Source organism: Hydrogenophaga sp. PML113 (assembly GCF_001777155.1).
GTDB classification, from domain to species: Bacteria; Pseudomonadota; Gammaproteobacteria; order Burkholderiales; family Burkholderiaceae_C; genus Hydrogenophaga; species Hydrogenophaga borbori.
Genome location: NZ_MIYM01000002.1, coordinates 54,583 through 110,490, shown reverse-complemented (window position 1 = coordinate 110,490; position 55,908 = coordinate 54,583). Strand labels below are relative to the sequence as shown.

Genomic DNA, 55,908 nt, shown 5'->3' with positions numbered 1-55,908 from the left:
GAGGATGAGCGCGATCAGTAAGGCAATTTCCATGGGGGTGTGTCAAGCAAGTGCTGGGCCGTCCGCCGTGGCGCGCGGGTGGCGCCACATCGGGGCGGACGGAGCAAGAAGGGGGCGTGGCTCAGGCGCGCCGGGGCGGGCGGAACGGACCGTCCAGCAGGGGAGCCGGTGGCGGACCCCGGTCGGCGGGCGCCTGGGCTGGCGTCATCACGTGGGACAGCGGTGGCGCGGCGCGCCGCTGCAGGGTGTCGGGCAGGTCGGGGAGTTCGTCGCCCAGCGCGTGTTCCAGGTCGGCCAGGCCTTTCTGGCTCTTGGCGAGCGGGTGGTTGGCGCTGGCGTCGATCAGCGCGTCGGCCGCGCGCGGCACGTCGACGATGTGGTCGGGGATGCCGAAGCCCACCACCCCGAGCAGGAAATGGCAGGCGAACAGCGCAATGAGCCAGCGGCGCATAAGAACGGCGATTTTACGAAACCGCCCCGCGGGACCGCGGCAGGCCCGTCAATGCGCCTTTTCCAGCGGCGGCGGCGCCAGCACGTGGCGCGCCATGGCGTGCGCCAGTTCGGCCTCGCCCAGGAACACCGTGCCCACGCCCGCGGCCTTCATGCGCTCGGCCTCGTCCTCGTTGTGCGAGCGCACCACGATCTGTATCTCGGGGTTGAGCGTGCGCGCGGTGTCGATCATCTGGTGCAGCGACAGCGTGTCCTGGGTGGCGATGACCAGCATGCGCGCCTGCGCGATGTGGGCCTGGATCAGCACCTCGGGGTCGCCCGCATTGCCCACCACGGCGGCCATCCCCTTGGCGCGCAGGGCCTCCACCAGCTCGCGGTTCTGGTCGGCCACCACGAAGGGCTGGCCCGCCGCCTTGAGCGCCTGCGCGATGCGCCGGCCCACGCGGCCGTAGCCCACCAGCACCACCTGGCGCGACAGGTACTTGGCCTCGGTGCTGCGCGGCAGCTCGGCCAGCGGGTCGTCGCGCGCCTCCAGGCGGCGGACCAGCAAGGAGTGCTCGCGCAGCAGCTGGCGCAGCGGCTCGATGGCCTTGAACAGCAGGGGGTTGAGGGCGATGGAGATCAGCGCGCCCGCCAGCACCAGGCTGTGGCCTTCGTCGGGCATGAGACCCAGCTGCGCGCCCAGGCCCACCAGAATGAAGGAGAACTCGCCGATCTGCGCCAGGCTGGCCGAGATGGTGAGCGCGGTGTGCAAGGGGTAGCGCATCAGCAGCACCAAGGCCACCGCCGCCAGCGACTTGCCCACCACGATGATGGCCACCACGCCCAGCACGTGGACCGGCTCCTCGATGAGCACATAGGGGTCGAACAGCATGCCCACCGAGACGAAGAACAGCACCGCGAAGGCGTCGCGCAGCGGCAGAGATTCTTCGGCCGCGCGGTGGCTGAACTCGGACTCGCGCAACACCATGCCGGCGAAAAAGGCGCCCAGCGCGAAGGACACGCCGAACAGCTCGGCCGAGGCGAAGGCGATGCCCACGGCCGCGGCCACCACGCACAGGGTGAACAGCTCGCGCGAGCCGGTGCGCGTGACCTGCCACAGCAGCCAGGGGAAGAGCTTGCGCCCCACCAGCAGCATGAGCGCGACAAAGCCGCCCACGCGCAGCAGCGTCAGGCCCAGGGCGGTGCCCACGGACTCGGCACCGCCATTGTCGGGCGCGGTGCCGCCCAAGAAGCCGGCCAGCGGCGGCAGCAGCACCAGCACCAGCACCATGGCCAGGTCTTCCACCACCAGCCAGCCGACCGCGATGCGCCCGGTGATGGAGCCCAGAATGCCCAGGCTTTCCAGCGCACGCAGCAGCACCACTGTGCTGGCCACCGACAGCGAGATGCCCAGCACCAGCGCGGGGCCGATGGCCCAGCCCCACCAGCTCGCCATGGCCATGCCCATCAGCGTGGCCACCACCATCTGCACCACGGCGCCGGGCAGGGCGATCTTGCGCACCGAGAGCAGGTCGTCGAGCGAGAAGTGCAGGCCCACGCCGAACATCAGCAGCATCACGCCGATCTCGGCGAGCTGCGAGGCGATCGCGGCGTCGGCCACGAAACCGGGTGTGTAGGGGCCAATGATCACGCCCGCCAGCAGGTAGCCCACCAGGGCCGGCAGCTTCAGTCGTGCGCAGATGAACCCCAGGATCAGCGCCAGCCCGAGGCCGGCCGCAATCGTGTTGATCAGCGCGAGATTGGCGTGCATGCGGCGGGGGTGTGTGGCGTCTCGGGCGGGGGCGGGGGATACCCGAGTGTCGCGCAAATTCGCGCCCAGCCCGGGCGCGGGTTTTTCTCAGTGGGCGAGCGACTGGCCGTGGGCCTTCACGATCTCCAGGAAGCGCCGCAGCCGCGCGGTCTGGAAGCGCGCCGGCGGATACACGAGCTGCACTGGCAGTGGCTCGGCGCGCCAGCCCGGCACCAAGTGCACCAGCCGGCCCTCGCGCAGGTCCTCGGCCACCAGCCAGGCCGAGACCACGGCCACGCCCAGTCCCGCCAGCACCGCGCTGCGCAGCGCGTACAGGCTGTCGGTGCGCAGACGCGGGCGGATGTCGAAGCGCAACGCGGCGCCACCGCCCACGGGGTTGAGCACCACGCGGTCGCGGTAGTAGGTCTGCAGCGCCAGCCAGGGCAGCTCGCGCAGTTGCTCGGGCGCGCGCGGCGCCTTGTGCCGGTCCAGCAGCGCGGGCGCGCCGATCACGATGCGCGGCAGCTCGAACAGCGGCACGGCCACCAGGTTGGGGTCGCGCACCTTGCCGACCTGGATCGCGCAGTCGATGCCCTCGGCGACGAAATCCGCCTCGCGGTCGGCGAGCAGCCACTCCACGCGCACCTCGGGGTGGGCGCGCAGGTATTGCGCCAGCGGCGCCACCAGCTGTTCCTGCCCCAGCGCGTGCGGCACCAGCACCTTGAGCGTGCCGCTGGCCGCGCGCCGCGAGCCGCGCAGCTCCTCCTGCATGGCGTCCCATTCGTCGATCAGCGAGCGCGCCATGGCCAGGCAGCGCTCGCCGTCGGGCGTGAGCGTGGCCGCATGGGTGGAGCGGCGCAGCAGCCGCACGCCGAAGTGGCGCTCCAGTGCCTGCAGGCGGCGGCTCACGGTGGGCTGCGTGGTGTCCAGGCGCTGGGCCGCCGCCGAGAGGCTGCCGCTCTCGACGATGCGCACGAAGGTCTGCAGCAGTTCGATGCGGTCGAGGGCGAGAGGGGCTTCTTTCATGCGTTGAACGTATGAAGTTAGTTCGCCGGACAGTCTATCCCGGGCGCGAATATGCGAGAAGAATTCGAGCTATTCCGTTTTTTTGCTCAGGAGTTCTCTTGTCTTCCATTCTTACAACGCATGACCAGAGGGATGGCCGTGCCACACCGGCCGGCCTGCCCGCGCTGCTCGCGGCCGGCGCCGGCTTCAGCGTCGCCTCGATCTACTACAGCCAGCCCATGCTGCCCGAGCTGGCGCGAAGCCTGCAGGCCGGCGAGGGCGCCATCGGGGCAGTGCCCATGCTCACGCAGCTCGGCTACGCCGCCGGCATCTTGCTGTTGGCGCCGCTGGGCGACCGCTTTGACCGGCGCCGCGTGATGCTGGTGAAGGCGGGCCTGCTCGCGCTGGCGCTGCTGGCCAGCGCATTCGCACCGGGTGTCGCCGTGTTGCTGGCCGCGAGCCTGTTCGTGGGCGTCACCGCCTCGCTCGCGCAGGACTTCGTGCCCGCCGCCGTCTCGATCGCGCCGGAACACAGCCGTGGCCGGGCCGTGGGCGCGGTGATGACGGGGCTGTTGCTGGGCATCCTGCTGTCGCGCGTGGTCAGCGGCCTGGTCACGCAGGCGCTGGGTTGGCGCGCGATGTTCGGTCTGGCCGCCGTCAGCGTGGTGCTGCTGGCGCTGGTGGTGTTTTGGCGCGTGCCCGCCTTTCAGCCGGCCACGCGGCTGGGCTATGGCGAGCTGCTGGCCTCCCTCGCCGGCCTGTGGCGCCGGCACCCGCCGCTGCGCCGCGCCGCGTTTGCGCAGGCCTTGCTGGGCTTGGGCTTCAGCGCCTTCTGGTCCACGCTGGCCGTGATGCTGCACGCGCGCTTCGGCCTCGGCAGCGGCGCGGCCGGGGCCTTCGGGCTCGCCGGCGCGGCGGGGGCGCTGGCCGCGCCACTCGCCGGCCGCCTGGCCGACCGGCACGGCCCGCGCCGCGTGGCCTTGCTGGGTGCCGGTGTAGCAGCGCTGACCTATGCGCTGATGCTGGGCATGGAGGTGCTGCCGGCGTCGGCGCAGTTGCTGCTGCTGGTGCTCAGCGCCATCGGCCTCGACTTCGGCTTCCAGGCCGCGCTCATCGCGCACCAGAGCACGGTCTACGGTCTCGACGCGGCCGCGCGCAGCCGGCTCAACGCCATGCTTATCACGGCGATGTTCGTGGGCATGGCCAGCGGCTCGGTGGTTGGCGCACTGGCCTTCGCGCATGGCGGGTGGCCGGCCGTCGCCGCCATCGGCGTGGCGAGCGCAGCCCTGGCCGTGCTGTGGCGCTGGCGGGCATAACGCAGCCCGGTGCGCGGGCTTCGTGTGACTGTCATGTGAATGTCACGCATCGAGGCAATACTGGGTGGTTCAGTAGGGAAAGGACCGCCCCATGCTTCTGAACGGCAACGACGACCTGATGCGCCGCTTGAGTGACGACCTCATGGACGGCTACGACGAAGAACTCGAGATGGAGATCGAGGACCGCGGCCTGGACGAAGGCGCGGACCCGGAGGCCGCCGCTCAGCGCAAGGAGGCGCGCCGGGTCTACTTTCGCGAGCTGTTCCGCCTGCAGGCGGAACTGGTGAAGCTGCAGGACTGGGTGGTGAGCACCGGCCACAAGCTGGTGGTGGTGTTCGAGGGCCGCGACGCGGCCGGCAAGGGCGGGGTGATCAAGCGCATCACGCAGCGCCTGAACCCGCGCGTGTGCCGCGTGGTGGCGCTGCCGGCCCCCAACGACCGTGAGCGCACGCAGTGGTACTTCCAGCGCTACGTGACGCACCTGCCCGCGGGCGGCGAGATCGTTCTGTTCGATCGCAGCTGGTACAACCGCGCGGGCGTCGAGCGGGTCATGGGCTTCTGCGACGACGAGCAGCTGGAATCCTTCTTCCGCACCGTGCCCGAGTTCGAGAAGATGCTGGTGCATTCGGGTATCCAGTTGGTGAAGTACTGGTTCTCCATCTCCGATGAGGAGCAGGAGGCGCGCTTCCTCGGCCGCATCCACGACCCGCTCAAGCAGTGGAAGCTCAGCCCCATGGACCTGGAGAGCCGCCGCCGCTGGGAGCTCTACACCAAGGCCAAGGAGGAGATGCTGGCGCGCACGAACATCCCCGAATCGCCCTGGTGGGTGGTGCCGGCCGACGACAAGAAGACGGCGCGGCTGAACTGCATCCACCACCTGCTCTCGCTGATCCCGTACCACGAGGTCGAGCGGCCCGGCATCACGCTGCCCGAGCGCATCCGCCACGAGGGCTATCGCCGCCACCAGGTGCCGGGCGAAATCTACGTGCCGCAGATCTACTGACTGCGCCCGCGGCCAGGGCGAAAAGGAAAAGCGCCAGGCCGAAGCCTGGCGCTTTTCTGGGGTTCGGCGGGTTCGATCAGAACTTGTAGTTGGCGGTGAACGTGGCCGAGCGGGGCGCGCCCAGGGCGAGTCGGCCGCCGCCGTTGTTCAGGGTCATCAGGTACTCCTCGTCGAACAGGTTGTAGATGTTCAACTGAAGGCTGAGCTTGGAATTCACCTGGTACTTGGCCATGGCGTCGGCCACCCAGTAGGAGGGCACGTTGGGCATGTTGCCCTGGGCGCCGCTGGTGTTGACGAAGCGCTTGGCTTCCGACACGTAGCGCGCACCCAGGCCCATGGTCAGCTTGTCCCACTGGTACGAGGTCCACAGCGTGGCGCTCAGGTCCGGCGACCAGCGCACGCGGTCGGTGGCCACGCCGGTGGCGTTGCGCACGTCGATCTGCTTGGTGCTGGTCTTGGCCAGTCCGGCGGTGATCTGCCAGAACGGGGTGATCTGGCCCGTGGCCGACAGCTCGATGCCCTGTACCTGTGTCTTGCCTTCCTGAACGGTGGCCAAGGTGACCTGGTCGACCGTGGTCTGGTTGTCGTTGACCGTGCGGAAGACCGCGGCCGCGACGTTGAGGCGCTTGTTGAGCAAATCCCACTTGGTGCCCAGCTCGACCGTGTTGGTCTTCTGCGGGTCGAACGCGGGGTTGTTGATGCTGGTGGCGCTGGTGCTCAACTGCGTGAAGGCGCCGGGCGGGGTGGAGGAGGTCGCATAGGACGCGTACACGCTGCCGTTTTCCGCCGGCTTGTAGACGCCGCCGATGCTCCAGCTCACCAGGCTGCGCGAGTCCTCGAGCGGGGTGGCCCCGACGGCGGCGCTCGAGCTCAGCTTGTAGACGTCCACGCGCGCGCCGCCGTTGATGGACCAGCGCTCGTTGATTTTGGCGTCGTCGAAGGCGTAGACGCTGATGGTGTTGGTGGTGGTGCCCGACTCGTCACCCGTGCGCGGGCCGAAGTTGACCATGGCCCGGTACGGGTCCGGGTTGTACAGATTGGCCGGCGCGGTACCGGTTGCGGTGCCGTGGCTGAAGTTCGTCTGCTTCTCGTGCAGCAACTCCACGCCGGCGGCCAGCGAGTGCTGCATGCCCCCCGCGTCGAACCGGGTGTTCAGGCTGGTCTGGTTGGCCAGGATGCTGTTTTCCTGATCGACGCGCTGGCGCGACAGGTTCACGGTCCAGGCGGAGAGCGGTCCGCCCGTGTTGCCGATGCCCGCGCCACCGGTGTTCATGCCGGTGAGCGTGCGGTCCATGTGGGTTTTGCCGTAGCGCGTGACGTTGCGGACCGTCGTGGCCTCGCCGAGGTCGTGCTCGACCTTCACGGTGAACATGTCGGCGTCGACCTTCTCGCGGTCGTTCACGCTGCCGTAGAAGTTCTCGCGGCGCACCTTGGGGCCGATGACGGAGGTGTAGCCTTCGTAGCCGATGGCGGGAATGCCGCCGTCGGGCACGTTGTCCTGGCGCAGGTGCTGGCTGAACAGATGCACCCGGGTGGGCGTGCCCAGGCCGGTCACATACGACAGACCCACGCCATAGCCCTTGTTCTCCACGAAGTCGCGGCCGTCGACGCCGCTGTCCTGCACCATGGCATTGAGGCGCAAGGCCGAGGTGTCGCTGAGCTGTCGGTTCAGGTCGACCGTGGCGCGGCGGCGGTCGCCCGTGCCCACGGTGCCGGAAACGCTGCTCTCGTCGCCCAGATGGGCCTGCTTGGAAATCAGGTTGATGAAGCCGGCGCTGGCGCCGCGCCCGGTCTCGGCGCCGGCGGCGCCTTTCACCACCTCGACCTGTTCGAGATTGAAGGTGTCGCGCGTGACCGCGCCCAGGTCGCGGATGCCATCGACGAAGGTGGACTGTTGCAGCGAGAAGCCGCGCAGCTGAAAGGTGTCGCCGGCCGAGGTGTTGCCGTTCTCGCCCATCTGCATGGTGATGCCGGGGGTGTTGCGCAGGGCTTCCATCAGCGTGACGGCGCCTTGCTCCTCGATCACTTCCTTCTTGATGATCTGCACCGTCTTGGGCGTGTCGAGCAGGGGCGCGGTGAACTTCTCGTTGGCCGACTTCTCGGCCCTGTACGGCACCTCGGGCGCTTCTTTCACCGTGACGGTCGGCAGGGTGGTAGCGGGCGCGGTCTGCGCCATGCCCGCGGCGGGCAGGGCGGCGGCCAGCAGGGCCAGGAGTTGGGTGGATGGGCGGGCGGTGCGGCGGCGGTAGCGAGCCATGGTCGGTCCTTGAGGCTGTTGTGGTGAGTCGGCTGGCTGGCTTCCTCGTCACGGCGCTCAGGTGCCGGGGCACGGATGGGGGAGGCGCTGGGTCGGTGGCTGGCTGTGGCCTATTATTGCTAATGAAAACGGTTCTCATTAACAATACATGCAAAATTTCTTCACACGTCGTTGTGTGGGTGCATCAGCGGGTGCTGGGTGCGCGGTTTGCCCCGGGAACAACCGGCCGCCGGCTGGTGCCAAGCACAAAATTCCCTATGAGGGGGATAAAGACTATTAATCCGATCATTCCATAGTCATCGACTATGATTGTCCCCGTCGCGTTGAACTGCGTTTGGCGCCGTCACCGTTTTCCCCATTTCCTTCAACCGCAACCAGGAGTTCCCATGTCCCTGATCAACACCACCGTTCAACCCTTCTCCACCACGGCCTTCCACAACGGCAAGTTCGTGCCTGTGAGCGACGCGAGCCTGCGTGGCGAGTGGTCGGTGCTGGTGTTCATGCCGGCGGCCTTCACCTTCAACTGCCCGACCGAAGTGGAAGACGCGGCCGACAACTACGCCGAGTTCCAGAAGCTGGGCGCCGAGGTCTACATCGTCACCACCGACACCCACTTCTCGCACAAGGTGTGGCACGAGACCTCGCCCGCCGTGGGCAAGGCCAAGTTCCCCCTGGTGGGCGACCCCACCCACCAGCTGACCCGTGCCTTCGGCGTGCACATCGAGGAAGAGGGCCTGGCGCTGCGTGGCACCTTCATCATCAACCCCGAGGGCGTGATCAAGACCGCCGAGATCCACGACAACGCGATCGCCCGCGACATGAAGGAAACCCTGCGCAAGCTCAAGGCCGCCCAGTTCGTGGCCAAGAACCCGGGCCAGGTGTGCCCCGCCAAGTGGAACGACGGCGCCAAGACCCTGACGCCCTCGCTGGACCTCGTCGGCAAGATCTGATCGCCGCGATCCGCTGAAAACCCGTTGAGGGTTTTGCGTTGAACCTTGGGTGCCATGCGCCCAGGGTTCCTCGCAAAACGCTGAATCGAAAGGAGTCCCCCATGCTCGACGACACCCTCAAGGCCCAGTTGCAGGCCTACCTGGGCAAGCTGCAGCGGCCCATCCGCCTCATCGCCTCGCTCGACGGTTCCGCCCCGTCGCAGGAGTTGCGCGAACTGCTGCAGACCATCGCCGGCCTGTCGGACCAGGTGAGCTACGACGACAGCGGCACGGACGCGCGCAAGCCCTCGTTCGTGATCGCCCGCGAAGGCGAGACCACGGGCGTGCGCTTCGCCGCCATTCCCCTGGGCCACGAGTTCACTTCGCTGGTGCTGGCCCTGCTGTGGACCGGCGGTCACCCGCCCAAGGCCGAGCAGGAAACGCTGGACGCCATCGCCACGCTGCAGGGCGACCTGCGCTTCGAGGTCTACATGAGCCTGAGCTGCCACAACTGCCCGGACGTGGTTCAGGCGCTGTCGCTGATGGCCATCCGCAACCCGGCGGTGCAGGTCACGGTGATCGATGGCGGGCTGTTCCAGGCCGAGGTCGAGCAGCGCCAGGTGATGGCGGTGCCCATGGTCTTCCTCAATGGCGAAGAGTTCGGCGGCGGCCGCATGTCGCTGGAGGAGATCGTCGCCAAGCTCGACGTGAACGCCGACGCCCGCGAAGCGGCCAAGCTGGACGCCAAGGACCCGTTCGACGTGCTGATCGTTGGTGGTGGCCCGGCCGGCGCCGCCGCGGCCGTCTATGCGGCGCGCAAGGGCATCCGCGTGGGCGTGGCGGCCGAGCGCTTCGGCGGTCAGGTGAACGACACGCTGGCGATCGAGAACTACATCAGTGTGCTGGAAACCGACGGCCCGAAGTTCGCCGCCGCGCTGGAAGCCCAGGTGCGTCACTACGGCGTGGACATCATGAACCTGCAGCGCGCCGAGAAACTGGTGCCCGCCAGCGAGCCGGGCGGCCCCGTGCAGGTGGTCATGGCCAATGGCGCCACCCTGAAAGCGCGCAGCGTGATCCTGTCGACCGGCGCGCGCTGGCGCAACGTGAACGTGCCCGGCGAGGCCGAGTACCGCAACAAGGGCGTGGCCTACTGCCCGCACTGCGACGGCCCCCTGTTCAAGGGCAAGCGCGTGGCGGTGATCGGCGGTGGCAACTCGGGCGTGGAGGCCGCGATCGACCTGGCCGGCATCGTCGAGCACGTGACGCTGATCGAATTCGCCGACGCGCTCAAGGCCGATGCGGTACTGGTCACCAGGCTCAAGAGCCTGCCCAACGTGGCGATCCACACGAATGCGCAGACCACCGAGATCACCGGCGCCAACGGCACGGTGAACGGCCTGAGCTACAAGGACCGCGCCAGCGGCGAGCAGCGCCACGTCGAACTGGAAGGCGTGTTCGTCCAGATCGGCCTGGTGCCCAACACCGAATGGCTCAAGGGCACGGTGGAGCTCAGCCGCTTCGGCGAAATCGTGATCGACGCCAAGGGCCACACCAACGTGGACGGCGTGTTCGCGGCCGGCGACTGCACCACGGTGCCGTACAAGCAGATCGTGATCGCCGCCGGCGCGGGATCGACCGCGGCCCTGAGCGCCTTCGATTACCTGATCCGCCAGCCGGTGGCGGAAGCCACGGCGGCCTGAGCTCAGTACTCGAGGCGTTCGGGCCGCACCTCTTGCAGGATGGTGGTCGCGATTTCCTCGATGGACTTGGTGGTGGTGGAGAGCCAGCGGATGCCCTCGCGGCGCATCATGGCCTCCGCCTCGGCCACCTCCATGCGGCAGTTCTCCAGGTCGGCGTAGCGCGAGTTGGGGCGGCGCTCGTTGCGGATTTCGCTCAGGCGATCCGGCGCGATGGTGAGCCCGAACAGCTTCTTGCGGTGCGTGGCCAGGGCGGGTGGCAGCTTGCGGCGCTCGAAATCCTCGGGAATCAGCGGGTAGTTGGAGGCCTTCAGGCCGTACTGCATGGCGAGGTACAGCGAGGTCGGCGTCTTGCCGCTGCGGCTCACGCCGACCAGGATCACGTCGGCGCTCTCCAGGTCCTTGTCGCTCTGGCCGTCGTCGTGCGCCAGCGAGTAGTTGATGGCCTCGATGCGGTCGTGGTAGGCCTTGCTCTTGGACGCGTCGGAAAAGCGCCCCACGCGGTGGTTGCTCTTGATCCCCAGCTCTTCCTCCAGCGGCTGCACGAAGGTGCCGAACATGTCGAGCAGCATGCCGCGGCAGTGGTGCTGGAAGACGTCGAGCACCTCGGCGTTGACGACGGTGGTGAACACCAGCGGGCGCCGGCCCTCCACCTCGGCGGTGTGGTTGATCTGGCGCGCCGCCTGGTGGGCTTTGTCCACGCTGTCCAGGAAGGGCAGGCGCACCCGGCGCACCGTGGCCTCGAACTGGGCGAGGATGGCGTTGCCGAAGGTTTCGGCGGTGATGCCGGTGCCGTCGGAGACGAAAAAGACCGTTCGGTGGGACATGGGAGGGGCGTCCTTACAATCCGCTGCTGTTGCGTGGCGGGCCATTATCCGGGCCCGTGGCGCCCCCCAAGATTTCCGCCTTGCCCGGTGGCCGACCCACAACACAACCACAGGTCACACGCTGGTGCATGGAACCCCGGTTTTTCAACCTTAGGAGTTTTTCCATGTCCAACCTGTTCGAGGCGACCGCCCTGGTCGTGCCTTTCGAGAAGCTGCGGATGAGCGACGTCGAGTCGGTCGGCGGCAAGAACGCCAGCCTCGGCGAGATGATTTCTCAGCTGCCCAGCGGTGTGAAGGTGCCCACCGGCTTCGCCACCACGGCGCACGCCTTCCGCGAATTTCTCCAGCACGGCGGCCTGGCCGACCGCATCAACCAGCGCCTGGCCACGCTCGACACCGAGGACGTGCGCGCCCTGGCCGCCGCCGGCGCCGAGATCCGCGCCTGGGTCGAGGCCCAGCCCTTTCCGGCCGACCTGGAAAGGGCCATCCGCGAGGCCTTCGCCACCCTGAGCGAGGGCAACGCCAAGGCCTCGTTCGCCGTGCGCTCCTCGGCCACCGCCGAAGACCTGCCCGACGCGTCCTTCGCGGGCCAGCAGGAAACCTTCCTCAACGTGGTCGGCATCGAGGAGGTGCTGCACAAGATGAAGGAGGTGTTCGCCAGCCTCTACAACGACCGCGCCATCAGCTACCGCGTGCACAAGGGCTTCGCCCACGCCGAGGTGGCCTTGTCGGCCGGCGTGCAGCGCATGGTGCGCTCCGACCTGGGCGCGGCCGGCGTGATGTTCACCATCGACACCGAGAGCGGCTTTTCCGATGTCGTCTTCATCACCAGCAGCTACGGCCTGGGTGAGACGGTGGTGCAGGGCGCCGTGAACCCCGACGAGTTCTACGTGCACAAGCCCATGCTCAAGGCCGGCAAGCGCGCGCTCATCCGCCGCAACCTGGGCAGCAAGCTGATCCAGATGGTGTTCAGCACGGCCGAGGAAAAGGCCGCCGACGGCCCGCTGAAGGGCAAGCTGGTGAAGACCGTGGACGTGCCCGTGGAGCAGCGCAACCGCTACAGCCTGAGCGACGCCGACGTGGCGCAGCTGGCCCAGTACGCGCTGGTGATCGAGCAGCACTATGGCCGCCCCATGGACATCGAGTGGGGCAAGGACGGCACCGACGGCCAGATCTACATCCTGCAGGCCCGCCCCGAAACGGTGAAAAGCCAGAGCGCCGGCAAGACCGAGGTGCGCTACAAGCTCAAGGGCAAGGGCTCGGTGCTGGCCAGCGGCCGCGCCATCGGCCAGAAGGTGGGCACCGGCCCGGTGCGCCTGGTGCACAGCATCGGCGAGATGGACAAGGTGCAGCCCGGCGACGTGCTGGTCACCGACATGACCGACCCCAACTGGGAGCCCGTGATGAAGCGCGCCAGCGCGATCGTCACCAACCGCGGCGGGCGCACCTGCCACGCGGCCATCATCGCGCGCGAACTCGGCATCCCGGCCGTGGTGGGCTGCGGCGACGCCACCGAGCGGCTCAAGGACGGCACCCTGGTCACCGTGAGCTGCGCCGAGGGCGACACCGGCAACATCTACGACGGCCTGCTCGAGACCGAGATCAGCGAGGTCAAGCGCGGCGAGATGCCCGATCTCGACGTGAAGATCATGATGAACGTGGGCAACCCACAGCTGGCCTTCGACTTCGCCCAGATCCCCAACGGCGGCGTGGGCCTGGCGCGGCTGGAATTCATCATCAACAACAACATCGGCGTGCACCCCAAGGCCATACTCGACTACCCCAACGTCGACGCCGACCTGAAGAAGGCGGTGGAGTCGGTGGCGCGCGGCCATGCCTCGCCGCGCGCGTTCTACGTCGACAAGGTCGCCGAGGGCGTGGCCACCATCGCCGCGGCCTTCTGGCCCAAGCCGGTGATCGTTCGCCTGTCGGACTTCAAGAGCAACGAGTACCGCAAGCTGGTGGGCGGCTCCCGCTACGAACCCGACGAAGAAAACCCCATGCTGGGTTTCCGCGGTGCGGCGCGCTACATCAGCCACGACTTCGCCGAGGCCTTTGCCATGGAATGCGAGGCGCTCAAGCGCGTGCGCGAGGACATGGGCCTGAGCAACGTGCAGGTGATGGTGCCCTTCGTGCGCACGCTGGCGCAGGCCCAGCGCGTGACCGAGCTGCTGGCGGCCAAGGGCCTCAAGCGCGGCGAGAACGGTCTGCAGCTCATCATGATGTGCGAGATCCCCAGCAACGCCGTGCTGGCCAAGGACTTCCTGCAGTACTTCGACGGCTTCTCCATCGGCTCGAACGATCTGACGCAGCTCACGCTTGGCCTCGACCGAGATTCCGGCCTGGAACTGCTGGCGCACGATTTCGACGAGCGCGACCCGGCGGTGCGCGCGCTGCTCAAGCTGGCCATCGGCGCCTGCAAGGCCGAGGGCAAGTACGTGGGCATCTGCGGCCAGGGCCCCAGCGACCACCCCGACTTCGCGCAGTGGCTGCGCGACGAGGGCATCAGCTCCATCTCGCTCAACCCCGACACGGTGATCGACACCTGGCAGCTGCTGGCGCGGGGCTGAGCGCGCGGGGCAGCCCGCGCAAACACCTAAGGCGGGGGGGCGCGCGCAATGCGATGATCCCGCGATGCCCCCCGCGCCCGCCACGAACCCGCGCCACGACCGCCGCGCACTGGCCCTGAAGGCCGTGCTGCTGGCGGTGCTGGTGCTGGTGTCCTTCGGCACCTGCTTCTTCGCGCGAGAGCTCAGCTTCTCCGTGATGGGCTGGCCCCTGCATTTCTGGATCGCCTCCCAAGGGGCGGTGCTGGTGTTCATCGCCATCCTGGCGGTCTACACCTGGGCCATGAACCGCCTGGAGGCCCGCGACGGCGAGGGCGGCGGGGACGGGCCGGACGACGGGGGCGGCGGTGGCTGACGGCCCAGCCTACGCCGCCTACCAGCGCCGCCTGCACCGCATCCTGGCGCTGTATGTGGTGGCGCTGATTGCTTTCCTGCTGCTGATGGCCTGGGCCGAGCAGAGCGGCCTGTCGCGCCGCTGGCTGGGGCCGATCATGTTGTTCGCCACCGTCATGATGTACGGCGGCATCGGCGTCTATGGGCGCACCGCCGACCCCGAGGAGTACTACGTGGCGGGCCGGCGCATTCCGCCGGTCTACAACGGCATGGCCGCGGCCGCCGACTGGATGAGCGCGGCGTCCTTCATCAGCCTGGCCGGCGGCCTCTACCTGCAAGGCTTCGGCGGCACCGACGTGCAAGCTGGCGGACTGGCCTTCGTGCTGGGCTGGACCGGCGGCTTCTGCCTCGTGGGCCTGCTCATCGCGCCGCACCTGCGCCAGCTCAAGCTCTACACGGTGCCCGAGTACTTCATGCACCGCTTTGGCGGCCGGTGGCCGCGCCGCCTGGCGGCGTTCTCGGCGATCCTGTGTTCCTTCACCTACGTGGTGGCGCAGATTTATGGCATCGGCCTGGTGGCTTCGCGCCTGACCGGGGTGCATTTCGAGATCGGCATCATGCTGGGCCTGGGTGGGGTGGTGCTGTGTTCCTTCCTGGGCGGCATGCGGGCCATCACCTGGACCCAGGTCGCGCAATACGTGATCCTGTTGCTGGCCTTTCTGGTCCCCGTGTCCTGGTTGGCCTACCAGCAATTGGGCAACCCCCTGGCGCCGTTGGCCTACGGCAAGCAGCTCGAGAAGATCGCAGCGCTCGAGAAGGACCTGCAGGCTTCGCCGCAGGAGCGGGCGGTGCAGGCCGAGTTCCAGGCGCGGGCCCGCCAGTACCAGCGCTGGCTCCAGGACGTGGAGGGATCGCTGCGGGAGCAGCGCATGCTCGCGCAAGAGCGCGTGCGCGAGCTGGTGGCCCAGAACGCATCTGTCGAGCGCGTCGTCGCCGCGCGCCGGGCGCTGTCGGCCTTGCCCCGGGACGCGGCCGACGCGCGCGAGCAATGGACGCGCGCCATGAAGGACAGCCAGGACCGTTCCCGCTTCCTGGGCGGGCTGCCGCCCCACACGCAGGCCTATGTCGGCGATCCGAATGGCAGCGAGGCCGAGCGCCGGGCCTTCCAGTCGTCCCGCGCGAACTTCCTGGCGCTCATGTTCTGCCTCATGGTGGGCACCGCCGGGCTGCCCCACCTGCTGACGCGCTACTACACCACGCCGTCCGTGGCCACCGCGCGGGCCTCGGTGGCCTGGTCGCTGTTCTTCATCGCGCTGCTGTACCTGAGCGCGCCCGCGCTGGCCACACTGGTGAAGTACGAGCTGATGCAGAACGTCGTGGGCAGCAGTTTCAACGCGCTGCCGTCGTGGATCGCGCAGTGGTCGCACTACGACGATTCCTTGCTTTCGGTGAGCGACATCAATGGCGACGGCATCCTGCAGTTCGGCGAGATCCGGCTGGGGGCCGACCTGATCATGCTCGCCACGCCCGAGCTGGGCGGCATGCCCTACGTGGTGTCCGGCCTGGTGGCCGCGGGTGGTCTGGCCGCCGCGCTGTCCACCGCCGATGGCCTCTTGCTGACCATCAGCAACTCGCTGGTGCGCGACACCTACTTGCAGGAGTTCGGGCGCCATGTGGCGCCCGAGCAGCGCGTGATCCTCTCCAAGTTCGCGCTGTTGAGCGTGGCCACGGTCGCGGCTTTCGTGGCATCGCTCAGGCCGGCGGAGATCCTGCCGCTGGTGGCCTCATCGTTCTCGCTCGCGGCCTCTGCCTTGGTGCCGGCCATGATCATGGGCATCTTCTGGTCGCGCACCACAGGCGCTGCCGCGGTGGCCGGCATGCTCGCGGGCCTGAGCGTGACGGTGGGCTACATGGTGGTCAACGCCCCGGCGGTGCGCGCCGTGCTGCGGCTGCCGGCCGGCCAGTCGCTCTGGTTCGACATCCAGCCGGTGTCCGCGGCGGTGTTCGGTGTGCCGCTGGGTTTTGCGGTCATCCTGGTCCTGAGTTTGCTGACGCGCCGCCGCGTGGCGGGGGCGTAGTCGCATCGGCCTGGGCCGGTCGCGCACCGCAATCGGTGCCGCTTTAATTCCTCCTTCAGTTCTGGGTCAGTTTGAAGTCAGTTCCGGGTCAGGGGCTGGTAAGCGCGCGTCTCTACAAATCGGCTCTGGAAGCCATCGGGCCTTCCAGCCCATTGAATGAGGAGACGCATGTGAACAGGAACACCGCAGCCATGGCGGCCGGCGCAAGCCGTGCGCCGGACCCCCGAAAACGTCCCATGACCCGCGAAGAGAAGCGGGTCATCCTGGCCTCATCGGCCGGCACCATCTTCGAGTGGTACGACTTCTATCTCTACGGTTCGCTCGCCGCGATCATCGGCGCGCAGTTTTTCTCTTCCTTTCCCGAGGCCACGCGCAACGTGTTTGCCTTGCTGGCCTTCGCGGCGGGCTTCCTGGTGCGGCCCTTCGGAGCGCTGGTGTTCGGCCGCCTCGGTGACCTGGTGGGCCGCAAGTACACCTTCCTGATCACGATCCTGATCATGGGCATTTCGACCTTCGTCGTCGGCCTGCTGCCCAGCTACGACTCCATCGGCTGGGCAGCGCCCGTGCTGCTGATCGCGCTGCGCATGCTGCAGGGCCTGGCGCTCGGTGGCGAGTACGGCGGGGCCGTGGTCTACGTGGCCGAGCACGCGCCGCATGGCCGCCGCGGCTTCTTCACGAGTTGGATCCAGACCACCGCGACGCTGGGCCTGCTGCTCTCGCTCATGGTGATCCTGGTGGTGCGCTCGGTGGTGGGTGAACAGGCCTTCACCACCTGGGGCTGGCGCATTCCCTTCCTGCTGTCGATCTTCCTGCTCGGGGTCTCGCTGTGGATTCGCCTGCAGATGGAAGAGTCTCCCGCCTTCAAGAAGATGAAAGCCGAAGGCGCCCAATCGAAGGCGCCGATTTCCGAGGCCTTCGGCAACTGGAAGAACGGCAAGTACGCCTTGCTGGCGCTGCTGGGTCTGGTGGCCGGCCAGGCGGTGGTCTGGTACACGGGCCAGTTCTATGCGCTGTTCTTCATCCAGACCATCCTGCGCGTGGACATGTTCACCGCCAACATGCTGATTGCCTGGGCGCTGATCCTGGGCACCGGCGGCTTCGTGGTGTTCGGCTCGCTCTCCGACACGATAGGCCGCAAGAAGATCATCCTGGCGGGCTGCCTGCTGGCCGCGCTGACCTACTTCCCGGTCTTCAACGCCATCACCCGGCTGGCCAACCCGGCGCTGCACGCGGCCCAGCAGAACACCACCGTGACGATCATCGCCGACCGGTCCGATTGCTCGTTCCAGTTCAACCCCACCGGCACCGCCAAGTTCACCAGTTCCTGCGACGTGACCAAGGCGCTGCTGGCGCGCAACTCGGTGAGCTACTCGGTGCAGTACCAGTCCGGCGTGGTGCCCGCGAAGGTGCAGATCGGCAGCACGGAGATACCTGCCTATGAGGCCGCCAAGCTCAGCGGCGACGACGCCAAGGCCGTGCCCGCCGCGTTCACGAAGAGCGTGAACGCGGCGCTGGCCGCGGCCGGCTACCCCGCCGCCGACAAGCCCGCGCCCGGCATCGTGAAGGTGGACGGCTTCTTCGGCGTGTTCAACGCACAGGCCTTCCCGCTGGTGATCATCCTCACCTACCTGGTGGTCCTGGTGACCATGGTGTACGGCCCGATCGCCGCGGCCCTGGTCGAGCTGTTTCCCACCCGCATCCGCTACACCGGCATGTCCCTGCCGTACCACATCGGCAACGGCTGGTTCGGTGGCCTGATGCCGGCGACGGCCTTCGCCATGATTGCCCACACCGGCGATCCGTACTACGGCCTGTGGTACCCCATCGTCATCGCCCTGGCCACGGTGCTCATCGGCGCGGTGTTCGTGCCCGACAACCACAAGAAGGACATCTTCGCCGCCGACTGAATTCGCGTGACCGGGTCCTCCCGGCCAGGCAAAGGGCTCTTCGGAGCCCTTTTTTGGTTTGCGATCTAGGGATAACCCTCACAGGGATCACCCGCTGTGGGGCGCTTGGTGTGAGGAATCGTAAGTAAACCGTAAGGGGCAGCGAAAGAATGGCGCCAACCCAAGGTGTCACTCACGCATGTTGCTGTTCCTGTCCATTGCCAAACTGATCTGCGAGATCGCGCTCATGTCGCTGTTCGGCCAGTGGGTGCTGGGCCTGCTGGCGGGCGCCAAGCGCGACACCAACTTCTTCTACCAGTTGCTGGCGCAGATCGGCCGTCCCTTCGTGGTGATGGCGCGCTTCATCACGCCGCGCAGCATCGTGCTGGACCGCCATGTGCCGCTGGTGGCTTTCCTCGTGCTGGCCTTTGCGTGGATCGTGGTGACGGCGCTGCGCATCCAGCACTGCCTGCGCATCGGTGTGGAGTTGTGCAAATGAACGCCTCGATGCAACTGCGCTTCCTGCGCTGGCAGATCAAGCTGCTGCTGGCCCTCGGCCGGCGTGCGGCGGCGCTCGAGCGCGTGGAGCGCATGCTGGCCATCGATCCCGACGACGCCTACGCCTGGGCGACGCTCGCCCATCTTAGGGCGGAGCAGGGCGACAAGGCCGGCGCGGTGGCGGCGCTCGAGCGCGTGGTCGCCGTGCGGCCGCAGCAGGCGGCGGGCTGGTTCAACCTGGGCTTCCTGCGCGAAGAACTGGGCTTGCTGGAAGACGCCGAGGCGGCGTTTCGCCAGGCCATCGCCCTTGAAGAAAAGATGGACCGGGCCTGGTACGGCCTGGCCTTGTGCCTGATCCGCCAGCGGCGCTTCGACGACGCCGTGGTCGCGCTCAAGCGCAACACCCAACTGCAGCCCATGAGCCCGTACGGCTGGTATCAGCTCGCGCGGGTTCATGTCGATCGGCAAGAGCCCGAAGAGGCGGCGAAGATCATTCGCCACCTCAAACGGTTCGAGCCCAAGGTGGCCGCCCAGCTGGAGCGCGAGACAGGGCTGGTTCAAGAACCGACCTGAGGCGCGCTGCCGCCGAGCGGCCGCAAAAAGGGGCACCGTCCGCAAGGCGGTGCCGACAACATGGACTTGGCGTGCAGGTCACCCATGAGGAGACGGGTGGTGTCCGTGACGTGCCCGTGAGGGTTTGTTGATGGAGGTCGATGCAATGCAATTGACAGAGAAGCACCGCCTGTACTGGCGGAAGAACCTCAACATCACGGCCATATTGCTTGCAATCTGGTTCGTCGTGACGTTCGTGGTGGGCTACTTCGCCCGGGATCTGCACTTCAACTTCTTCGGTTGGCCGTTCAGCTTCTGGGTGGGCGCGCAGGGTGCTCTGGTGGTCTATGTGGCCATCATTGCCTTCTACGCCTGGTACATGAACAAGCTCGACATCGAACACGGTGTCGACGAGGCCGAGGAGTAAACCATGGCAGGCATGTTTGAAACAGGCGGCGCCGGTGGCGCCCGCTCCAACGCTGCCTTCAAGCAGCAGCTCAACAAGGTCTACAAGTGGTACACGGGGGGCTTCTTCGTCTTCGTGGTTGCACTGGCCATCTTCGAGCAGCTCGGGCTGTCGCGCGAGTGGATCGGCTTCATCTTCCTGATCGCGACGATCGCGCTCTACGCCGGCATCGGCATCATGAGCCGCACCACCGATGCGGCCGAGTACTACGTGGCCGGGCGCCGCGTGCCTGCCGTGTACAACGGCATGGCCACCGGCGCCGACTGGATGTCGGCCGCGTCCTTCATCGGCATGGCGGGCACGCTCTACCTCACGGGCTATGGGGGCCTGGCCTTCATCATGGGCTGGACCGGTGGTTACTGTCTGGTGGCGCTGTTCCTGGCGCCGTACCTGCGCAAGTTCGGCCAGTTCACCATTCCCGATTTCCTGGGTGAGCGCTACGGCGGCAACCTGCCGCGCTTTCTGGGCATCCTTGCGGCCATCCTCTGTTCCTTCACCTACGTGGTGGCGCAGATCTACGGCGTGGGCATCATCACGGCGCGCCTGACCGGCGTGGCCTTCGAGCTCGGGATCTTCCTGGGCCTCGGCGGCATCCTGGTGTGCTCGTTCCTGGGTGGCATGCGCGCGGTGACCTGGACGCAAGTCGCCCAGTACATCATCCTGATCATTGCCTACATGATCCCGGTGGTCTGGCTGTCGGTGAAGCAGACCAACGTGCCCGTGCCGCAGCTCATTTATGGGCAGCAACTGGTCAAGGTGACCGAAGCCGAGACGCGGCTGATCAACGATCCGAAGGAGATCGAGGTCCGCAACGTGTTCAAGCAGCGCTCAGACGCTCTGGCCGAGAAGCTGAAGGACCCGGCCGCCGCGCTGGCCGCCGACAAGGCCGCTGCCGACAAAAAGCTGGCCGACCTGCGCGCCGCCAATGCGCCTACCGCCGAGATCGCGGTTGCCGAGAAAGCCGTCGCGGACCTGCCGAAGGACGAGGCCGCCGCCAAGGCCGCCTGGACGCGCGCCAAAGCCGCTGCGGACGCGAAGACCAAGCCGCTCAATGGCATGCCGCGCCACGCCGCGCAGTACGTCGGCGACCCGAACGGCGACGCGGCCGCGAAGAAGACCTTCGACGAATCGCGGCGCAACTTCCTCGCGCTGATCTTCTGCCTGATGGTGGGCACCGCTGCGCTGCCGCACATCCTGATGCGCTACTACACGGTGCCCAGCGTGAAGGAGGCGCGGGCCTCGGTGACGTGGTCGTTGTTCTTCATCTTCCTGCTGTACTTCACCGCGCCGGCCCTGGCCGTGCTGGTCAAGTTCGAGGTGTTCAACGTCCTGGTGGGCACACCGTTCAACAACCTGCCGGAGTGGATAGCGGCATGGAACCGTGTCGACCCGACCCTGCTGTCGGTGACCGACGTGAACAAGGACGGCATCTTGCAGCTCAACGAGATGAGCATCGGCGGCGACATCATCGTGCTGGCAACCCCCGCCATCGGTGGCCTGCCGTACGTGATCTCGGGCCTGGTGGCGGCCGGCGGCCTGGCCGCGGCGCTGTCCACGGCCGACGGCCTGCTGCTGACCATCGCCAACGCGCTGTCGCACGACCTGTACTACAAGATGATCGACCCCAACGCCTCGACGGCCCGCCGCGTCACGATCTCCAAGACGCTGCTGCTGGTCGTGGCCCTGGCCGCCGCCTATGTGGCCGCCCAGAAACCGGCCGACATCCTGTTCCTGGTCTCCGCGGCGTTCTCGTTCGCTGCCTCGGCGTTCTTCCCGGCACTGGTGCTCGGCATCTTCTGGAAGCGCGCCACCGGCATCGCCGCTTCGCTGGGCATGATCGCGGGCCTGGGTATCACCTTCTACTACATGGCCACCACACAGCCCTGGCTGCGTGGCATCTTCGGCGTCACCTCGCCGATCGAGCTGTGGTGGGGCATCCAGCCGATCTCGGCCGGCGTGTTCGGCGTGCCGCTGGGCATCGCGGTGATCGTCCTGGTCAGCCTGGTGACCCCGGCGCCGAGCAAGAAGATCCAGGAGCTGGTGGAGCACGTGCGCTACCCCAACCTGAAGGCCGCCTGAACGGCGCCCGATAGGTCCCCGCCCGCCGCGAAGGCGGGCGGTCCCAGGCCCGGACCACCGGCAGGTGGCCCGGGCTTTTCACTTTTGTATAATCGCGGGCTTGCCTTGCTGCACCCCTGCTGACGCCTGGGGGCGGCTGTCAATCTCCCAGGCCAGGGTTTTCCGATCGGCCGGGGGCATCCACAAGGAGAGTCCATGCGTCACTATGAGATCGTCTTGCTGATCCACCCGGATCAGAGCGAACAGGTTCCGGCCATGCTGGAGCGCTACAAGGGCATGATCACCGCCGGTGGCGGCAAGATCCACCGCGTTGAAGACTGGGGCCGCCGCCAGCTGGCTTACCAGATCAACAAGCTGTCCAAGGCCCACTACCTCTGCGTCAACATCGAGGCCGACCAGGCCGTGATGAACGAGCTGGAGCACGCCTTCCGCTTCAACGACGCGGTGCTGCGCCACCTGAGCGTGCAGCGCAAGAAAGCCGACACCGGCCCGTCGTCCATGATGAAGACGGTCGAGCGCGAAGAGGCCCGCAAGGCCCAGCAGCAATCGCAGGAGCAATCCGCCTGACGCCCCTGGCGTGAGGTTCGCGGGAATCGGGTGAACCGTCTCCAGTTGCAGGCCGCGGTGGTGCAGGTGCAGAACCTGCGCTACACACCGGCAGGCATCCCGGTGCTCAATCTCGTGCTCGAACACGAGTCGCAGCAGACCGAACTGGACACACCCCGCACCGTCGCCCTCCAGATCCGTGCCGTGGCCTTCGGGCCCCTGGCCGAGACCCTGCAGAAGCAGGCGCTCAACGAACTGGCGGACTTCGACGGGTTCCTCGCGAACGCGCGCAACGGCAAAGGCGTGGTCTTCCACATCCAGGCATTCAGCAAGACATAGGAGAGGCCCATCATGGCTGCACCCAAGCGTTTCAACAAAGACAAGCGCCCCAAGCGCAACACCCAGTCGCTGCTTTTCAAGCGCAAGCGCTTCTGCCGCTTCACCGTCGCCAAGGTCGAAGAGGTGGACTACAAAGACATCGACGTCCTGCGCGACTTCATTTCTGAAAACGGCAAGATCATCCCGGCGCGCCTGACCGGCACCCGCGCGATCTACCAGCGCCAGGTCACCACCGCCATCAAGCGCGCGCGCTTCCTGGCCATGCTGCCCTACAGCGATCAGCACCGCGTCTGATTGAGGAGCCCGACATGCAAGTGATTCTTCTCGAAAAAGTCCACAACCTCGGCGCCCTCGGCGATGTCGTCAAGGTCAAGGACGGCTACGCCCGCAACTTCCTGATCCCGACCGGCCAGGCCCGCCGCGCCACCAAGGACGCCCTGGCGGCCTTCGAGGCCCGCCGCGCCGAACTGGAAAAGGCCGCCGCCGCCAAGCTGGCCGCCGCTCAGGCCGTGGGTGAGAAGCTGGCCGCCACCACCCTCAAGCTCACGCAGAAGGCTGGTGTGGATGGCCGTCTGTTCGGCTCCGTCACCAACCACGACGTGGCCGACGAGCTGCACAAGCAAGGCTTCAAGGACGTGGTCAAGTCGCAGGTGCGCATGCCCAATGGCCCGCTCAAGGCCGTGGGCGACTACACCGTGCAGATCAACCTGCACACCGACGTCACGGTCGACGTGGCCGTCTCGGTGCTCGGCGAAACCGCCTGATCGCCGCGGACCCCCAGTCCGCCAGAAAGCCGCTGTCCTCGGGCAGCGGCTTTTTCTTTTCACCGGGCATGCACCGCATTCCCACCGGTTCTCCACAGGGTTGTCCCCTGACGAGGACTACCCGGGGGCGTACCATTCCCCTTTGCCCTGACGCCGCATGTCCACCGCCTTCTCCAGCCCATTTCCTGACCTTGGCAGCGGCCTCGACGAGACCGGTGACCGCCAGGTCGCGCAGCTCCGCGTTCCGCCGCACTCCATCGAAGCCGAGTCCAGCGTGCTTGGCGGCCTGTTGCTGGACAACGGCGCCTGGGACCGCGTCGCGGACCTGCTCAACGACTCCGACTTCTACCGTTACGAACACCGCCTGACGTACTCGGCCATCGCTGCGCTGGTCAATGCGTCCAAGCCGGCCGACGTGGTGACGGTGTTCGAGCACCTGCAGAACCTGGGCAAGGCCGACGAGGCGGGCGGGCTGGCCTACCTCAACTCGCTCGCGCAGTACGTGCCCAGTGCGGCCAACATCCGCCGCTACGCCGAGATCGTGCGCGAGCGCGCCGTGCTGCGAAAGCTCGTGGCCGCCAGCGACGAAATCGCCACCTCCGCCTTCAACCCGCAGGGCAAGCCGGTCGCCAAGATCCTCGACGAAGCCGAACAGAAGATCTTCAAGATCGGCGAGGAAGGCTCGCGCATGAAGGAGGGCTTCCAGTCGATGGACCGGCTGGTGGTTGAGCTGCTCGATCGCGTGCAGGAGATGGCCGACAACCCGCAGGACGTGACCGGCGTGCCCACCGGCTTCATCGACCTCGACCGCATGACCGCGGGCCTGCAGGGGGGCGATCTGATCGTGCTGGCGGCGCGTCCTTCGATGGGCAAGACCGCTTTCGCCATCAACATCGCCGAGCATGTGGCGCTGAACGAGGGCCTGCCCGTCGCCGTGTTCTCCATGGAAATGGGCGCGGCCCAGCTCGCGGTGCGTATCGTGGGCTCCATCGGCCGCATCAACCAGGGCCACCTGCGCACCGGCAAGCTCACCGACGACGAATGGCCGCGCCTGACGGAGGCCATCGAGAAGCTGCGCAACGTGTCGCTGCACATCGACGAGACGCCCGGTCTCACGCCCAGCGAGCTGCGCGCCAACGCGCGTCGCCTGGCGCGCACCTGCGGCAAGCTCGGTCTGATCGTGGTCGACTACCTGCAGCTCATGAGCGGCTCCAGCAGCGACGGCGGCGACAACCGCGCCACCGAACTCGGCGAGATCTCGCGTGGCCTGAAGATGCTGGCCAAGGAGCTGCAATGCCCGGTGATCGCGCTGTCGCAGCTAAATCGTTCGGTCGAACAGCGCACCGACAAGCGTCCCATGATGAGCGACCTGCGTGAATCGGGCGCCATCGAGCAGGACGCGGACATCATCATGTTCATCTACCGCGACGAGTACTACACCAAGGATGCCTGCAAAGAGCCGGGTGTGGCGGAGATCATCATCGGCAAGCAGCGAAACGGCCCCACGGGAACGGTCAAGCTGGCGTTCTTGAATATGTTGACCCGTTTCGAATCGCTCGTGGGCGGCGGCGACTACTGAGTCCCTTCACGCCCGAGAGGCGCGGGCGCCCGACCACCCTGACGCCCTAAGTTCTCACCATCTGCTGTTCTCTATGGCCCGGTCACACCAGTACCGGTAGGAGGACGCACATAGTTCGCGCCTCTTGATGCAGGGAGGACGCATGATCAGCCAGTCGCCACCATTGGATGTGCCCGCCGTGGTGCCACCGAGCCCCGCCACTTGGCGGGGCCACCCAGTCCCCGAGGGCGTGACGATCGGATCGCTGGCCCTGCCAGCCCAGGACACCACCATCCTGCGGGCGCTGGTGCGCTTGCTGGACGGGGCGTTGGGCATGGGGCTTCGGTACAGCGAGGACGTCGCCGGTTGCCATGTGGTCTTTGCCTCGCCGGCGGCATTGAGCACCTGCCCGGGCCGCACCACCGTCGTGGTCACCGACGCCGCCACCGTGCCGCTCGGGTGGGGCGGCCCGATCACCATCAGTTCTCCCTTGCGCATGATCAGCGTCATCACGGCCTTGCAACAGGCCTTGCCCCGGCGGCGGTCTTCGAACCCCCTGGATCGCCAGCGGTGGTTGTCCTCACTGTTCGAGCGTCTGCGAGCGGCGCTTCGGAGCTGTGGTCACAGCGTTTTGCCGATCGGCGGAGGGCAGTTGCTCCGGCTCGATGCGGTGTCGCAGTCCATGCAGGCCACCGTTCCGGTCGAGCAGCTGCTCTCGCACGCGCATGATCTGGGTGCGCTGCGCCCGTGCACGGCGGCCGATGAAGACGCGCTGCAAGGGGCCGAGACGCATTCGCTGAGCGTGTTCCTGTGGCGCCTGAGCGCGACCATGGTGGAGGCGCGCGCGCCCCATCCGCCCTTGCGCGGCGCCTGGCGCCTGCGGCGCTGGCCCCAGGCCATGGGGCTCATGGCGCCGGGCCACCCGCACCTGGCGGCCTTGCTGTGGCGCCGGCCATACACCGCCCTGGAGTTGGCCGAGCGTGCAGGTTTGCCGCTGCCTGTGGTCCGGGCCTTCGTGCTCACGGGTGACGCGCTGGGCCTGGGCCAACTGGAAGAGGCCACCCATCCCCTGGACGTGGCCCGCGAAGGCGCGGCTTGGGGCCGGTTCAAACCCTTGCGCGAGAAGTGGCGGTTGTGGTGACCCCCGCCACGACACCCGCCGAATTCAAGATTGTCATCACCGGGCCCAGGGGGGCTGGCAAGGCCACCGCCAGCCGATCCATTGGTGAGGGCATCGCCGTGCCCATGAGCCTCGACGGAAGCGGGAGGGCGCTGGATGGCCTGCCCCCCGCCGCCGCCGGCGCGTTGGGCTTGATCGTGCTGGTCGACAACAGCCAAACCGACCCCATTGCCCAGGTGGAGTGGCACCTGCGAGTGCTGGCCGGGCCCATCGGGCCCCTGCCCACGGTGGTGGGCGTGGGGCGGCTGGAGACGCATCCTTCGCCCGGCGTCGAGGCCTACTGCGCTGGCCTGGAGGCGGCGGGCTGGCGCGTGCCGGTCATCGACGTCGACGTGCGCCGTGAGGCCGATGTCCGGCTGTTGCTCTCCGTTCTGGTGGGCCTGGCCGAGGCCGACGGTGGCGCGCCACCCGAATGAAGGCGGGCCTTAGAGCACTTCGGAGGCGAAGTCGGCGAGCCTTGAGCGTTCGCCACGCGCCAGCGTGATGTGCCCGCCGTGCGGCCAGCCCTTGAAGCGGTCCACCGCGTAGGTCAGGCCCGAGGAGCCTTCAGTGAGGTAGGGCGTGTCGATCTGCGCCAGGTTGCCCATGCAGATCATCTTGGTGCCCGGGCCCGCGCGCGTGATCAGCGTCTTCATCTGCTTGGGCGTCAGGTTCTGCGCCTCGTCGATGATCACGTACTTGTTCATGAAGGTCCGGCCGCGCATGAAGTTCATGCTTTTGACCTTGATGCGGCTGCGGATGAGTTCATTGGTGGCCGCGCGACCCCATTCGCCCGCATTGCCACCGTCGCCCTTGGCCAGGAACTCCAGGTTGTCGTCCAGCGCGCCCATCCAGGGGCCCATCTTTTCTTCCTCGGTGCCGGGCAGGAAACCGATGTCTTCGCCCACGCTGACGGTGGCGCGGGTCATGATGATCTCGGTGTAGCGCCGGTCGTCCAGCACCTGCGTGAGGCCGGCGGCCAGAGCCATCAGCGTCTTGCCCGTGCCGGCCGTGCCGGCAAGCGTCACGAAGTCGATTTCGGGGTCCATCAGAAGGTTGAGGGCGAAGTTCTGCTCGCGGTTGCGGCTGGTGACTCCCCAGACGGCGTTTTTGAGGTGCGTGTAGTCCTTGAGCGTCTTGAGCACCGCGGTCTTGTCGCGGATCTCGGTCACGCGCGCGTACAGCGAGGGCTCGCCCGGCGCTTCGAAGTAGACGAACTGGTTGATGTGGAACTGGCCCACCGCCGGGCCGCTCACGCGGTAGAACGTGTGGCTGCCGCTCTGCCAGCTTTCGATGGTCTTGCTCTGGCGCGTCCAGAAGTCCTGTGGAAGGGCCAGCGAGCCCGGGTACAGCAGCTCACCGTCGTCCAGGGTCTTGTCATTCTCGTAGTCCTCCGCGGCCAGACCCAATGCGCGCGCCTTCACGCGCATGTTGATGTCCTTGGACACCAGGATCACGTCGCGATCGGGGTGGCGCTGGCGCAGCGCAGCCACCACGCCGAGGATCTGGTTGTCGGCCTTGCCCTGGGGCAGGGACGGGGGCAACTCGCTCAGCAGCGGCTCGGTCTGGAAGAACAGCAGGCCGCGCGCGGATTGGTGGCCGGTGGCGGAGAGCTTCAGGCCCTTGGTCATGTCGCCACCGGCCTGGGCGGCCAGGGCGTCGAGCGTGCGGCTGGTCTGGCGGCCGTTGCGGGCGACCTCGGTCATGCCCTTTTTGTGGCCGTCCAGCTCTTCCAGCACGATCATCGGCAGGTAGATGTCGTGTTCCTCGAAGCGGAAGAGGCTCATCGGATCGTGCAGCAGCACGTTCGTGTCGAGGACGAAGAGGCGGGCGGGGCCGCCGCTGGCCACCTTGCCGCCGGCGCGGCGCCGCGGGGCGGCCACGGGCGAGGAGGGAGCGAGGCTGGTGGAGGCGGGCGCGGCCGGCTCGGGACGCTCGGCGCGGTCCTTGAGTTCCAGGGCGGGGGCCGGTGCGCGGCGGGTCTTGGCGGCCGGCGCGGGACGCGTTTTGCGCGGGGCGGGTGCGTCGACCGGTGCGGGCGCCGCCAGCGTATCGTCATCCGGGAGGATGTTCAGGCCGCCGGTGCGCTCGTCGAAATCTTCGAGGTTGGCGTTGGAGGCCTTGAGGGTGTAGGCGTCGGGGGCGAGGAGGGCGGCGCGTTTGGAGGGGGCGGGGGGCAGGGGCATGTGGGCTTGGCGTTCAGCGCGCGGGCTCGAAAAAACAAAAAGCCGCCGGGAAAACCGGGCGGCTTTGCGTGCGTCGGAGGGGGCGGAAACAGCGGTGGACAGGGAAGATGCCCGAAGACATGCGAATCACTATACACCTTCCGCATGTCACCGAAAGCGCGGTGACGCGGTGGGGCAGCGGGGTGTCGCTGCGCCGCACCACCAGGCGTTCAGGCGGCCTTTTTGAGCGCCTTGACCGCCTTGAGCACTTCCTCGACGTGGCCGGGAACCTTCAGGCCGCGCCACTCCTGGCGCAGCACGCCGTCGGGCCCGATCAGGAAGGTGCTGCGCTCGATGCCCTTGACCTTCTTGCCGTACATGATCTTGTTCTTGACCACGCCGAACATGTGGCACATCTTTTCCTCGGTGTCGGCAATGAGCTCGAAGGGCAGCTCCAGCTTGGCCTTGAAGTCATCGTGCGACTTCATGTTGTCGCGCGAGACGCCGAACACCTGGGCGCCGGCCTTGACGAAATCCTTGTACTTGTCGCGAAACTGCATGGCCTCGGTGGTGCAGCCAGGCGTATTGTCCTTGGGGTAGAAATACAGCACGAGCGTCTGACCGAGGTGGCTCTGGTGGCTGACCTTGACGCCGCCGGTGGCCAGGGATTCGAACTCGGGGATGGGTTTATTGACAACGACGGCCATGCTGTGGAGACCCCTGACGTAAGTGGATGGTGTTGCGTTGGCTGCCCGAGTGGCCGGACCGACGCTGCGCATGCATACGGAAGGTCTGACCGGGCAACAACCCAGTATTTTACCTCTTTGGGGGCCCGATTACCCGGATACGGGCTGGGAACCACCTTCTTGTAGGAGGGCCGCCGCAACGCGGCGCCCTTCGCCGGCCAGGATGTTGTAGGTCCTGCAGGCGGCCGCTGTGTCCATGGTTTCCACGCCAATACCCCGTTCCAGCAGGGCCCGCAGCAGCCGGGGTGCGACGAAGCGCAGCCGCGCGCCGCTGCCGAAGACCACCAATTCCGGCGCCACGCCGGCCGGGTCCAGCAGTTCCTCGAAGTGCCCCGGGCCCAGGTCCTCGAAGCGCTGGCAGTTCCAGGGGCGCAGTTGCCCGCTGGCCGTGAGCACCACACTGGCCGTGTGGCGTTCGCCGTTGATCGCGATCCAGCCCTCGCCGAGGGCGGTGATGGCGAGTTGGTGGGGCGTGTCGGCGTGCAGTTTCATGGGGCGTTCGCGCCCTGGGCGAGCTGGAGAACTGTGGTCAAATCGCAAGTTTGCTCGTGACCGGCGCGGCATCCATCTTAGCCTTCCCGTGCCAGGCTTCCGCCCTCGGAGGGACTTTGAAGACCATCCAGAAATCCGCCAAGCTCGCCAACGTCTGCTACGACATCCGCGGTCCCATCATGGACGCGGCGCGGCAGATGGAGGAAGAGGGCCACAAGATCATCAAGCTCAACATCGGCAATCTGGCGGTGTTCGGTTTTGATGCGCCCGAGGAGATCCAGCAGGACATGATCCGCAACCTGCCGAATTCGGCGGGTTACTCCGACAGCAAGGGCATCTTCGCGGCGCGCAAGGCGGTGATGCACGAGACCCAGCTGCAGGGCATCCAGGGAGTCACCCTGGAGGACATCTACCTCGGCAACGGCGCCAGCGAGCTGATCGTGATGGCGACCAACGCGTTGCTCGATGACGGCGACGAGCTGCTGCTGCCGGCCCCCGACTACCCCCTGTGGACGGCGGCGGCCAGTCTGTCGGGTGGCACGCCCGTGCACTACATGTGCGACGAGTCCAAGGGCTGGATGCCCGACATCGAGGACATCCGCCGCAAGATCACGCCGGCCACCAAGGGCATCGTGGTCATCAACCCGAACAACCCCACCGGTGCGCTGTACCCCAAGGAGCTGCTGCAGCAGATCGTGGGCCTGGCGCGCCAGCACGGCCTGGTGATCTTCGCCGACGAGGTCTACGACAAGGTGCTGTACGACGACGTCAAGCACGTGCCGATCGGCAGCCTGTCGAACGACGTGCTCACGCTCACCTTCAACTCGCTGTCCAAGAGCTACCGCTCCTGCGGCTACCGCGCGGGCTGGCTGGTGGTGTCGGGCGACAAGAAACCCGCCAAGGACTACATCGAGGGCCTGAACATGCTCTCGAACATGCGCCTGTGCGCCAACGTGCCAGGCCAGTGGGCGATCCAGACCGCCCTCGGCGGCTACCAGAGCATCAACGACCTGGTGCAGGAGGGCGGGCGCCTGCGCCGCCAGCGCGACCTGGCCTACGAACTCATCACGGCGATCCCGGGGGTGAGCTGCGTCAAGCCGCAGGCGGCGCTCTACATGTTTCCGAAGCTCGATCCGGCGATGTACCCCGTGCAGGACGACCAGCAGCTGTTCCTGGAACTGCTGCAGGAAACCCGCGTGATGCTGGTGCAGGGATCGGGCTTCAACTACCCCGACAACCAGCACTTCCGCATCGTCTTCCTGCCGCACGAGGACGACCTGCGCGAGGCCATCGGCCGCGTCGCGCGCTTCCTTGAACACTGGCGAAAACGCCACGGCAACTGAGTTTTTCCTTTTTCACCGACCGATGAAACCGATTCAAGTGGGCCTGCTGGGCATTGGCACCGTGGGCAGCGGCACCTTCAACGTGCTGCAACGCAACCAGGAAGAGATCCGCCGCCGCGCCGGCCGCGGCATCCAGATCACCATGGTGGCTGACCTCGACGTGGCGCGCGCCAGGGCCGTGGTGGGGGAGGGCGTCACCGTCGTGGGCGATGCGCGCGAGGTGATCGCCAATCCCGACATCGACATCGTGATCGAACTCATCGGCGGCTATGGCATCGCCAAGGCCCTGGTGATGGAGGCCATCTCGGCGGGCAAGCACGTGGTCACGGCCAACAAGGCCCTGCTCGCGGTGCACGGCACCGAGATCTTCGCGGCGGCCTCGGCGCGCGGCGTGATCGTGGCCTTCGAGGCCGCCGTGGCCGGTGGCATCCCCATCATCAAGGCGCTGCGCGAGGGCCTCTCGGCCAACCACATCGAGTGGATCGCCGGCATCATCAACGGCACCACCAACTTCATCCTCTCGGAGATGCGCGACAAGGGGCTCGACTTCGAGGTCGTGCTCAAGGAGGCGCAGCGCCTGGGCTATGCCGAAGCCGACCCGACCTTCGACATCGAGGGCGTGGACGCGGCGCACAAGGCGACCATCATGAGCGCCATCGCCTTCGGCATCCCGGTGCAGTTCCCCAAGGCCTATGTCGAGGGCATCACCCAGCTGTCGGCCACCGACATCCGCTACGCCGAGCAGCTGGGCTACCGCATCAAGCTGCTGGGCATCACCAAGCGCGCGCCGCGCGGCATCGAGCTGCGCGTGCACCCTTGTCTGGTGCCGGCCAAGCGCCTGCTGGCCAACGTCGAGGGGGCGATGAACGCGGTGGTGGTGCACGGCGACGCCGTGGGCACCACGCTGTACTACGGCAAGGGCGCGGGCAGCGAACCCACGGCCAGCGCCGTGATCGCCGATCTGGTGGACGTGACGCGCCTGCACACGGCCGACCCGCACCACCGCGTGCCGCACCTGGCCTTCCAGCCCGACGCCCTGAGCGACCTGCCGGTGCTGCCCATGAGCGAGGTGGTCACCAGCTACTACCTGCGCCTGCGCGTGGCCGACGAGGCCGGCGTGCTCGCCAAGGTCACGGGCGTGCTCGCGCTCAACGGCATCAGCATCGACGCCGTGCTGCAGCGCGAGGCCGACGAGGTGGGCGGCGAGGGCGCCACCAGCACCGACCTCATCATCCTCACGCACGACACGCGCGAAGGCACCATGGACAAGGTGCTGGCCGAGCTGCAGGCCCTGCCCACGGTGCTGTCGCCCATCGTGCGCATCCGCAAGGAAGAGCTCCGCTGATGCGTTACCTGTCCACGCGCGGCCACGCCGAACGCAAGCGCTTCTGCGAGATCCTGCTGGAAGGGCTGGCGCCCGACGGCGGCCTGTACCTGCCCGAGCGCTACCCGCAGGTGGACGCCGCCGCGCTGAAGCGCCTGCGCGCGGTCTTCAACGAAGGCAAGCCCGGCGGCTACGCGGCGCTGGCCTTTGAGATCCTCTCGCTCTACATCGACGACATTCCCGCGGCCGACCTGCGTGCCCTCTGCGAGCGCACCTACACCGAGGCGGTGTTCGGCAACCCGGCCATCGTGCCGCTCAAGCAGCTCGAGGACGGCTTCTACCTCGAGGCCCTGTCCAACGGCCCCACGCTGGCCTTCAAAGACATGGCCATGCAACTGTTGGGGCAGCTGTTCGAGTACGAGCTGGGTCGCCGCGGCGAGTCGCTCAACATCCTGGGCGCCACCAGCGGCGACACCGGCAGCGCGGCCGAGCACGCCATGAAGGGCAAGCGCGGCGTGCGCGTCTTCATGCTCAGCCCGCACGGCCGCATGAGCCCCTTCCAGCAGGCGCAGATGTTCAGCCTGACGGACCCGAACATCCACAACATCGCCATCGAGGGCGTGTTCGACGACTGCCAGGACATCGTCAAGGCCGTCAGCAACGACCTCGACTTCAAGCGCCGCCACAAGATCGGCACGGTCAACTCCATCAACTGGGCGCGGCTGCTGGCCCAGGTGGTCTATTACTTCGCCGGCTACTTCCAGGCCACCAGCGGAGCCCCCACGCTCCCCGCTGCGCGTGGTTCGCAGCCCCCCGAGGGGGCTGATTCGCCTGGGGGCGGTCCGGCGGCGAACCACAACGCCGAGCGCGTGAGCTTCACCGTGCCCAGCGGCAACTTCGGCAACGTCTGCGCGGGCCACGTGGCGCGGCAGATGGGCCTGCCCATCCACCGGCTGGTGGTGGCGACGAACGAGAACGACGTGCTCGACGAGTTCTTCCGCACCGGCGTCTACCGCGTGCGCGGCAGCGCCGACACGCACGAGACCTCCAGCCCCTCGATGGACATTTCCAAGGCGAGCAACTTCGAGCGCTTCGTCTTCGACCTCGTGGGCCGCGACCCGGCGCGCTGCAAGGCGCTGTTCGCCGACGCGCTGTCGCGCGAGGGCCGCTTCGACCTGAGCGGTGATGCCGTTTTCGCCGATGCCGCCGCGCACTACGGCTTCCAAAGCGGGCGCAGCACCCACGCCGACCGCCTGGCCACCATCCGCGAGGTCGACCGGCGCCACGCCGTGGTGATCGACACCCACACCGCCGATGGCGTCAAGGTGGCGCGCGAGCACCTCGAGCCCGGCGTGCCCATGGTGGTGCTGGAAACCGCGCTGCCGATCAAGTTCGCCGAGACCATCGTGGAGGCCCTGGGCCACGAGCCCGAGCGCCCGGCCGCCTACGTGGGCATCGAGTCGCTGCCCAAGCGCGTGACCGTGATGCCGGCCGACGTCGACCGGGTCAAGGCCTACATCGCCGAGCGCACCGCGGCCGCATGAGCGCCGCCGGGCCGTTCCCCAGGCGACCAGCCCCGCCGTGCGCGGCGCGGAGGGCGATCCGGTGAACGTCGTCGGCTTCGCGGGCTTCTCGGGTTCTGGCAAGACCACGCTGGTCGAACAGCTCATTCCCGCCCTGCGCCTGCGTGGCCACCGCGTCTCGGTCATCAAGCACGCGCACCACAGCTTCGACATCGACCACCCCGGCAAGGACACCTGGCGCCACCGCGAGGCCGGCGCCGTGGAGATCGTGGCCGCGTCGCCCCGGCGGGTGGTCTTCATGCGCGAGTTGGAGACCGAGGCCACGCACGACGTGCACGCGCTCATCGCGCGGCTCAGCGCCGAGGTGGACTGGGTGCTGGTCGAGGGCTTCAAGGGCAGCAGCCTGCCCAAGATCGAGGTCTGGCGCCAGGCCAGCGGCCAGCCCGTGATCTACCCGGCGCAGCCCCGGGTGCTGGCCGTGGCCACCGACAGCCCCGCGGCCCTGCCCGAACCACCCGCACGCCCGGTGCTGGATTTGAACGCGCCCGATGACGTGGCCGCGTGGCTGGTCGACAATGCCAGCCGGTTCCACTACAGACCTCCCGACGCCCCATGAACGCTCCGGCCCGCGCGCCCCTGATGGCCCTGGATGACGCCCTGGCCGCCTTGCTCGGCCGCGCCACGCCCCTCGCCGACACCGACACGGTGCCCACCATCGACGCCGTGGGCCGCGTGCTGGCGCAGGACCTGGTGAGTGCCCTGCAGGTGCCGCCGCAAGACAACTCCTCCATGGATGGCTACGCCGTGCGCTGCGCCGACGTGACCGACAAAGGCGTGGTGCTGCCCATCAGCCAGCGCATCCCGGCCGGCCACGCGGGCGGGCCGCTGCAGCCCGGCACCTGCGCGCGCATCTTCACCGGCGCCCCCATGCCCGAAGGCGCCGACGCGGTGGTCATGCAGGAAGACACGCGCGAGGTCGGCGGCGACCTGCACGCGGTGCACATCGACAGCATTCCCGAACCCGGCCAGTGGGTGCGCCGCTCGGGCGAGGACGTGGCGCGCGGCGCCACCGTGCTGGCGCGCGGCCAGCGCCTGGACGAAGGCGCCCTGGGACTGGCGGCCAGCCTGGGCCTGCCCCATCTGCGGGTGGTGCGCCGCCCGCGCGTGGCCCTGTTCTCCACCGGCGACGAGCTCGTGATGCCCGGCGAGGTGCCGCCCGAGGCCATGAAACCCGGCGCCATCTACAACTCCAACCGCTTCTTCCTGCGCGCACTGCTGCAGCGCTTCGGCTGCGAGGTGAGCGACCTCGGCATCGTGCCGGACCAGCGCGAGTCCACGCTGGCCGCGCTCAAGACGGCGGCCGACCACCACGACCTGATCCTCACCAGCGGCGGCGTGTCCGTGGGTGAGGAAGACCACATCAAGCCCTCGGTGCAGCAACTGGGCGGGCTCGACCTCTGGCAGATCGCCATGAAGCCCGGCAAGCCCTTCGCCTACGGCCATGTGCGGCGCGACGCGGGGGCGGGGCAGGGCGTGGGCAGCCATTGCCACTTCATCGGTCTGCCGGGCAACCCGGTGTCCAGCTACGTCACCTTCCTGCTGCTCGTGCGCCCCTTCCTGCTGCAGCTGCAGGGTATCGCCGATCCGCGCGCCCTGCGCCTGCCCGCGGCACTGCCGCTGCGCGCCGACTTCAGCCTGCCGCGCGCCGACAGGCGCCGCGAGTTCCTGCGCGCGCGCCGCAACGCCAGCGGCGGCGTCGAGCTGTTCCCGAACCAGAGCTCGGGCGTGCTCACCTCCGTGGTCTGGGCCGACGGCCTGGTCGACAACCCCTCGGGCACCACCATCGCGCCGGGCGACACCGTGCGCTTCATCGCCCTGTCGGACCTGCTTGCATGAACACCATCCAGCTGCGCTACTTCGCCTCCATCCGCGAGGCCATCGGCACCGGCGCCGAGCGCCTGAGCACCGCCGCGCCCACGCTGGCGGCGCTGCGCGACGAACTCATCGCGCGCGGCGGCGCGCACGCTCAGGCGCTGGCGCGCGGCAAGGCCGTGCGCGTCTCGCTCAACCAGGCCATGGCCGACGAAAGCGCCGCGCTCGCCGACGGCGCCGAGGTGGCCTTCTTCCCGCCCGTGACCGGCGGTTGAGCATGGCCGCGCGCGTTTCCATCCAGACCGCCGACTTCGACCTGAGCACCGAGGTCGCGCTGCTGCGCTTGCAGGACAAGGGCGTGGGCGCGGTCTGCAGCTTCATCGGCACCGTGCGCGACCGCAACGACGGCCTGGCCGTCAGCGCGATGGAGCTGGAGCACTACCCTGGCATGACCGAAAAGGCCATCGAGGCCATGATCGACGAGGCCTTGCGGCGCTTCGACATCCTCGGTGCGCGGGTCATCCACCGCGTGGGGCCGCTGCAGCCACTGGACCAGATCGTGCTCGTGGTCGTCAGCGCCGCCCACCGGGGCCAGAGCTTCCAGGCCTGTGAGTTCCTGATGGACTACCTCAAGACCCAGGCGCCGTTCTGGAAGAAGGAGCAAACGCCCGAGGGCGCGCGCTGGGTCGACGCGCGCGTGAGCGACGACGCCGCACTGGCCCGCTGGGGCCTGCCGGCGAACAACGCCTGAGGACCCAGGGCATGGACAGCGGCACCGTCGAGGCGATCGAACGCAACACGGTGCAGGCCGTGGCGCCCGAGCGGCTCGACGATGGCCTGACGGGCTGGCTGCTGCCCATGGACCGCGGCACCGTGGGGCGCGCGCAGTGCGCGGTGCCGCTGTCGCACGCGGCCCCCGATCCCGCCCTCATCGACGCCATCGCGGAGCGCTACCGCGCGCGTGGCTTTCCCGTGGCCTGGCGCCTGCCCGAATGGCCCGAGTGGGCGGCCTTCACCCAGGCTCTGGGCGAACGCGGCTTCCGGCGGACCCAGCCCACGCAGACCCACATCGCCGAGGTGGCCGAGCTGCTGCGCCGCCTGCCCGACCCGCCGCACGGCGTCGAGCTGCGCCTGGCCGATGCCCCGGACGCCGCCTGGCTCGCCATGTTCCTCGGCGAGGGCCTGGACCCGGTGGACGGCGCCAGCCGCTCGCGCGCGCTCTCGCGCGCCCAAGGCACGCGCTTCGTCAGCCTGAGCGAGGCGGGGCAGACCCTGGCCTGCGGCGCCGCCAGCGTCGGCCATGGCTGGCTGGGCGTGCACGGCATGCGCACGGCGGCGCGCCAGCGCGGGCGCGGGCTGGCGGGCATGGTGCTGCGCGCCATGGCCGGTGAGGCGCTGCGCCGCGGCATTCCACGCGTGTTCCTGCAGGTGGACGCCGGCAACGCGCCGGCGCTGGCGCTGTACCAGCGCGCGGGTTTCCAGCTGGCCTGGCCCTACGCCTACTGGCGCCGCTGAGGCTGGCGAGGCGGGCCGGCTTGACCTGGATCAAGCGCGGGCGTTGGCAGGGGGCCGGGCCGGCTTGAAAATGGCCCCATCGCCGCCATGTGCCTGGCAATCCACATTTTCGGAGCGCCCCTCCCATGCGTCTCGACAAACTCACCACCAAATTCCAGGAAGCCCTGGCCGACGCCCAGTCGCTCGCGCTGGGCAATGACCACGCCTACATCGAACCCGTGCACCTGCTGCTGGCCATGCTGCGCCAGACCGACGGGCCGGTGTCCATCCTGCAGCGCGCCGGCGTGAACGTGCCCGGCCTCGTGCAGGCGGCCGAGGCGGCCGTCAAGCGGCTGCCCCAGGTGCAGGGCCAGGAACAGGTGCAGGTCGGCCCCGAGCTGGCCAAGCTGCTCCAGGCCACCGAAAAGGACGGCATCAAGCGCGGCGACGCCTTCATCGCCAGCGAACTCTTCCTGCTCGCCGTGGCCGACGCCAAGGGCGAACTGGGCCGCATCGCCAACGAGAACGGCCTGTCGCGCAAGAGCCTGGAGGCGGCCATCGCCGCCGTGCGTGGCGGCCAACAGGTCAACAGCCCCGAGGCCGAGGGCCAGCGCGAGGCGCTCAAGAAATACACCATGGACCTGACCGAGCGCGCCCGCGCGGGCAAGCTCGACCCGGTGATCGGCCGCGACGACGAGATCCGCCGCGCCATCCAGGTGCTGCAGCGGCGCAGCAAGAACAACCCCGTGCTGATCGGCGAGCCCGGCGTGGGCAAGACCGCCATCGTCGAGGGCCTGGCCCAGCGCATCGTGGCCGGCGAGGTGCCCGACAGCCTGAAGGGCAAGCGCGTGCTCAGCCTGGACATGGCCGCTCTTCTGGCCGGCGCCAAGTACCGCGGCGAGTTCGAGGAGCGCCTCAAGAGCGTGCTGAACGAACTGGCCAAGGACGAAGGCCAGACCATCGTCTTCATCGACGAGCTGCACACCATGGTCGGTGCCGGCAAGGCCGAAGGCGCCATGGACGCGGGCAATATGCTCAAGCCCGCGCTGGCGCGCGGCGAATTGCACTGCGTGGGCGCCACCACGCTGGACGAGTACCGCAAGTACATCGAGAAGGACGCCGCGCTGGAGCGCCGCTTCCAGAAGATCCTGGTGGACGAGCCGTCGGTGGAGGCCACCATTGCCATCCTGCGCGGCCTGCAGGAAAAGTACGAGGTGCACCACGGCGTGGAGATCACCGATCCGGCCATCGTGGCCGCGGCCGAGCTGAGCCACCGCTACATCACCGACCGCTTCCTGCCCGACAAGGCCATCGACCTGATCGACGAGGCCGCGGCCAAGATCAAGATCGAGATCGACTCCAAGCCCGAGGCCATGGACCGGCTGGACCGCCGGCTCATCCAGCTGCAGATCGAGCGCGAGGCCATCAGGAAGGAAACCGACGAGGCCTCGCAGAAGCGCCTGGGCCTGATCGACGAGGAGATCGACCGGCTCAAGCGCGAGCTGGCCGACCTGGAGGAGATCTGGAAGGCCGAGAAGGCCCAGGCCCAGGGCTCGGCCCAGGTGAAGGAAGAGATCGACAAGCTGCGCCACCAGATCGAGGAGTTCACCCGCAAGGGCGACTTCAACAAGGTCGCCGAGCTGCAATACGGCAAGCTGCCTGAACTGGAAAAGCGCCTGAAGGACGCCCAGGCGGCCGAGACCGGCAAGAAGGCCGGCGGCCGCCCGCAGTTGCTGCGCACCCAGGTCGGCGCCGAAGAGATCGCCGAGGTGGTGGCGCGCGCCACCGGCATTCCGGTGAGCAAGCTCATGCAGGGCGAGCGCGACAAGCTGCTGCAGATGGAAGACCGCCTGCACCAGCGCGTGGTCGGCCAGGACGAGGCCATCAGCGCGGTGGCCAACGCCATCCGCCGCTCGCGCTCGGGCCTGTCCGACCCGAACCGGCCCACCGGCTCCTTCCTGTTCCTCGGCCCCACCGGCGTGGGCAAGACCGAGCTGTGCAAGGCGCTGGCGGGCTTCCTGTTCGACAGCGAAGACCACCTCGTGCGCATCGACATGAGCGAGTTCATGGAGAAGCACTCGGTCGCGCGCCTGATCGGTGCGCCGCCCGGCTACGTGGGCTACGAGGAGGGCGGCTACCTCACCGAAGCGGTGCGCCGCAAGCCCTACTCGGTGCTGCTGCTCGACGAGGTGGAGAAAGCCCACCCCGACGTCTTCAACGTGCTGCTGCAGGTGCTCGACGACGGTCGCCTCACCGACGGCCAGGGCCGCACCGTGGACTTCAAGAACACCGTGATCGTGATGACCAGCAACATCGGCTCGCACATGATCCAGTCCATGGTCGGCCAGCCCTACGACGAGGTGAAGGAAGCCGTGTGGGGCGAGCTCAAGGGCTACTTCCGCCCCGAGTTCCTCAACCGCATCGACGAGACCGTGGTGTTCCACGCGCTTGACGCCAAGAACATCGAGGCGATCGCCGCCATCCAGCTGCAGGCGCTGCAGGCGCGGCTGCAGAAGATGGACCTCAAGCTCGAGGTCTCGCCGGCGGCGCTGGGCGAGCTGGCCAAGGTCGGCTTCGACCCGGTGTTTGGCGCGCGCCCGCTCAAGCGCGCGATCCAGCAGCGCATTGAGAACCCGCTGTCCAAGCTGCTGCTGGAGGGCCGCTACCCGCCCAAGTCGGCCATTCCGGTCGACGTGGACCCGGTGCGCAACCCGGGCGTGTTCGAGTTCGGCGAGCCGCTGCCCATGGCCTGATGCGCCGCCGCGCGTGGCGGCGCGGCCGGCCCTCAGGCCGCCTCGTCGTCCGCGTCGGCCAGCGCCGGTGCCTGGTTGTCCAGCAGATAGCCCTGCGCGGTCAGGCGGCGGGCCAGTTCGTGCACGTCCTCGTCCAGCAGGCGCGAGAGTTCGCGCAAGCTGCGCCGGCCGTTGGCCATCAGCAGCAGGGTGTGCGCCCGGCGGTCCAGCCCGTCGGGGCGGGCCAGCGCCTCCCAGGCGCGCGGCGTCTTCGTGTAGAGATGGCCTTCCATGTTCCTGAAGCGTGCATGGGTGGCGTGACTTCACCGTGAAACCGCGCCAGGCACCCAGGCATACAAGTTCCGGGCCAGGCGCGGGCGCCCGCCTGCGGGGCCGTCCGGCAGCCCCGGGCGACCGGTTGGAGCCCCAGGGGCTACCCCTGTCCGGAAATCGGCCGATCACCACTTCGTTCACACCCCGGGCGGCTATAACCGTGACCTGCATCACGTGATGCTTTCATCACTGGTGACCGCCGCTCCCCTGGCCCCTTTGCCGACATGACCGTTCCCTCTCCCTTGCTGGAGCAGTGCTTCGAGGAAGCCGTCCGCCACGCCGCGCCCATGCTGGGGCGCTGCATCGACGTGGGCGTGTCCTCCCTGCAGGCCGAGGAGAAGGACATGCGCGAGGTGGCCGCGCGCGACCGCGCGGCGCGGTCCTGGTTCGCGCTGCTCAAGCACCGCAATGGCTGGGGCCCCAATTTCGCGCAGCGCCTGAAAGCGGCCTTTCACACCGGGTACAACGAAGGCAATACCTCCAGCCTGGCCTTGCTGTCCAACACCGAGCTGCTGGCGCTGGTGGACGACAACGCGGTGGCCGAGTCGATCGAGTCCGCCAAGCTGCTGCAGAACCTGCTGCCCGAGGTGGAGCAGGCCCTGGCCGTGCTCGACGCCCGCATGAGCTCGCTCATCGGCCTGGACACCGTGCACGCCGAGAAGAACCCGCTGCGCCCCTCGGTCTACGTGCGGGTGCTGCGCGAGATGCTGACCGCCAGCGAGAGCGACGCCGAGGTGCGCACACTCTGGATGCGCCACCTGGCCCCGGTGCTGGGCCGCGAGCTGCGCGGCCTGTACGAAAGCCTGGCGCTGATGCTGCAGCGCGCGAACGTGCAGGAGGCCAGCTACCGCGTGCGCCTGGTGGCCGATCCGCAGGCCACGCGGCCCGCGCAGCCCAAGCGCGACCTGCTCGATTTCGGCTTCACGCCCGGTGGCGTGGCCACCGAGGCCGCGCCGGCCCGGCCCGAGCCGGTCCATCCCTTCATGCCGGCCATGGGCGATCTGGCGCGCGCCCACCCCACGCTCGACCACGACGTGATGCAGCAGTTCCTGCAGCAGGGCGGCGAGGAGTACGCGCAGGCGCTGAACGAGCAGTATTTCCGCCAGCTCGATCGCGAAATGGCCGCGATGCAGGCCGAGGCCTCGTTGCCCGTGCTCGACGACGCGGTGCTGGAAGAGGAGCGCACGCGCTTTCGCGACCTGCCCGTGGTGGACCGCCCGGCGCGCGGCGTCAGCATCGGCTCCCAGCTCAAGGCCGAGGCCTGGGGCGATTTCGCCAGCGCCGTCGCGCGCACGCGCGCGCTGCTCGACCTCAAGCGCCAGGCCCGCTCGGTGGGCCAGGCCATCGGCCTGGACGTGGTGCGCAAGCTGGTCAACCAGGTGGCGCGCGACCCGCTGCTGCTGGCGCCGGTGCGCGAGGCCGTGGTGGCGCTGGAGCCCGCGCTGCTCAGCCAGGCGCTGACCGAGCCGCGCTACTTCAACGAAGACGCCCACCCCGCGCGCCGCCTCGTCGAAAGCGTGGCGCAGCGCAGCTTCCGCTACAACGACGAGTTCAGCGAGGAGTTCGAATCCTTCTTTGGGCCGGTGCGTGATGCCTTCCGCCAGCTCAACGAGCGCGCCAGCAAGGAGCCCAAGGCCTTTGGCGAGGCGCTCGACAAGCTGCGCGGCCACTGGCGCTCGCAAGACGACCGCGAACAGCAGCTGCAGAACGACCGCCTGCACGCCCTGCGCCACGCCGAAGAGCGCCAGGCCCTGGCCGACCGCACCGCCTGGGATCTGAGCCAGCGCCCCGACGTGGAGAACGCGCCGGGTTTCATTCTGGATTTCATCTACGGCAGCTGGGCCCTGGTGCTGGCTCAGGCCGAAATGGGCCTGCCCGACAGCCAGGCCGAGCTCAACGCCTACCGCAAGGCGGTCACCGACCTGCTTTGGAGCATCCGCAAGGAAGTGACCCTGCGCCGCCCGGCCGACCTGTTCCGCATCGTGCCCGGCCTCATCAAGACCCTGCACCAGGGGCTGGACGCCCTGGGCAAGTCGCGCGAGGAAACCCAGCCCTTCTTCGACGCCCTGATGCGCCTGCACGAACCCGTGCTGGGCCTGCGCCGCGCCAAGGTGCGCAGCGACTCGGGCCATTCCGACCCGATCCCGCTGGAGCCCGCCTTCGACCCCACCCGGCTCGACGAATTCGCGCCGGCCACGCCCGAGCAGCGCCTGCCCAAGGCGGCGGCGCAACCCTGGCTGGGCCAGAAGGAGCTGGCCAACGCCGGTTTCGAGGACACCCTGGCCTCCGACCTGGGCAGCCTGCACGGCGAGGGGGATTCCGACCACGCGCCGCTGGAGGAGCCGGCCATGGACGCCGAGCAGCTGCTGATGTCGCTGCGCGAAGGCACCTGGGTCGACATGTACTCGCACGGCGAGTGGCTGCGCGCCCAGCTCATCTGGGCCAGCACGCGCGGCACCCTGTTCATGTTCACCAGCCGCGGCGGCCGGGCGCACTCCATGACCAAGCGCGTCTGCGTGCGCCTCATCCGCAACCGCTGGCTGCGTCCGGTGGAGGCCCGTCCGGTGGTGCAGACGGCGCTGGACACGGTGCTGGCCTCGGGCGCGCCGCCGGTGCTCGAGCCGGTCAGCGTGCAATAAGGGCCCACCTCTGCCGCCGCCCGGCGTGCCCCTCAAGGGGCGGCGCCAGCGGCCCGACCAAGCCGGTGGCGCGGCACCTCCCGGCGAAAGCCCGTGGGCGCCCGGGTCGGGTGCCGCCTGGGTACCATCTCGGCCCATGACTTCCGCTGCCACCGCGCTGGGCACGCTGCCGCCCGCGAACCCCGTTCCCCTCAGGCAAGACGCCGCCGTCATCGGGCTGGTCGGCCTGGCGCACGGCACCTCCCACTTCTCCCACATGCTGCTGGCGCCGCTGTTCCCCGTGTTCATCCGCGACTTCGGCCTGGGCTTCGCCGACGTGGGCTTGCTCATGACGGTGTTCTTCATCATCTCTGGCGTGGGCCAGGCGCTGTCGGGCTTCCTGGTCGACCGCGTGGGCGCCCGCCCGGTGCTGTTCGCCGCCATCGGCTGCTTCCTGCTGGCCTCGCTGGTGGCCTCGCAGGCCACGGGCTACTGGGGCCTGATGGCCACGGCCGTGCTCGCGGGCCTGGGCAACGCGCCGTTCCACCCCTGTGACTTCACCATCCTCAACCAGCGCGTGTCCACCGCCCGCCTGGGCCATGCCTTCAGCGTGCACGGCGTGACGGGCAGCCTGGGCTGGGCGCTGGCGCCGGTTTTCCTGGTCGGCATCACCAGCCTGAGCGACTGGCGCACGGCCTACTACTCGGCTGCCCTGCTGTACACGGGCGTGCTGGCGCTGCTCTGGTGGCAGCGGGACAAGCTGCGCACCGAGGTGGTGGTGCGCACCCCCGCGGCGCACGCCGCCGGCCCCCACGACCTGGCCTTCCTGAAGCTGCCCGTGGTGTGGTGGTGCTTCGCCTTCTTCCTGCTCTCCACCATGACCCTGGCCGTGGTGCAGAGCTTCGTGCCCTCCATCCTGCAGGCGCTGTACGGCACCTCGATGGAGGCGGCCACGCTGACCGTCAGCGCCTACATGCTGTGCTCGGCCTTCGGCATGTTCGTCGGCGGCTTCGTCACCGTCTATGGCCAGCGGCACCAGATTTCCAGCGACACGGTGCTGGCCTGGGGCATGGGCCTGGGCGCGCTGCTGATGCTGCTGTGCGCCACCGGCTGGTTCGGCGAGTTCGGCACCATGGCCGTGCTGGCCATCACCGGCTTCGCGCTCGGCGTGGCCGGGCCCAGCCGCGACATGCTCATCAAACGTGCCACGCCCAAGGGCGCCACCGGCCGGGTGTACGGCACGGTCTACTCGGGCCTGGACGTGGGCTTTGCGCTCGCGCCGCTGGTGTTCGGTGTGCTCATGGACCACGGCTGGTACGCGGCCACGCTGGCCGGCGGCGCGGTGGTGCTGGCCCTGTCCGCCTACGCCGCGCTGGGCGTGGGCAAGCGGGTGGCCACCGCATGAGCGCGGCCACCCGGCTCGCGGGCCACCTGCTGGTCGAATGCCTGATCGAGCAAGGCGTGACGCACGCCTTCGGCGTGCCGGGCGAGAGCTTCCTGGCCGTGCTCGACGGTTTTCACGCGCACGCGGAGCGCATCCGCTTCGTCACCAATCGGCAGGAGGGCGGTGCCGCCTTCATGGCCGAAGCCCAGGGCAAGCTCACGGGCCGGCCCGGCGTCTGCTTCGTCACGCGCGGGCCGGGCGCCACCAACGCCTCCATCGGCGTGCACACCGCCTTCCAGGACAGCACGCCGATGGTGCTGTTCGTGGGCGACGTGGCCAGCGACGCGCGCGACCGCGAGGCCTTCCAGGAGGTGGACTTCGCCGCCTTCTTCGGCCCGTCCACCAAGGGCATGGCCAAGCGCGTGGAGCGCATCGACGACGCCCGCCGCATTCCCGAGTACGTGGCGCGCGCCTTCGCCACCGCCATGAACGGCCGCCCCGGCCCGGTGGTGCTGGTGCTGCCCGAGGACATGCTCACGCAGCGCGTGGACAGCGTGCCGCTGCCGCGCGTGGAGCCGGTGCAGGCCTGGAGCGACCCGGGCGCGCTGCGCGAGCTGCGCACGCTGCTGCTGGCGGCCGAGCGGCCCCTCGTCATCGCCGGCGGCGGTGGCTGGACGCCGCAGAGCGCCGCCGCCCTGCAGCGCTTCGCCGAGGCCTGGCGCTTGCCCGTGGCCAACGCCTTCCGCTTCCAGGACACCTTCGACAACCACCACCCGCAGTACGCGGGCGACGTGGGCCTGGGCATCAACCCCGCGCTGGCGCGCCGCGTGCGCGAGAGCGACCTGCTCATCGCCCTGGGCCCGCGCCTGGGCGAAAGCACCACCGGCGGCTACACGCTGATCGAGGCGCCGCTGCCCCGGCAGCGGCTGGTGCACATCCATGCCAGCGCCGAAGAGCTGAACCGGGTGTACCAGCCCGCGCTGGCCATTCAGGCCAGCATGAACGCCGCCGCGCGCAGCCTGGAGGTGCTGAGCCCGCCGCCCAGCCTGCCCTGGTCCGCCTGGACCGAGGCCTGCCACGCCGACTACCTGGCCAACGTCGACCCCGCCAACGGCGGCGTGCAACTGCCCGGGCCGATCGACATGCCGGCCATCGTGCACACGCTGCAGCGCCTGCTGCCGGCCGACGCGGTGCTCACCAACGGCGCGGGCAACTTCGCCAGCTGGCTGCACCGCTTCTACCGCTACCCGGGCCTGGCGCGTGGCCACAAGACGCAACTGGCGCCCACCAACGGCGCCATGGGCTATGGCGTACCGGCCGGCATCGCGGCGTCCCTCCTCACCGGGCGCACCGCCTTCACCATCGCGGGCGACGGCGACTTCCTCATGAACGGGCAGGAGCTGGCCACCGCCGTGCAGCACGGCGCGCGCAGCATCGTGCTGCTGCTGGACAACGGCAGCTACGGCACCATCCGCATGCACCAGGAGCGCGAGTACCCGGCGCGGGTGAGCGGCTCGAACCTGAACAACCCCGATTTCGCGGCCCTGGCGCGCGCCTATGGCTACGCCAGCGAGCGCGTGGAGCGCACCGCCGACGTCGAACCGGCGTTGCGGCGCGCGCTCGCGCACCCTGGCGGAACGCTCATCGTGGTGCCGTTGTCGCCCGAGGTGATCACCACCCGGGGCACGCTGAGCGCCATCCGCGACGCCGCGCTCAAGCGCTGATCCGCTCCCGCCGGCGGGGGGGCGGAATGTGAATGGATCACAGGTTTCGGCCCCACCACGGCACAGCTTTCGGCGCCGGCGAATGGAACACTTCCAGTCATACGGAGGTATTCATATGCGACAGGCAACGGAAACGGTTTGGGGCAACAGCACGCAGTACGCCACGGGCGAGGCCCGGGCGCTGAGCCAGGCGCACCTGCTGAGGGTGTTCGACGAGGTGGACTACGGCATGCTGCTGCTCGACCCGCAAGGGCGCATCCTCCACGCCAACCACCTGGCGCGCCACGAACTGGCGCAGCGGCGCGTGCTGCGCGCCTGCAGCGGCAGCCTCATGGGCAGCAGCGCCGAGCACAGCGAGCGCATCCAGCAGGCGCTGGACGCGGCCAGCCGGGGCCAGCGCCGCCTGCTGCTGATGCGCGAAGGCGAGCGCGACCTGTCCATGGCCTTCACGCCGCTGTCGCACCCGCTGGAAGACGACTCGCCCACCGTGCTGGTGCTGCTGTCGCGCCAGAGCGCCAGCGACAACCTGGCCGTGCGCATGTTTGCCCGCGCCCTGAGCCTGAGCCCCACCGAAGAGGTGGTGATGCTGGCCCTGTGCCGCGGCCTGGACGTGCAGGAAATCGCCGCCGAGAACGGTGTGGCCATCTCCACCGTGCGCAGCCAGGTCAAGACCCTGCGCGAGAAGGCCGGCGCCAGCAGCGTGCGCCGGCTGCTGCAGCGCGTGAACAGCCTGCCCCCCGTGGTGCCTGCCTTGCGCATCATCACGCCGGTCGCGCACAATCCGGCGGGTTACTCCCACCCCTAGACCCCACCGGATGCCCCCCGCCAGCGCTTCGACACTCTCTTCGCAGAACACGCAGCACATCGAAGCACTGGCCGCGCAAGGCATCCAACGCCGCTACCGGCGCGGCGCCCTGCTGATTCAGGAAGGCGAAACCGGGGACACCCTCTATATCGTGCTGCAGGGCCGCCTGCGCGCCTATGTGGCCGACGCCTCCGGCCGCGAACTCACCCTGGGCTTGTACGGCCCCCTGGAATACGTGGGCGAGATGTCGCTCGACGGCGGCCCGCGCTCGGCCAACGTGGAAGCGGCCGAGGCCAGCACCTGCTCGGTCATCACGCGCGAGCGCCTGCTGGCCTACATCGCCGAGCACCCGGAATTCGCCTTCGAGCTCATGGCGCGCCTGATCCGGCGCGCCCGCCTGGCCACCGAAAGCGCGCGCAGCGTGGCGCTGATCGACGTCTACGGCCGTCTGGTGAAGCTGCTCAACGGCTGGGCGTTGGCGCCGCAGGACGACGGCGCGCGCCCGCTGCGCGAGCGGCTGACACACCAGCAGATCGCCCAGCACCTGGCCTGCTCGCGCGAGATGGTGAGCCGGCTGCTGAAGGACCTGGAGAACGGCGGCTACGTCGCCGTGCGCGAGCGGCGCCTCTGGTTGCTGAAGAACCTGCCGGCGCGCTGGTGAGCCGGCAGGGGGCATGGGCCCCCCGCCGCGCCGCCGCGCGGGCCACGGCCCCCGAGGCCGCGGCCCGGCGGGGTCGGTCTCAACCCAGGTCGTTGAGCAGGCGGCGCGCTTCCTTCGGGGCCGACGAGCTGGTCCCTGCCAGCCGCACCGTGCTCCCGCTCAGGCTGCCCACGCCGCGCACGCCCCACAGGGCGGTGTTGCTGTCGCAGGCCGCCAGGGTTTCCGGTGTGATCTTCACACCGGGGCGCTGCGGCCGGGCGGGGCCGGGGTCGGGCCGCTGCGGCGAGTAGCGCGCGAAGCGCGCGAGTTCCTGAGGCCCGCTGTCGGCCACGCGCGTGCCCCCCACGCTGATGGTGCGCTGCCCGGTGGACAGGCTGTTGAACACGCCGCTGCGGCGGATGGCCGTGGGGTTGCCCGGCTGGTCGACCCAGCCATTCAGGTTGCCCAGGGTGTCGTAGTGCCGGTCTTCCAGGTACGACTGTCGCGCGCCGGTGCTCACGCCCAGGGCCACGTCGTCGCGCTCCACGTAGGCGTCGAACACCACGGGGGTGCGCCCCCGGTTGCGCAGGGTCACGTTCCACACGCCGCAGGGCGCGAGCGGGTGCTCAGGGTCGTGGCTGGCCGTGCATTCCAACGCCAGCAGGGCGCAGGTGCCCCGGCCCAGCGCGCTGCTCGACGGGTAGATCAGCGACCAGGTGGGCAGGCCCTGCGCATTCGCCCACATGCCCGACTGGCCCTGCGTGAGCGTGACCGTCTGGTCGGGGCGGTCCGGCGGCGCGACCGTCAGGCTCACGCCCCCGGCGCCGTCGGGCAGCCAGATCTCCAGGAAGCTCTGCGTGTGGTCGTCGGGCTGCACGCGCCAGTGCAGCGCCTGCGATTCGCCGGGCGCCAGCGCGGCGTTGGCGTGCGTGCGGCTCTGGTAGCCGTTGCCCCCAGGCAGGGTGATGCGCAGGCGCCCGCCGAGCTTGTCCACCAGCTCGTCCATGGCCGCTTCGAGCAGCGAGCTGCCGTCGTGCGGCCCGGCCAGGGTGCCCCAGCTGACGTTGACCACGATGTCCGCGTCGGCCGCGCAGCGCGAGACGATGTAGAGCAGGCCGTCGAGCACGCTCACGTTCATCGCGCCGCCCGAGGTATCGAGCACGTTGGCCCAGTCGAGCTGCACGGCGACGATGGCGCTGCGGCTGGCGGCGTCGTTGAGGCCGGGGTCGAGCGGTCCGCCGGGCGCGGTGGCCAGGCCGGTGACGTGCGTGCCGTGGTTGACGGGGCGCGCCAGGTCCCAGAGCTGGAAGTACCGGTACACCGCGTCCTCGTCCACCTGGCCGTCGCGCGTGTACTCCGCCATCACGCGGTCGATGGTCTCGCGGTCGAGCTCGTGGCCGTAGCCCAGGTCGGGCGGCCGGGGGCCGGCGCGGCGCGGGTCCAGCGGCACGCGGCGGTTGTCGGGCGAGCCGGGCCAGCGGCCGCCATAGAAGTTGTCCTGCCGCCAGAAGTGGCGCACGCGCGTGCGGCCCCGGTGATCGAGGAAGGCCGCGTTGGCGATGGCCAGGCCGCCGTCGATGACGCCCAGCACCGGCCCGCGCACGCGCTGGCGCGGCGGTTGCGGGCGGCAATGGGGGGTGCAGAACTCGGTCAGGCCCAAGGGAAGCTGTTCGACCGGCAGGCCCAGCTCGAAGCGCTCGATGAGCGCGCGCAGCGCCGGGTCGTGGCGCCAGTGGCGGAAGAACTCGCGCGAGACGCGCGCGCTGCAGTGGCGCAGGCCCGGCACCAGCAGGTAAGCCAGGGGCACGCGCAGCCAGCGGGTGGCGGTGGCGTTCACCAGCTGGCGCACGTCAACGCCTTCGTGCAGGCCGATGACGATGGGCAGCCACTTGAGTTTTTCCGGCTCGCGGCCATGGACGTGGTAGCCCATGAAACCGTCGGCCTCGGCCCAGGCCAGGTAGGGGTCCATGCCATCGATGGCGCCAGGGGCGGACCAATCGATTCCGGTGAACTCGCCCTTGGGCAGGGGCTTCCAGCTCATGGCAGCGCCTCCGCGCCAGGCGCTGCGGCGCGAGGAGCGCCTTCGGGCGGCCGTGCGGCGCTCATGGCCATTCCTTCACGGCTTCCTGCCACAGCCAGGCCAGCAGCGGCGCCTCGCCCACGGCGCGGGCGCGCGGGTCGCGGGTGTAGGGGTAGCCGCTGGCGTGGTCCATGGGGTCGTTCAGGCTGAAGTCCTTGGGCGCGCCGTCGGGCTCGTGGAACAGCGCGGAGTTGAAGCCGCGCGCGTGCACCTTGCCGCTGGTGGCGCGCGCCACGATGAACTCGGCCAGCGCGGTGCCCAGCAGGCGGCCGGCGGCGCTGTCCACCGGGTAGTGCACGCCGGCCACGGTGCGGTTGACGGCGATGCGCGCGGCCAGGCGCTGCAGCTGCTCGCGGCTTTCCTGGCCATTGCCGGGGTGGCGGGCGGTGGCGGGCATGCCGGCGTCCAGCAGGGCCTGCAGCAGGTTCGCGGCCAGGAAGGCCTCGGTGGCGTGTCCGCTGGGCCAGGCGCCGTGCCCCGGGGTGGGGATCATGGGTTGGATCTGCGGCGAGAACTCCACCGGGCGGGTGGTGGAGAACATGAACTTGAAGCGCTGGATGACGCTGGACGTGAGGTTCAAACCGACCTCCAGCAACTGCAGCGTGTACTTGTGCCGGTGCGCGGTGAGGCCCACGACCGAGCCCCAGAACGGGATGGGATAGCCCATCTGCTCGGTGATCTCCAGCGAGCGGTCGCTGCGCAGGTCGGCGTAGGCGGCGACGAGCGAGAGCTGCTTCTTCAGCAGGGCTTCGTCCGGCCCTTTGAGCGTCACCAGCGGCTGCGGGCGGCCCTGGCGGGCGTATGTCAGTTCGGCGCGGTACTGGCGCGCATTCGTATCGAAGCTCAAGCCCTCCATGAGCTCCGAGCCGATGGCTTGCACGCGTGGGCCGTTGTCCCAGCGCTTGAGGTTGGCCGGGTCGTTGAACGCCGGCCATTTGATGCGCAGCACCGGGCCTTCGTAGGGGCCGACGATGGCGGCGCGCGAGAGGGTGAGGGCGTCGGCGGACGCCAGGGCGCCTGGGGCGTTGCCCCCGAAGCCGCCGCTGAACCCGCCGCTGAACCCGCCGCTAAAGCCGCCGCTGAATCCTCCGCTGAATCCTCCACTCATTGCTTCTCTCCTTCCTGCTGGTTAATTGAGGCCTAAGGCTGACAAAACTTTTGCCGTGCGCTGACGAGTCGGGCTCACAGTTCCCGTCTGCAGATACGTGGCCAGCGTGAGCGACGGCTGAAGCTGTTTGACCAGCCCGAACATCTCGCGCGCCCGCTCGATCTGGCCCAATTCGTAGTGCGCGGTCATCAGCGTACGAATGGTCGGCAGGTGGTATCTGTTCTTCTTCAGCGAGCGTTCGCCATGCTGGATGGACTTCTCCAGCTCTCCCGCGCCCAGGTGGCTGGCGGCCAGCATCATTTCGAAGTAGTAGCGCTGTGGGTCCAGTGGAGACAACTCCAATGCCCGGGAGGCCTCGGGAATGGCATCCGCCGTATTGCCCCACATCGTTGACCAGACGCACCGGTACAGCCAGGCCATGGGGTCGTTGGGATTGGCGTCTGTGGCGGAGAAGAGCAATCGCTGGGATTCGCCTATGTTTTCGCCCAGGTGACACAGCGCGTGGCCCTTGATGGCCATGGCCAGCGAGCTGTGCGGTTCCAGATCGAGTGCGCGGTCGGCCACGCTGACCGCCTCGCGAAAGGCATGGGCGGGCTCCGCCGTCAGGCCCTGCACCACCTGCATGATGTGCCACTTGGACAGCCAGGCCCAGGGCGTGGCGACGCGCTTGTGGCGGTCCACCACGGCCTCCAGCAACTGCTGGCTGCGCTGCAGGTCGCGCGGCGTGGAGCGGTGCATCAGCGTGATGCCGCCCAGCATCAGCGCGTTGCTGTCGAGCTGCGGCACCGGCAGCACCAGGGTGCGCTGCACCATGTGGTGCAGCAAGGCCTCGGAGCAGGCCTCACTCAGCTGGTGGATCAGTTGGCTCTCGGTCTGCAGCAGGTCCATCACCTCGCCGGCCAGGCGATCGGCCCAGACCACCTCGCCGCGGCGGTTGTCGCAGAGCTCGGCGTTGATCACCACCTTGTCGCCGTAGCTCACGTAGCTGCCGCTGAGCGTGTACGCGGCCTCCAGTCGCTGGCCGACCTCGGCCGCCGTGGCCTGGCGGCCGCGGAAGGCGCTGGTGGACAGGCGCGAGATCACCCGCAGGTCGGGGCTGCGCGAGAGCTGGGTGATCACGCCGTCGGCCAGCAGGTCACCGATGACGAACTGTTCGGCGACGTGGCTGCGCGTCTCGAAGGGCACCACCGCGATGCTGGGACGGAAGTCGCTGGTGGCGGCCTCGGGCGCGGGCATGCGCGGCACCGCGCCCTGGGCGGCAACGGGCGTCACCGTCCAGGTGCGCACCGGCTCGGGCCAGTGCTTGAGGTAGCTCTCGCCGCGGTCCTGCACGTCGGCGTCGATGCCGACCACGATGGCGTCGTACACGCTGGCGGTGACCACGGTCTCGCCTGGTGCGGCCAGGTCGGCCACACGCGCCGCCAGGTTCACGCCCTGGCCGTAGATGTCGTTGTCGTCGATGTAGAGCTGGGTGGCGTTGAGTCCGGCGCGCAGGTGCAACTGCTGGGCCGCCGGCAGGTTCTGGTTGGCGCTGTCGAAATGGCGGTGCAGCGCCATCGCGGCGCGCACCGCCTGGGCCGGGTGCTCGAACTCCGCCAGCAGGCCGTCGCCCAGGCTCTTGACCAGGCGGCCACCGTGCGGGGGTAACACCTCGGTGGTGGCGTGGTGCACGAAGCCGCGCCACAGCCGCACCACCTGCTCCTCGTTGTGCGCCATCAGCCGCACCGATTCCACCAGGTCGATGACGAGCACGGTCTTGTGTTGCACCGGCGGCAGCTCGACGGCCTGGCCATGGGGTGGCGAGGCAGGCTCGGGGGAGGAGGGCGCGGGCGAGGGGACCATGCAAGCGGATGTGACAAACAATTCAGTTTCGCACAATCGAATTCGTGCGATGGAGCCAATGCCCGATGAACGAGCAGAAACGACAAAGCCGACGGGACGTCGGCTTTGTCGGGTTCACCGCCGTGTCACGGGCGGTTGGGGGATCACTTGAGGTGATCGTTGACCAGTTTGGTCATCTCGAACATGGACGCCTGGGCCTTCTTGAAGATCTCCTTCAGCTTGGCGTCGGCGTTGATCATGCGCTTGTTGACCGAGTCCTGGAGCTTGTTCTTCTTGATGTAGTCCCAGACCTTCTTGGTCACTTCGGTGCGCGGCAGCGGGTTGGCGCCCACGATGGCGGCCAGGGCGGCGCTGGGGGTCAGGGCCTTCATGAAGGCGGCGTTGGGGGTGCGCTTCTTGGCGGGGGCCTTCTTCGCCGGGGCCTTTTTGGCCGGGGCGGCTTTCTTCGCCGGAGCGGCCTTCTTGGCCGGGGCGGCCTTCTTCGCCGGAGCGGCTTTCTTGGCCGGGGCGGCCTTCTTCGCCGGAGCGGCTTTCTTGGCCGGAGCGGCCTTCTTCGCCGGGGCCTTCTTCGCGGCGGCTTTCTTCGCAGTTGCCATGGTGGATGTCCTTCTAGAAGTTGATGTGTTCGCTTGCGGAAAACGCGCTCTCACACAAGCGACATGATGCTAATGGAGTTGCACGCGGCTTCCAAGGAGGAAGACGCGGTTTTGCGAGGGGTGTCCAGGGGGAAACCGCGCTTTTTGGCGCGGAAAACAACACTCCTCGGGGGTGTGCGGCCCGTGGGGCGTTCCAGTGGGGCGCCCAGGCGCGCGCCCGGTGGGTTTGTCTCGACAATGCGCGCGAGTCGAAACCCCTCTGTGCGGAGCCCGCCATGAACACGCCTTCCCCCGCCACCTGCGATCTTTGCGACGCCCACAAGTCGGACGACAGCGGCGCCTTTCGGGTGCTGCCGCCGGTGTGGCGGCACTTCGGCGCGCGCCGCCGCTTCCACGGGCCGGTGAGCACGGTGCAGTGCTTCGAGGACAACTCGCTGGTGAAGGCGGCGGTGGAAAGCGCGGGCGAGGGACGGGTGCTGGTGGTGGACGGCGGCGGCTCGCTGCGCCGTGCGCTGCTGGGCGGCAACCTCGGCGCGGCGGCGGCGCGCAATGGCTGGGCGGGGGTGGTGATCGACGGCTGCGTGCGCGACGTGGCCGAGCTGGCCGGCAGCGAGGTGGGCATCTGCGCGCTGGCGCCGGTGCCGCTGCCGACGCAGCGTCGGGGCGAGGGGCAGCGCGACGTCGCCGTGCGGGTGCAGGGCGTGTGGGTGCGCCCGGGGGACTGGCTCTACGCGGACGAGGACGGGATCGTGGTGGCCGCGACCGCGCTTTAAGCGGCCAGGCCCTTCCAGAGCATGTACGCCGCGAGCGCGTACAGGATGCCCGCGAACACCCGCCGCAGCGTGGCGATGGGCAGCGCGTGCGCCGCCCGCACGCCCAGCGGTGCCATCAGCACGCTGGCACTGGCGATGACCACCAGCGCCGGCGCGTAGATGTAGCCCACCGAACCGGCCGGCAGCCCGCTCACGCCCTGGCCCGAGACCACGTAGCCCAGTGCGTTGGCCAAGGCGATCGGAAAGCCCAGCGCGGCGCTCGTGGCCACCGCGTTGTGGATGGGCACGTTGCACCAGGTCATGAAGGGCACCGAGACGAAGCCACCGCCCGCGCCCACCAGGCCGGACAGAAAGCCGATGACCCCGCCCGCACCCAGCTGGCCGGCCGTGCCCGGCATGGTGCGCGTCGGCTGGGGCTTGCGGTCGAGCAGCATCTGTGTGGCCGAAAAGCCCACGAAGAGCGAGAAGAACAGCGCCAGCCACGAGCCCTTGAGCAGCGCGAACACGCCCAGGCTGGCCAGCGCCGCGCCCAGCACGATGCCCGGTGCCAGCCGCTTCACGATGTCCCAGCGCACGGCGCCGCGCTTGTGGTGCGCGCGCACGCTGGAGATGCTGGTGAAGATGATGGTCGCCATCGAGGTGGCGATGGCCATCTTGACGGCCAGGTCGGGCGCGACGCCGCGGCCGTTGAGGATGAGGGTGATGAACGGGACCATCAGCATTCCGCCGCCGATGCCGAGCAGGCCCGCGAGGAATCCGGTCCCCACGCCGAGCAGCGCGAGCTCGGCGATCAACAGGGGTTCAAGTGGCATGAAAAGGTGTCTGCAAGTGAGCGCCGGGTCGTTGGCCTGAACCGGGGTTCAGGTGGGCAAGGGCAGCGCGGCGTCGGGTTCGTCTGACGCGAGACGCTCGCACCAGCCGCGCAATGTACCAAGCCCGGGCTCAATGAGCATTGGTTCAAGGACATGAGAACCCGGCACACACTGCAGACAGGGTTGATTCTAGAAGCACCGGGAAAGCCCTGCGGACCATCGGTCGGTGTGGCCGCGCGCGCTGATGGGCGGCGGCGGATTCACGCGGCGTTCGTCAGAGCAGCCGGCCGTCCTTGTCGAGCGTCTGATCGAGCCGGCGCATGAGGTCTTCGACGCGCGAGAGCGTCTGCGGATCGATGGCGTCCTGCTCGAAGCTGCCACCGGCCTCGGCGAAGGCGCTGCCTTCGGCCTGCGCGAAGGACGAGGCCTGGAACTGCTGCTGCTCGGCCTCGCGCTCGGCCTCCTTGCGCTCCAGTTGCGACAGCTCGAACGCCAGGTTCAGCGAGGCCAGCACGGCGATGCGGTCGCGCGCCTTGACCTTGCCCGCGTCGCGGATGCGGCACATGGCGGTGTCCACGCGCTCCACGGCGTCGAGCAGCGCGGTCTCGCCACCGTCGGGGCAGGACAGCAGGTAGCTCTGTCCCATGATCTGCACCTCGATCTGCTTGAAGCCGGGCCGGTTCATGTGCGCTCCTTGCGTTCTTCGGCGCTGGCGCCGGGCAGCCGCTCCAGCAGCGCGTCGATGCGCGCGCGCGCCGCCATCAGGCGCGACTTGAGCGAGTCGCGCTCGGCCTGCAGCGCATGCACCTGCTCGACGAGCAAGGCATTGGTGCGTTGCAGCTCCTCGTGGCGCAGCAACAGCCGCTCCACCTTGTCGGTGATCTGGTCGATGGGCGAGGGCGCGGCCATGGTCTTTGCGTGGCGAAGGGCGTGGGGCATTGTAGGCGTCACCAAAGGCTTTGCTTAGAATCACGGGCGTTGGTGCTCGCGGCGTGGTTCACGCGCCGCGGTTAAACGGGAAGCAGGAGGGCGCGCTGCCAGCGGCGGCGAACCTAACCTGCGCTGCCCCCGCAACGGTAAGCAGACGAGATGGCCGGCGGCCCCAAGCCGCCGGATGCTCTGCCACCCTCACACCGCCACTGGCCGGCGCCCCGCGCGCCGGCTGGGAAGGCGAGGGTGGTTGGTCTGCCAGCCCGGATACCGGCCAGCGAGGTGGCGGTGCGTCTTTGGGCGTGCCGCCGTGATGCCCATGCACCGTCGGGGAAGGCGGTGAGGGCGTGCCACCGCTTGTTCACCATGAAAATCCCCGCCCCGCGCGCGCCCCAGGCCGCGCTCCCGCTGGCCCTGCTGGCCGCCTTCGGCGTGTCCGCGTCCCACGCCCAGACCGCTCCCGACGCCACCCTCAAGGAAACCGTGGTCACCGCCACGAGGGTCGAGACCCGCAGCGATGAGCTGCTCAGC

General features: G+C 68.8%; 52 protein-coding genes and 1 riboswitch (2 of these 53 cut by a window edge). Of the genes, 35 read left to right on the top strand and 17 right to left on the bottom strand.

The window, feature by feature from the left end; genetic code table 11:
* The 4 genes from BHU06_RS04110 to BHU06_RS04095 form a co-directional block, all read right to left on the bottom strand.
* A protein-coding gene (locus BHU06_RS04110; protein WP_070397884.1) for a hemolysin family protein crosses the window boundary here: on the bottom strand, positions 1-33 show its 5' portion. 1,290 nt of this gene lie to the left of the window's left edge; 33 of the gene's 1,323 nt are visible here — the first part of the coding sequence; the start codon lies at positions 31-33; the stop codon falls past the left edge of the window.
* Positions 34-121: 88 nt separating this feature from the next.
* Positions 122-451, bottom strand: coding sequence for a hypothetical protein (locus BHU06_RS04105; RefSeq protein ID WP_070397883.1), 330 nt, complete (start codon positions 449-451; stop codon positions 122-124).
* A gap of 48 nt (positions 452-499) precedes the next feature.
* Positions 500-2,203, bottom strand: a complete 1,704-nt coding sequence (gene ybaL, locus BHU06_RS04100) for a YbaL family putative K(+) efflux transporter (protein ID WP_070397882.1) — start codon at positions 2,201-2,203, stop codon at positions 500-502.
* Positions 2,204-2,290: 87 nt separating this feature from the next.
* Positions 2,291-3,208, bottom strand: a complete 918-nt coding sequence (locus tag BHU06_RS04095; RefSeq protein ID WP_070397881.1) for a LysR family transcriptional regulator — start codon at positions 3,206-3,208, stop codon at positions 2,291-2,293.
* Between the two features lie 107 nt (positions 3,209-3,315).
* Between BHU06_RS04095 and BHU06_RS04090 the strand changes: the two genes are divergently transcribed.
* Together BHU06_RS04090 and ppk2 are read left to right on the top strand one after the other, a co-directional pair.
* Positions 3,316-4,503 (top strand): MFS transporter, encoded by a 1,188-nt coding sequence (locus tag BHU06_RS04090; protein WP_254668121.1) that lies wholly within the window; start codon positions 3,316-3,318, stop codon positions 4,501-4,503.
* A 91-nt stretch (positions 4,504-4,594) separates the two neighbouring features.
* Positions 4,595-5,506, top strand: a complete 912-nt coding sequence (ppk2, locus tag BHU06_RS04085) for a polyphosphate kinase 2 (protein ID WP_070397879.1) — start codon at positions 4,595-4,597, stop codon at positions 5,504-5,506.
* Positions 5,507-5,582: 76 nt separating this feature from the next.
* Here the strand turns inward: ppk2 and BHU06_RS04080 are convergent, their stop codons facing one another.
* Complete coding sequence (locus tag BHU06_RS04080) at positions 5,583-7,763, bottom strand: catecholate siderophore receptor Fiu (protein WP_070397878.1); 2,181 nt, start codon at positions 7,761-7,763, stop codon at positions 5,583-5,585.
* A gap of 386 nt (positions 7,764-8,149) precedes the next feature.
* On the opposite strand from BHU06_RS04080, the gene ahpC reads away from it, so the two are divergent.
* Both ahpC and ahpF read left to right on the top strand, forming a co-directional pair.
* Entirely contained in the window at positions 8,150-8,713 is a 564-nt protein-coding gene (ahpC, locus tag BHU06_RS04075) for an alkyl hydroperoxide reductase subunit C (RefSeq protein WP_070397877.1), read from the top strand.
* Between the two features lie 101 nt (positions 8,714-8,814).
* On the top strand, positions 8,815-10,392 hold the full coding sequence (gene ahpF / locus BHU06_RS04070) for an alkyl hydroperoxide reductase subunit F (RefSeq protein WP_070397876.1): 1,578 nt from the start codon (positions 8,815-8,817) through the stop codon (positions 10,390-10,392).
* A gap of 2 nt (positions 10,393-10,394) precedes the next feature.
* Here the strand turns inward: ahpF and BHU06_RS04065 are convergent, their stop codons facing one another.
* Positions 10,395-11,216 carry a pyruvate, water dikinase regulatory protein gene (locus BHU06_RS04065; protein WP_070397875.1) on the bottom strand — a complete coding sequence of 274 codons (822 nt, stop codon included), beginning with the start codon at positions 11,214-11,216 and terminating at the stop codon, positions 10,395-10,397.
* 164 nt (positions 11,217-11,380) lie between these two features.
* Here BHU06_RS04065 and ppsA point away from each other — a divergent pair, with 164 nt between their 5' ends.
* From ppsA to BHU06_RS03990, 15 genes are all read left to right on the top strand, one after another.
* Positions 11,381-13,786, top strand: coding sequence for a phosphoenolpyruvate synthase (gene ppsA / locus BHU06_RS04060; RefSeq protein ID WP_070397874.1), 2,406 nt, complete (start codon positions 11,381-11,383; stop codon positions 13,784-13,786).
* Positions 13,787-13,850: 64 nt separating this feature from the next.
* On the top strand, positions 13,851-14,138 hold the full coding sequence (locus BHU06_RS04055; RefSeq protein WP_070397873.1) for a DUF4212 domain-containing protein: 288 nt from the start codon (positions 13,851-13,853) through the stop codon (positions 14,136-14,138).
* Positions 14,131-16,194, top strand: a complete 2,064-nt coding sequence (locus tag BHU06_RS04050) for a VC_2705 family sodium/solute symporter (RefSeq protein WP_070397872.1) — start codon at positions 14,131-14,133, stop codon at positions 16,192-16,194. The genes BHU06_RS04055 and BHU06_RS04050 overlap by 8 nt, the downstream gene beginning before the upstream one ends.
* Positions 16,195-16,385: 191 nt before the next feature.
* Positions 16,386-18,101 carry an MFS transporter gene (locus BHU06_RS04045; protein ID WP_217494341.1) on the top strand — a complete coding sequence of 572 codons (1,716 nt, stop codon included), beginning with the start codon at positions 16,386-16,388 and terminating at the stop codon, positions 18,099-18,101.
* Positions 18,102-18,279: 178 nt separating this feature from the next.
* Positions 18,280-18,579 carry a hypothetical protein gene (locus BHU06_RS04040; RefSeq protein WP_070397870.1) on the top strand — a complete coding sequence of 100 codons (300 nt, stop codon included), beginning with the start codon at positions 18,280-18,282 and terminating at the stop codon, positions 18,577-18,579.
* The gene (locus tag BHU06_RS04035) at positions 18,576-19,151 is read left to right on the top strand and encodes a tetratricopeptide repeat protein (protein WP_070397869.1); all 576 of its coding nucleotides are present in this window, start codon (positions 18,576-18,578) and stop codon (positions 19,149-19,151) included. The genes BHU06_RS04040 and BHU06_RS04035 overlap by 4 nt, the downstream gene beginning before the upstream one ends.
* Positions 19,152-19,296: 145 nt before the next feature.
* Positions 19,297-19,557, top strand: coding sequence for a DUF4212 domain-containing protein (locus BHU06_RS04030; RefSeq protein WP_070397868.1), 261 nt, complete (start codon positions 19,297-19,299; stop codon positions 19,555-19,557).
* A gap of 3 nt (positions 19,558-19,560) precedes the next feature.
* Positions 19,561-21,675: a sodium:solute symporter family protein gene (locus tag BHU06_RS04025; RefSeq protein WP_070397867.1), complete on the top strand. Its 2,115-nt coding sequence runs from the start codon at positions 19,561-19,563 to the stop codon at positions 21,673-21,675.
* A 195-nt stretch (positions 21,676-21,870) separates the two neighbouring features.
* A complete protein-coding gene (gene rpsF, locus BHU06_RS04020; RefSeq protein WP_070397866.1) occupies positions 21,871-22,242 on the top strand; it encodes a 30S ribosomal protein S6 in 372 nt (123 codons plus the stop codon).
* 30 nt (positions 22,243-22,272) lie between these two features.
* Positions 22,273-22,560, top strand: a complete 288-nt coding sequence (gene priB, locus BHU06_RS04015; RefSeq protein WP_070397865.1) for a primosomal replication protein N — start codon at positions 22,273-22,275, stop codon at positions 22,558-22,560.
* Between the two features lie 12 nt (positions 22,561-22,572).
* A complete protein-coding gene (gene rpsR, locus BHU06_RS04010; protein WP_009520643.1) occupies positions 22,573-22,854 on the top strand; it encodes a 30S ribosomal protein S18 in 282 nt (93 codons plus the stop codon).
* A gap of 14 nt (positions 22,855-22,868) precedes the next feature.
* Positions 22,869-23,324, top strand: coding sequence for a 50S ribosomal protein L9 (rplI, locus tag BHU06_RS04005; protein WP_070397864.1), 456 nt, complete (start codon positions 22,869-22,871; stop codon positions 23,322-23,324).
* Between the two features lie 157 nt (positions 23,325-23,481).
* Entirely contained in the window at positions 23,482-24,903 is a 1,422-nt protein-coding gene (dnaB, locus tag BHU06_RS04000) for a replicative DNA helicase (RefSeq protein ID WP_070397863.1), read from the top strand.
* A gap of 142 nt (positions 24,904-25,045) precedes the next feature.
* Positions 25,046-26,023, top strand: a complete 978-nt coding sequence (locus BHU06_RS03995; protein ID WP_139146944.1) for a hypothetical protein — start codon at positions 25,046-25,048, stop codon at positions 26,021-26,023.
* A 104-nt stretch (positions 26,024-26,127) separates the two neighbouring features.
* A complete protein-coding gene (locus BHU06_RS03990; protein ID WP_139146943.1) occupies positions 26,128-26,478 on the top strand; it encodes a hypothetical protein in 351 nt (116 codons plus the stop codon).
* A gap of 9 nt (positions 26,479-26,487) precedes the next feature.
* Here the strand turns inward: BHU06_RS03990 and BHU06_RS03985 are convergent, their stop codons facing one another.
* The 3 genes from BHU06_RS03985 to BHU06_RS03975 form a co-directional block, all read right to left on the bottom strand.
* Positions 26,488-28,227, bottom strand: a complete 1,740-nt coding sequence (locus BHU06_RS03985) for a PhoH family protein (protein ID WP_070397860.1) — start codon at positions 28,225-28,227, stop codon at positions 26,488-26,490.
* Between the two features lie 209 nt (positions 28,228-28,436).
* Positions 28,437-28,913, bottom strand: a complete 477-nt coding sequence (locus BHU06_RS03980) for a peroxiredoxin (RefSeq protein WP_070397859.1) — start codon at positions 28,911-28,913, stop codon at positions 28,437-28,439.
* A gap of 129 nt (positions 28,914-29,042) precedes the next feature.
* Complete coding sequence (locus tag BHU06_RS03975) at positions 29,043-29,444, bottom strand: Mth938-like domain-containing protein (protein ID WP_070397858.1); 402 nt, start codon at positions 29,442-29,444, stop codon at positions 29,043-29,045.
* A 116-nt stretch (positions 29,445-29,560) separates the two neighbouring features.
* Here BHU06_RS03975 and BHU06_RS03970 point away from each other — a divergent pair, with 116 nt between their 5' ends.
* From BHU06_RS03970 to clpB, 9 genes are all read left to right on the top strand, one after another.
* Entirely contained in the window at positions 29,561-30,787 is a 1,227-nt protein-coding gene (locus BHU06_RS03970) for a pyridoxal phosphate-dependent aminotransferase (RefSeq protein ID WP_070397857.1), read from the top strand.
* A gap of 22 nt (positions 30,788-30,809) precedes the next feature.
* Positions 30,810-32,132: a homoserine dehydrogenase gene (locus BHU06_RS03965; protein ID WP_070397856.1), complete on the top strand. Its 1,323-nt coding sequence runs from the start codon at positions 30,810-30,812 to the stop codon at positions 32,130-32,132.
* Positions 32,132-33,655, top strand: coding sequence for a threonine synthase (locus BHU06_RS03960; protein ID WP_070397855.1), 1,524 nt, complete (start codon positions 32,132-32,134; stop codon positions 33,653-33,655). The genes BHU06_RS03965 and BHU06_RS03960 overlap by 1 nt, the downstream gene beginning before the upstream one ends.
* Before the next feature lie 61 nt (positions 33,656-33,716).
* Positions 33,717-34,250 carry a molybdopterin-guanine dinucleotide biosynthesis protein B gene (mobB, locus tag BHU06_RS03955; RefSeq protein ID WP_070398232.1) on the top strand — a complete coding sequence of 178 codons (534 nt, stop codon included), beginning with the start codon at positions 33,717-33,719 and terminating at the stop codon, positions 34,248-34,250.
* On the top strand, positions 34,247-35,530 hold the full coding sequence (gene glp, locus BHU06_RS03950) for a gephyrin-like molybdotransferase Glp (RefSeq protein ID WP_070397854.1): 1,284 nt from the start codon (positions 34,247-34,249) through the stop codon (positions 35,528-35,530). The genes mobB and glp overlap by 4 nt, the downstream gene beginning before the upstream one ends.
* Positions 35,527-35,781: a MoaD/ThiS family protein gene (locus tag BHU06_RS03945; protein ID WP_070397853.1), complete on the top strand. Its 255-nt coding sequence runs from the start codon at positions 35,527-35,529 to the stop codon at positions 35,779-35,781. Before glp ends, BHU06_RS03945 begins: the two co-directional genes overlap by 4 nt.
* Before the next feature lie 2 nt (positions 35,782-35,783).
* Complete coding sequence (locus BHU06_RS03940) at positions 35,784-36,257, top strand: molybdenum cofactor biosynthesis protein MoaE (RefSeq protein WP_070397852.1); 474 nt, start codon at positions 35,784-35,786, stop codon at positions 36,255-36,257.
* An 11-nt stretch (positions 36,258-36,268) separates the two neighbouring features.
* Positions 36,269-37,021, top strand: coding sequence for a GNAT family N-acetyltransferase (locus BHU06_RS03935; protein WP_070397851.1), 753 nt, complete (start codon positions 36,269-36,271; stop codon positions 37,019-37,021).
* 125 nt (positions 37,022-37,146) lie between these two features.
* The gene (clpB, locus tag BHU06_RS03930; protein WP_070397850.1) at positions 37,147-39,753 is read left to right on the top strand and encodes an ATP-dependent chaperone ClpB; all 2,607 of its coding nucleotides are present in this window, start codon (positions 37,147-37,149) and stop codon (positions 39,751-39,753) included.
* A gap of 32 nt (positions 39,754-39,785) precedes the next feature.
* Here clpB and BHU06_RS03925 read toward each other — a convergent pair whose 3' ends face one another.
* Complete coding sequence (locus BHU06_RS03925) at positions 39,786-40,025, bottom strand: hypothetical protein (RefSeq protein WP_070397849.1); 240 nt, start codon at positions 40,023-40,025, stop codon at positions 39,786-39,788.
* Positions 40,026-40,289: 264 nt separating this feature from the next.
* Here BHU06_RS03925 and BHU06_RS03920 point away from each other — a divergent pair, with 264 nt between their 5' ends.
* The 5 genes from BHU06_RS03920 (at position 40,290) to BHU06_RS03900 (ending at position 47,257) form a co-directional block, all read left to right on the top strand.
* Complete coding sequence (locus BHU06_RS03920) at positions 40,290-42,704, top strand: DUF1631 family protein (protein ID WP_070397848.1); 2,415 nt, start codon at positions 40,290-40,292, stop codon at positions 42,702-42,704.
* Between the two features lie 136 nt (positions 42,705-42,840).
* Entirely contained in the window at positions 42,841-44,088 is a 1,248-nt protein-coding gene (locus tag BHU06_RS03915; protein ID WP_070397847.1) for an MFS transporter, read from the top strand.
* Positions 44,085-45,791 carry a thiamine pyrophosphate-binding protein gene (locus BHU06_RS03910; RefSeq protein WP_070397846.1) on the top strand — a complete coding sequence of 569 codons (1,707 nt, stop codon included), beginning with the start codon at positions 44,085-44,087 and terminating at the stop codon, positions 45,789-45,791. Before BHU06_RS03915 ends, BHU06_RS03910 begins: the two co-directional genes overlap by 4 nt.
* A gap of 115 nt (positions 45,792-45,906) precedes the next feature.
* A complete protein-coding gene (locus BHU06_RS03905; RefSeq protein ID WP_070397845.1) occupies positions 45,907-46,596 on the top strand; it encodes a LuxR C-terminal-related transcriptional regulator in 690 nt (229 codons plus the stop codon).
* A gap of 10 nt (positions 46,597-46,606) precedes the next feature.
* Complete coding sequence (locus BHU06_RS03900) at positions 46,607-47,257, top strand: Crp/Fnr family transcriptional regulator (RefSeq protein ID WP_070397844.1); 651 nt, start codon at positions 46,607-46,609, stop codon at positions 47,255-47,257.
* A 79-nt stretch (positions 47,258-47,336) separates the two neighbouring features.
* On the opposite strand, the gene BHU06_RS03895 is transcribed toward BHU06_RS03900, so the two are convergent.
* From BHU06_RS03895 to BHU06_RS03880, 4 genes are all read right to left on the bottom strand, one after another.
* Positions 47,337-49,277 (bottom strand): S8 family serine peptidase, encoded by a 1,941-nt coding sequence (locus tag BHU06_RS03895; protein ID WP_070397843.1) that lies wholly within the window; start codon positions 49,275-49,277, stop codon positions 47,337-47,339.
* 61 nt (positions 49,278-49,338) lie between these two features.
* Entirely contained in the window at positions 49,339-50,424 is a 1,086-nt protein-coding gene (locus BHU06_RS03890) for a phosphatase PAP2 family protein (RefSeq protein ID WP_070397842.1), read from the bottom strand.
* A 21-nt stretch (positions 50,425-50,445) separates the two neighbouring features.
* On the bottom strand, positions 50,446-52,266 hold the full coding sequence (locus BHU06_RS03885; protein WP_070397841.1) for an adenylate/guanylate cyclase domain-containing protein: 1,821 nt from the start codon (positions 52,264-52,266) through the stop codon (positions 50,446-50,448).
* A 143-nt stretch (positions 52,267-52,409) separates the two neighbouring features.
* Complete coding sequence (locus BHU06_RS03880; RefSeq protein WP_070397840.1) at positions 52,410-52,862, bottom strand: SWIB/MDM2 domain-containing protein; 453 nt, start codon at positions 52,860-52,862, stop codon at positions 52,410-52,412.
* Between the two features lie 275 nt (positions 52,863-53,137).
* Between BHU06_RS03880 and rraA the strand changes: the two genes are divergently transcribed.
* On the top strand, positions 53,138-53,635 hold the full coding sequence (rraA, locus tag BHU06_RS03875) for a ribonuclease E activity regulator RraA (RefSeq protein WP_070397839.1): 498 nt from the start codon (positions 53,138-53,140) through the stop codon (positions 53,633-53,635).
* On the opposite strand, the gene BHU06_RS03870 is transcribed toward rraA, so the two are convergent.
* The 3 genes from BHU06_RS03870 to BHU06_RS03860 all read right to left on the bottom strand — a co-directional run bounded on the left by BHU06_RS03870 (position 53,632) and on the right by BHU06_RS03860 (position 55,356).
* Positions 53,632-54,447: a sulfite exporter TauE/SafE family protein gene (locus tag BHU06_RS03870; protein WP_070397838.1), complete on the bottom strand. Its 816-nt coding sequence runs from the start codon at positions 54,445-54,447 to the stop codon at positions 53,632-53,634. The two genes, rraA and BHU06_RS03870, sit on opposite strands and share 4 nt — an antisense overlap.
* Before the next feature lie 274 nt (positions 54,448-54,721).
* The gene (locus BHU06_RS03865; protein WP_070397837.1) at positions 54,722-55,132 is read right to left on the bottom strand and encodes a cell division protein ZapA; all 411 of its coding nucleotides are present in this window, start codon (positions 55,130-55,132) and stop codon (positions 54,722-54,724) included.
* On the bottom strand, positions 55,129-55,356 hold the full coding sequence (locus tag BHU06_RS03860) for a DUF904 domain-containing protein (RefSeq protein ID WP_070397836.1): 228 nt from the start codon (positions 55,354-55,356) through the stop codon (positions 55,129-55,131). The genes BHU06_RS03865 and BHU06_RS03860 overlap by 4 nt, the downstream gene beginning before the upstream one ends.
* Positions 55,357-55,409: 53 nt before the next feature.
* Positions 55,410-55,671: riboswitch (cobalamin riboswitch) on the top strand.
* Positions 55,672-55,743: 72 nt separating this feature from the next.
* Here BHU06_RS03860 and BHU06_RS03855 point away from each other — a divergent pair.
* A protein-coding gene (locus BHU06_RS03855; RefSeq protein ID WP_139146941.1) for a TonB-dependent receptor crosses the window boundary here: on the top strand, positions 55,744-55,908 show its 5' end (the start). The gene runs 1,677 nt beyond the window's last position; the window shows 165 of its 1,842 coding nt (coding positions 1-165); its start codon is at positions 55,744-55,746; its stop codon lies beyond the right edge, outside the window.

Bases quoted from the DNA above. Each gene is read 5' to 3' on its own strand.
- BHU06_RS04105 (WP_070397883.1), bottom strand. From the start codon at position 451: ATGCGCCGCTGGCTCATTGCGCTGTTCGCCTGCCATTTCCTGCTCGGG.
- ybaL (WP_070397882.1), bottom strand. From the start codon at position 2,203: ATGCACGCCAATCTCGCGCTGATCAACACGATTGCGGCCGGCCTCGGG.
- BHU06_RS04095 (WP_070397881.1), bottom strand. From the start codon at position 3,208: ATGAAAGAAGCCCCTCTCGCCCTCGACCGCATCGAACTGCTGCAGACC.
- ppk2 (WP_070397879.1), top strand. From the start codon at position 4,595: ATGCTTCTGAACGGCAACGACGACCTGATGCGCCGCTTGAGTGACGAC.
- BHU06_RS04080 (WP_070397878.1), bottom strand. From the start codon at position 7,763: ATGGCTCGCTACCGCCGCCGCACCGCCCGCCCATCCACCCAACTCCTG.
- ahpC (WP_070397877.1), top strand. From the start codon at position 8,150: ATGTCCCTGATCAACACCACCGTTCAACCCTTCTCCACCACGGCCTTC.
- ahpF (WP_070397876.1), top strand. From the start codon at position 8,815: ATGCTCGACGACACCCTCAAGGCCCAGTTGCAGGCCTACCTGGGCAAG.
- BHU06_RS04065 (WP_070397875.1), bottom strand. From the start codon at position 11,216: ATGTCCCACCGAACGGTCTTTTTCGTCTCCGACGGCACCGGCATCACC.
- ppsA (WP_070397874.1), top strand. From the start codon at position 11,381: ATGTCCAACCTGTTCGAGGCGACCGCCCTGGTCGTGCCTTTCGAGAAG.
- BHU06_RS04055 (WP_070397873.1), top strand. From the start codon at position 13,851: ATGCCCCCCGCGCCCGCCACGAACCCGCGCCACGACCGCCGCGCACTG.
- BHU06_RS04045 (WP_217494341.1), top strand. From the start codon at position 16,386: ATGGCGGCCGGCGCAAGCCGTGCGCCGGACCCCCGAAAACGTCCCATG.
- BHU06_RS04040 (WP_070397870.1), top strand. From the start codon at position 18,280: ATGTTGCTGTTCCTGTCCATTGCCAAACTGATCTGCGAGATCGCGCTC.
- BHU06_RS04035 (WP_070397869.1), top strand. From the start codon at position 18,576: ATGAACGCCTCGATGCAACTGCGCTTCCTGCGCTGGCAGATCAAGCTG.
- BHU06_RS04030 (WP_070397868.1), top strand. From the start codon at position 19,297: ATGCAATTGACAGAGAAGCACCGCCTGTACTGGCGGAAGAACCTCAAC.
- BHU06_RS04025 (WP_070397867.1), top strand. From the start codon at position 19,561: ATGGCAGGCATGTTTGAAACAGGCGGCGCCGGTGGCGCCCGCTCCAAC.
- rpsF (WP_070397866.1), top strand. From the start codon at position 21,871: ATGCGTCACTATGAGATCGTCTTGCTGATCCACCCGGATCAGAGCGAA.
- rpsR (WP_009520643.1), top strand. From the start codon at position 22,573: ATGGCTGCACCCAAGCGTTTCAACAAAGACAAGCGCCCCAAGCGCAAC.
- rplI (WP_070397864.1), top strand. From the start codon at position 22,869: ATGCAAGTGATTCTTCTCGAAAAAGTCCACAACCTCGGCGCCCTCGGC.
- dnaB (WP_070397863.1), top strand. From the start codon at position 23,482: ATGTCCACCGCCTTCTCCAGCCCATTTCCTGACCTTGGCAGCGGCCTC.
- BHU06_RS03995 (WP_139146944.1), top strand. From the start codon at position 25,046: ATGATCAGCCAGTCGCCACCATTGGATGTGCCCGCCGTGGTGCCACCG.
- BHU06_RS03990 (WP_139146943.1), top strand. From the start codon at position 26,128: ATGAGCCTCGACGGAAGCGGGAGGGCGCTGGATGGCCTGCCCCCCGCC.
- BHU06_RS03985 (WP_070397860.1), bottom strand. From the start codon at position 28,227: ATGCCCCTGCCCCCCGCCCCCTCCAAACGCGCCGCCCTCCTCGCCCCC.
- BHU06_RS03980 (WP_070397859.1), bottom strand. From the start codon at position 28,913: ATGGCCGTCGTTGTCAATAAACCCATCCCCGAGTTCGAATCCCTGGCC.
- BHU06_RS03975 (WP_070397858.1), bottom strand. From the start codon at position 29,444: ATGAAACTGCACGCCGACACGCCCCACCAACTCGCCATCACCGCCCTC.
- BHU06_RS03965 (WP_070397856.1), top strand. From the start codon at position 30,810: ATGAAACCGATTCAAGTGGGCCTGCTGGGCATTGGCACCGTGGGCAGC.
- BHU06_RS03960 (WP_070397855.1), top strand. From the start codon at position 32,132: ATGCGTTACCTGTCCACGCGCGGCCACGCCGAACGCAAGCGCTTCTGC.
- glp (WP_070397854.1), top strand. From the start codon at position 34,247: ATGAACGCTCCGGCCCGCGCGCCCCTGATGGCCCTGGATGACGCCCTG.
- BHU06_RS03945 (WP_070397853.1), top strand. From the start codon at position 35,527: ATGAACACCATCCAGCTGCGCTACTTCGCCTCCATCCGCGAGGCCATC.
- BHU06_RS03940 (WP_070397852.1), top strand. From the start codon at position 35,784: ATGGCCGCGCGCGTTTCCATCCAGACCGCCGACTTCGACCTGAGCACC.
- BHU06_RS03935 (WP_070397851.1), top strand. From the start codon at position 36,269: ATGGACAGCGGCACCGTCGAGGCGATCGAACGCAACACGGTGCAGGCC.
- clpB (WP_070397850.1), top strand. From the start codon at position 37,147: ATGCGTCTCGACAAACTCACCACCAAATTCCAGGAAGCCCTGGCCGAC.
- BHU06_RS03925 (WP_070397849.1), bottom strand. From the start codon at position 40,025: ATGGAAGGCCATCTCTACACGAAGACGCCGCGCGCCTGGGAGGCGCTG.
- BHU06_RS03920 (WP_070397848.1), top strand. From the start codon at position 40,290: ATGACCGTTCCCTCTCCCTTGCTGGAGCAGTGCTTCGAGGAAGCCGTC.
- BHU06_RS03915 (WP_070397847.1), top strand. From the start codon at position 42,841: ATGACTTCCGCTGCCACCGCGCTGGGCACGCTGCCGCCCGCGAACCCC.
- BHU06_RS03910 (WP_070397846.1), top strand. From the start codon at position 44,085: ATGAGCGCGGCCACCCGGCTCGCGGGCCACCTGCTGGTCGAATGCCTG.
- BHU06_RS03905 (WP_070397845.1), top strand. From the start codon at position 45,907: ATGCGACAGGCAACGGAAACGGTTTGGGGCAACAGCACGCAGTACGCC.
- BHU06_RS03900 (WP_070397844.1), top strand. From the start codon at position 46,607: ATGCCCCCCGCCAGCGCTTCGACACTCTCTTCGCAGAACACGCAGCAC.
- BHU06_RS03895 (WP_070397843.1), bottom strand. From the start codon at position 49,277: ATGAGCTGGAAGCCCCTGCCCAAGGGCGAGTTCACCGGAATCGATTGG.
- BHU06_RS03890 (WP_070397842.1), bottom strand. From the start codon at position 50,424: ATGAGTGGAGGATTCAGCGGAGGATTCAGCGGCGGCTTTAGCGGCGGG.
- BHU06_RS03885 (WP_070397841.1), bottom strand. From the start codon at position 52,266: ATGGTCCCCTCGCCCGCGCCCTCCTCCCCCGAGCCTGCCTCGCCACCC.
- BHU06_RS03880 (WP_070397840.1), bottom strand. From the start codon at position 52,862: ATGGCAACTGCGAAGAAAGCCGCCGCGAAGAAGGCCCCGGCGAAGAAG.
- rraA (WP_070397839.1), top strand. From the start codon at position 53,138: ATGAACACGCCTTCCCCCGCCACCTGCGATCTTTGCGACGCCCACAAG.
- BHU06_RS03870 (WP_070397838.1), bottom strand. From the start codon at position 54,447: ATGCCACTTGAACCCCTGTTGATCGCCGAGCTCGCGCTGCTCGGCGTG.
- BHU06_RS03865 (WP_070397837.1), bottom strand. From the start codon at position 55,132: ATGAACCGGCCCGGCTTCAAGCAGATCGAGGTGCAGATCATGGGACAG.
- BHU06_RS03860 (WP_070397836.1), bottom strand. From the start codon at position 55,356: ATGGCCGCGCCCTCGCCCATCGACCAGATCACCGACAAGGTGGAGCGG.